This is a genomic window from Ensifer sp. Root127, assembly GCF_001425225.1.
Classification (GTDB): Bacteria; Pseudomonadota; Alphaproteobacteria; order Rhizobiales; family Rhizobiaceae; genus Ensifer; species Ensifer canadensis.
The window spans coordinates 116532-173249 of the sequence record NZ_LMDX01000004.1; the positions used below are offsets into that span (position 1 = coordinate 116532).

General features: G+C 62.0%; 53 protein-coding genes and 2 pseudogenes (2 of these 55 running past the window's edge). 32 read left to right on the forward strand and 23 right to left on the reverse strand.

The genetic code is table 11. From position 1 onward, the window contains the following. On the forward strand, positions 1–245 hold the end of the coding sequence (locus ASD03_RS08900; RefSeq protein WP_057212860.1) for a Gfo/Idh/MocA family oxidoreductase. The gene continues 760 nt to the left of window position 1, outside the view; 245 of the gene's 1005 nt are visible here — the last part of the coding sequence; its start codon lies beyond the left edge, outside the window; the stop codon is at positions 243–245. A gap of 161 nt (positions 246–406) precedes the next feature. After that, positions 407–769, forward strand: a complete 363-nt coding sequence (locus ASD03_RS08905) for a hypothetical protein (protein ID WP_025429404.1) — start codon at positions 407–409, stop codon at positions 767–769. Positions 770–856: 87 nt separating this feature from the next. Here ASD03_RS08905 and ASD03_RS08910 read toward each other — a convergent pair whose 3' ends face one another. The 3 genes from ASD03_RS08910 to ASD03_RS08920 all read right to left on the reverse strand — a co-directional run bounded on the left by ASD03_RS08910 (position 857) and on the right by ASD03_RS08920 (position 2426). After that, complete coding sequence (locus tag ASD03_RS08910) at positions 857–1342, reverse strand: pyridoxamine 5'-phosphate oxidase family protein (RefSeq protein WP_025429405.1); 486 nt, start codon at positions 1340–1342, stop codon at positions 857–859. Positions 1343–1464: 122 nt separating this feature from the next. Continuing rightward, positions 1465–2067: a general stress protein gene (locus tag ASD03_RS08915; RefSeq protein ID WP_057212862.1), complete on the reverse strand. Its 603-nt coding sequence runs from the start codon at positions 2065–2067 to the stop codon at positions 1465–1467. 44 nt (positions 2068–2111) lie between these two features. Continuing rightward, positions 2112–2426 carry a PepSY domain-containing protein gene (locus ASD03_RS08920; RefSeq protein ID WP_025429407.1) on the reverse strand — a complete coding sequence of 105 codons (315 nt, stop codon included), beginning with the start codon at positions 2424–2426 and terminating at the stop codon, positions 2112–2114. 389 nt (positions 2427–2815) lie between these two features. On the opposite strand from ASD03_RS08920, the gene ASD03_RS08925 reads away from it, so the two are divergent. The 4 genes and pseudogenes from ASD03_RS08925 (at position 2816) to ASD03_RS40330 (ending at position 7651) form a co-directional block, all read left to right on the forward strand. Further along, entirely contained in the window at positions 2816–3997 is a 1182-nt protein-coding gene (locus ASD03_RS08925) for a low temperature requirement protein A (RefSeq protein WP_057212864.1), read from the forward strand. Between the two features lie 104 nt (positions 3998–4101). Beyond that, positions 4102–5322, forward strand: coding sequence for an FAD-dependent oxidoreductase (locus ASD03_RS08930; RefSeq protein WP_057212866.1), 1221 nt, complete (start codon positions 4102–4104; stop codon positions 5320–5322). Between the two features lie 78 nt (positions 5323–5400). Beyond that, positions 5401–7335 (forward strand): AI-2E family transporter, encoded by a 1935-nt coding sequence (locus ASD03_RS08935; protein ID WP_082557283.1) that lies wholly within the window; start codon positions 5401–5403, stop codon positions 7333–7335. A gap of 108 nt (positions 7336–7443) precedes the next feature. Then, positions 7444–7651: pseudogene (locus ASD03_RS40330) on the forward strand (hypothetical protein). Positions 7652–7748: 97 nt separating this feature from the next. On the opposite strand, the gene ASD03_RS37420 reads toward ASD03_RS40330, so the two are convergent. The 3 genes and pseudogenes from ASD03_RS37420 to ASD03_RS08950 form a co-directional block, all read right to left on the reverse strand. Beyond that, the gene (locus tag ASD03_RS37420) at positions 7749–7895 is read right to left on the reverse strand and encodes a DUF1127 domain-containing protein (protein ID WP_067698903.1); all 147 of its coding nucleotides are present in this window, start codon (positions 7893–7895) and stop codon (positions 7749–7751) included. Positions 7896–7909: 14 nt separating this feature from the next. Next, positions 7910–7995, reverse strand: a pseudogene (locus ASD03_RS37425) (DUF1127 domain-containing protein); the annotation flags it as partial. A gap of 414 nt (positions 7996–8409) precedes the next feature. Continuing rightward, positions 8410–9345 carry a LysR family transcriptional regulator gene (locus ASD03_RS08950; RefSeq protein WP_057212869.1) on the reverse strand — a complete coding sequence of 312 codons (936 nt, stop codon included), beginning with the start codon at positions 9343–9345 and terminating at the stop codon, positions 8410–8412. A 199-nt stretch (positions 9346–9544) separates the two neighbouring features. Here ASD03_RS08950 and ASD03_RS08955 point away from each other — a divergent pair, with 199 nt between their 5' ends. Further along, a complete protein-coding gene (locus tag ASD03_RS08955; protein ID WP_057212871.1) occupies positions 9545–11239 on the forward strand; it encodes a GMC family oxidoreductase N-terminal domain-containing protein in 1695 nt (564 codons plus the stop codon). 94 nt (positions 11240–11333) lie between these two features. Here the strand turns inward: ASD03_RS08955 and ASD03_RS08960 are convergent, their stop codons facing one another. The 3 genes from ASD03_RS08960 to ASD03_RS08970 all read right to left on the reverse strand — a co-directional run bounded on the left by ASD03_RS08960 (position 11334) and on the right by ASD03_RS08970 (position 14016). After that, positions 11334–12197 (reverse strand): alpha/beta hydrolase, encoded by an 864-nt coding sequence (locus ASD03_RS08960; RefSeq protein WP_057212873.1) that lies wholly within the window; start codon positions 12195–12197, stop codon positions 11334–11336. A gap of 230 nt (positions 12198–12427) precedes the next feature. Next, positions 12428–13267 (reverse strand): type 1 glutamine amidotransferase domain-containing protein, encoded by an 840-nt coding sequence (locus ASD03_RS08965; protein ID WP_057212977.1) that lies wholly within the window; start codon positions 13265–13267, stop codon positions 12428–12430. A gap of 41 nt (positions 13268–13308) precedes the next feature. Then, positions 13309–14016 (reverse strand): type 1 glutamine amidotransferase domain-containing protein, encoded by a 708-nt coding sequence (locus tag ASD03_RS08970; RefSeq protein ID WP_057212875.1) that lies wholly within the window; start codon positions 14014–14016, stop codon positions 13309–13311. A gap of 101 nt (positions 14017–14117) precedes the next feature. Here ASD03_RS08970 and ASD03_RS08975 point away from each other — a divergent pair, with 101 nt between their 5' ends. Next, entirely contained in the window at positions 14118–15023 is a 906-nt protein-coding gene (locus ASD03_RS08975) for a LysR family transcriptional regulator (protein ID WP_057212877.1), read from the forward strand. A 201-nt stretch (positions 15024–15224) separates the two neighbouring features. After that, a complete protein-coding gene (locus ASD03_RS08980; protein ID WP_057212879.1) occupies positions 15225–15854 on the forward strand; it encodes a hypothetical protein in 630 nt (209 codons plus the stop codon). 24 nt (positions 15855–15878) lie between these two features. Here ASD03_RS08980 and ASD03_RS08985 read toward each other — a convergent pair whose 3' ends face one another. Both ASD03_RS08985 and ASD03_RS08990 read right to left on the reverse strand, forming a co-directional pair. Next, positions 15879–17948 (reverse strand): prolyl oligopeptidase family serine peptidase, encoded by a 2070-nt coding sequence (locus tag ASD03_RS08985; protein ID WP_057212881.1) that lies wholly within the window; start codon positions 17946–17948, stop codon positions 15879–15881. 195 nt (positions 17949–18143) lie between these two features. Beyond that, positions 18144–19049: a LysR family transcriptional regulator gene (locus tag ASD03_RS08990; protein ID WP_057212883.1), complete on the reverse strand. Its 906-nt coding sequence runs from the start codon at positions 19047–19049 to the stop codon at positions 18144–18146. A gap of 154 nt (positions 19050–19203) precedes the next feature. On the opposite strand from ASD03_RS08990, the gene ASD03_RS08995 reads away from it, so the two are divergent. Then, positions 19204–20655, forward strand: a complete 1452-nt coding sequence (locus tag ASD03_RS08995; RefSeq protein ID WP_244494614.1) for an MFS transporter — start codon at positions 19204–19206, stop codon at positions 20653–20655. A gap of 65 nt (positions 20656–20720) precedes the next feature. Here ASD03_RS08995 and ASD03_RS09000 read toward each other — a convergent pair whose 3' ends face one another. Beyond that, positions 20721–21512 carry a hypothetical protein gene (locus ASD03_RS09000; protein ID WP_156407913.1) on the reverse strand — a complete coding sequence of 264 codons (792 nt, stop codon included), beginning with the start codon at positions 21510–21512 and terminating at the stop codon, positions 20721–20723. 619 nt (positions 21513–22131) lie between these two features. On the opposite strand from ASD03_RS09000, the gene ASD03_RS09005 reads away from it, so the two are divergent. Further along, positions 22132–22575, forward strand: a complete 444-nt coding sequence (locus ASD03_RS09005) for a hypothetical protein (protein WP_057212890.1) — start codon at positions 22132–22134, stop codon at positions 22573–22575. Positions 22576–22603: 28 nt separating this feature from the next. Here the strand turns inward: ASD03_RS09005 and ASD03_RS09010 are convergent, their stop codons facing one another. Continuing rightward, entirely contained in the window at positions 22604–22849 is a 246-nt protein-coding gene (locus tag ASD03_RS09010) for a hypothetical protein (protein ID WP_057212891.1), read from the reverse strand. Positions 22850–23056: 207 nt separating this feature from the next. Between ASD03_RS09010 and ASD03_RS09015 the strand changes: the two genes are divergently transcribed. From ASD03_RS09015 to ASD03_RS09050, 8 genes are all read left to right on the forward strand, one after another. Continuing rightward, on the forward strand, positions 23057–23305 hold the full coding sequence (locus ASD03_RS09015) for a DUF1127 domain-containing protein (protein ID WP_057212893.1): 249 nt from the start codon (positions 23057–23059) through the stop codon (positions 23303–23305). A 7-nt stretch (positions 23306–23312) separates the two neighbouring features. After that, positions 23313–24143, forward strand: a complete 831-nt coding sequence (locus ASD03_RS09020) for a helix-turn-helix domain-containing protein (protein WP_025429425.1) — start codon at positions 23313–23315, stop codon at positions 24141–24143. A 607-nt stretch (positions 24144–24750) separates the two neighbouring features. Further along, positions 24751–26535, forward strand: a complete 1785-nt coding sequence (locus tag ASD03_RS09025) for an IucA/IucC family protein (RefSeq protein WP_057212895.1) — start codon at positions 24751–24753, stop codon at positions 26533–26535. Continuing rightward, positions 26519–28261, forward strand: a complete 1743-nt coding sequence (locus ASD03_RS09030) for an IucA/IucC family protein (protein ID WP_057212897.1) — start codon at positions 26519–26521, stop codon at positions 28259–28261. The genes ASD03_RS09025 and ASD03_RS09030 overlap by 17 nt, the downstream gene beginning before the upstream one ends. Then, positions 28258–29538, forward strand: coding sequence for an AMP-binding protein (locus ASD03_RS09035; protein ID WP_057212899.1), 1281 nt, complete (start codon positions 28258–28260; stop codon positions 29536–29538). The genes ASD03_RS09030 and ASD03_RS09035 overlap by 4 nt, the downstream gene beginning before the upstream one ends. Continuing rightward, complete coding sequence (locus ASD03_RS09040; protein ID WP_057212901.1) at positions 29535–30860, forward strand: DUF6005 family protein; 1326 nt, start codon at positions 29535–29537, stop codon at positions 30858–30860. Before ASD03_RS09035 ends, ASD03_RS09040 begins: the two co-directional genes overlap by 4 nt. Further along, positions 30857–31705 (forward strand): sugar phosphate isomerase/epimerase family protein, encoded by an 849-nt coding sequence (locus ASD03_RS09045; protein WP_057212903.1) that lies wholly within the window; start codon positions 30857–30859, stop codon positions 31703–31705. Before ASD03_RS09040 ends, ASD03_RS09045 begins: the two co-directional genes overlap by 4 nt. Positions 31706–32026: 321 nt before the next feature. Further along, on the forward strand, positions 32027–32389 hold the full coding sequence (locus tag ASD03_RS09050) for a hypothetical protein (RefSeq protein ID WP_156407914.1): 363 nt from the start codon (positions 32027–32029) through the stop codon (positions 32387–32389). Between the two features lie 72 nt (positions 32390–32461). Here the strand turns inward: ASD03_RS09050 and ASD03_RS09055 are convergent, their stop codons facing one another. After that, positions 32462–33112: a DUF480 domain-containing protein gene (locus tag ASD03_RS09055; protein ID WP_057212906.1), complete on the reverse strand. Its 651-nt coding sequence runs from the start codon at positions 33110–33112 to the stop codon at positions 32462–32464. Between the two features lie 446 nt (positions 33113–33558). On the opposite strand from ASD03_RS09055, the gene ASD03_RS09060 reads away from it, so the two are divergent. Then, positions 33559–34710 (forward strand): hypothetical protein, encoded by a 1152-nt coding sequence (locus tag ASD03_RS09060; protein ID WP_057212907.1) that lies wholly within the window; start codon positions 33559–33561, stop codon positions 34708–34710. Positions 34711–34912: 202 nt separating this feature from the next. Here ASD03_RS09060 and ASD03_RS09065 read toward each other — a convergent pair whose 3' ends face one another. Further along, positions 34913–36598, reverse strand: coding sequence for an arylsulfatase (locus ASD03_RS09065; protein ID WP_057210027.1), 1686 nt, complete (start codon positions 36596–36598; stop codon positions 34913–34915). Positions 36599–37187: 589 nt separating this feature from the next. Between ASD03_RS09065 and ASD03_RS09070 the strand changes: the two genes are divergently transcribed. After that, positions 37188–37892 carry a GntR family transcriptional regulator gene (locus tag ASD03_RS09070; RefSeq protein ID WP_057210029.1) on the forward strand — a complete coding sequence of 235 codons (705 nt, stop codon included), beginning with the start codon at positions 37188–37190 and terminating at the stop codon, positions 37890–37892. Between the two features lie 124 nt (positions 37893–38016). Continuing rightward, complete coding sequence (locus tag ASD03_RS09075) at positions 38017–38979, forward strand: dihydrodipicolinate synthase family protein (RefSeq protein ID WP_057210031.1); 963 nt, start codon at positions 38017–38019, stop codon at positions 38977–38979. Positions 38980–39146: 167 nt separating this feature from the next. Here the strand turns inward: ASD03_RS09075 and ASD03_RS09080 are convergent, their stop codons facing one another. Next, positions 39147–39785: a TetR/AcrR family transcriptional regulator gene (locus ASD03_RS09080; RefSeq protein WP_057212910.1), complete on the reverse strand. Its 639-nt coding sequence runs from the start codon at positions 39783–39785 to the stop codon at positions 39147–39149. Between the two features lie 100 nt (positions 39786–39885). Here ASD03_RS09080 and ASD03_RS09085 point away from each other — a divergent pair, with 100 nt between their 5' ends. Continuing rightward, positions 39886–40656 carry an NIPSNAP family protein gene (locus ASD03_RS09085; protein WP_234907822.1) on the forward strand — a complete coding sequence of 257 codons (771 nt, stop codon included), beginning with the start codon at positions 39886–39888 and terminating at the stop codon, positions 40654–40656. A gap of 235 nt (positions 40657–40891) precedes the next feature. Here the strand turns inward: ASD03_RS09085 and ASD03_RS09090 are convergent, their stop codons facing one another. Continuing rightward, entirely contained in the window at positions 40892–41929 is a 1038-nt protein-coding gene (locus ASD03_RS09090; protein WP_057212979.1) for an Ldh family oxidoreductase, read from the reverse strand. 144 nt (positions 41930–42073) lie between these two features. Between ASD03_RS09090 and ASD03_RS09095 the strand changes: the two genes are divergently transcribed. The 8 genes from ASD03_RS09095 (at position 42074) to ASD03_RS09130 (ending at position 50943) form a co-directional block, all read left to right on the forward strand. After that, positions 42074–43591, forward strand: a complete 1518-nt coding sequence (locus ASD03_RS09095; protein WP_057212914.1) for an aldehyde dehydrogenase (NADP(+)) — start codon at positions 42074–42076, stop codon at positions 43589–43591. A 182-nt stretch (positions 43592–43773) separates the two neighbouring features. Then, positions 43774–44580 (forward strand): transporter substrate-binding domain-containing protein, encoded by an 807-nt coding sequence (locus tag ASD03_RS09100; protein WP_057212915.1) that lies wholly within the window; start codon positions 43774–43776, stop codon positions 44578–44580. Positions 44581–44922: 342 nt separating this feature from the next. Continuing rightward, positions 44923–45588 carry an amino acid ABC transporter permease gene (locus ASD03_RS09105; protein WP_025429441.1) on the forward strand — a complete coding sequence of 222 codons (666 nt, stop codon included), beginning with the start codon at positions 44923–44925 and terminating at the stop codon, positions 45586–45588. Between the two features lie 12 nt (positions 45589–45600). After that, positions 45601–46254 carry an amino acid ABC transporter permease gene (locus ASD03_RS09110; protein WP_025429442.1) on the forward strand — a complete coding sequence of 218 codons (654 nt, stop codon included), beginning with the start codon at positions 45601–45603 and terminating at the stop codon, positions 46252–46254. Next, on the forward strand, positions 46247–46969 hold the full coding sequence (locus ASD03_RS09115) for an amino acid ABC transporter ATP-binding protein (protein WP_057212917.1): 723 nt from the start codon (positions 46247–46249) through the stop codon (positions 46967–46969). Before ASD03_RS09110 ends, ASD03_RS09115 begins: the two co-directional genes overlap by 8 nt. Positions 46970–46976: 7 nt before the next feature. Further along, positions 46977–48227, forward strand: a complete 1251-nt coding sequence (locus ASD03_RS09120) for an FAD-binding oxidoreductase (RefSeq protein WP_057210041.1) — start codon at positions 46977–46979, stop codon at positions 48225–48227. 14 nt (positions 48228–48241) lie between these two features. Next, positions 48242–49243 carry a 4-hydroxyproline epimerase gene (locus tag ASD03_RS09125; RefSeq protein ID WP_025429445.1) on the forward strand — a complete coding sequence of 334 codons (1002 nt, stop codon included), beginning with the start codon at positions 48242–48244 and terminating at the stop codon, positions 49241–49243. Beyond that, on the forward strand, positions 49240–50943 hold the full coding sequence (locus ASD03_RS09130; protein WP_057212919.1) for an aconitase X: 1704 nt from the start codon (positions 49240–49242) through the stop codon (positions 50941–50943). The genes ASD03_RS09125 and ASD03_RS09130 overlap by 4 nt, the downstream gene beginning before the upstream one ends. Before the next feature lie 18 nt (positions 50944–50961). Here the strand turns inward: ASD03_RS09130 and ASD03_RS09135 are convergent, their stop codons facing one another. Next, complete coding sequence (locus ASD03_RS09135; protein WP_057212921.1) at positions 50962–51327, reverse strand: hypothetical protein; 366 nt, start codon at positions 51325–51327, stop codon at positions 50962–50964. 1143 nt (positions 51328–52470) lie between these two features. Here ASD03_RS09135 and ASD03_RS09145 point away from each other — a divergent pair. After that, positions 52471–53283 (forward strand): C1 family peptidase, encoded by an 813-nt coding sequence (locus ASD03_RS09145; protein WP_057212925.1) that lies wholly within the window; start codon positions 52471–52473, stop codon positions 53281–53283. Positions 53284–53376: 93 nt separating this feature from the next. On the opposite strand, the gene ASD03_RS09150 is transcribed toward ASD03_RS09145, so the two are convergent. The 5 genes in view from ASD03_RS09150 to ASD03_RS09170 are tightly spaced (at most 37 nt apart) and all read right to left on the reverse strand, a layout consistent with a single transcriptional unit that may run on beyond the window. Continuing rightward, positions 53377–54234 (reverse strand): transporter substrate-binding domain-containing protein, encoded by an 858-nt coding sequence (locus tag ASD03_RS09150; protein WP_025429449.1) that lies wholly within the window; start codon positions 54232–54234, stop codon positions 53377–53379. 37 nt (positions 54235–54271) lie between these two features. Beyond that, entirely contained in the window at positions 54272–55054 is a 783-nt protein-coding gene (locus tag ASD03_RS09155) for an ATP-binding cassette domain-containing protein (protein ID WP_057212927.1), read from the reverse strand. Continuing rightward, entirely contained in the window at positions 55051–55776 is a 726-nt protein-coding gene (locus ASD03_RS09160) for an ABC transporter permease (RefSeq protein ID WP_057212928.1), read from the reverse strand. Before ASD03_RS09160 ends, ASD03_RS09155 begins: the two co-directional genes overlap by 4 nt. Further along, complete coding sequence (locus tag ASD03_RS09165; protein ID WP_057212930.1) at positions 55776–56495, reverse strand: ABC transporter permease subunit; 720 nt, start codon at positions 56493–56495, stop codon at positions 55776–55778. Before ASD03_RS09165 ends, ASD03_RS09160 begins: the two co-directional genes overlap by 1 nt. After that, positions 56492–56718: the 3' portion of a M20 family metallopeptidase gene (locus ASD03_RS09170; protein ID WP_057212932.1), read on the reverse strand. It continues 1225 nt past the right edge of the window; only the last 227 of its 1452 coding nucleotides appear in the window; its start codon lies off the right edge, out of view; its stop codon occupies positions 56492–56494. The genes ASD03_RS09165 and ASD03_RS09170 overlap by 4 nt, the downstream gene beginning before the upstream one ends.

The window sequence follows — 56718 nt, forward strand, 5'->3', positions numbered from 1 at the left end:
GGCTGCCTGTGGCTGGCGAAAATCGCCTCGAGCTTTGCGAATATGGCCGCGCTCCGGAAGAAATCGTCGTGCTTTCCGACCATGACGCCTTCGGCCATCAGGTGCGACTGGTGGAGAACTGCCTGAAGGCAGGACTGAAGGATGCCCCGCGTCCGGCACCACAACTCACCGATTCGCTCGAGATCATGTCTTTGCTCTCCGCCTGGGACGATCAGGCAAGACTGTCATCGGCAAGTGGCGCATAGCATCCCCGCCCGCCGCAGCCTGTTTTCAGGCACACGCCATAAGGACGCACGACCCCACCAAAAATGATTGCGAGCGGACCTGGCGCGCCGTTTCAAACGTCATGGTTTGTGCGTAACAATTGCGGACCGCGCGAGGGGCGCGTGGCTTCCTTGGGGGACTTATGAAGAGATTGTTGCTCACCGCAGCGCTGTTTCTCGCCGCGACCGCGGCCGGAAACGCCCAGACCGTCAACGCCGGAAAATACACCGTCGAAGGCACGAACCTGGATGGTTCCAGCTATTCCGGCACGGCCGAAATTACGCTTGCGAGCGAAACCACCTGCGTCATCGAATGGGACACGGCCGGCGTAAAATCGACCGGCGTCTGCATGCTGAACGGCAATGCCTTCGCCGCAGCCTATGTGCTCGGCGATGCCCTTGGCCTCATCGTCTACAAGGTCAACGGCGACGGTTCGCTTGATGGCACCTGGACAATCACCGGCAAGGATGGCAGCGGCACCGAAACGCTGACCGAAGCCAAGTAACCTTCGCGGCGGAATGCGCTCGGCTATCATGAAAACACCTGCAGTGGGCATCTGCCCGTTGCAGGTGTTTTGTTTTGGACAGGCAGTCTAGGAGAGCTCCACTTTCGCGGTTTTCTCCCTGTACTCTTCCTTCGGATCGCTGCCCAGGAGCAGCTTGATACCGGCAAACAGGCTGGTCTCGTTGAGCCAGATTTCCGCTTCGCTCGGCTCGAAACGCAGCAGGGCCAGTTCGGGGTCGTCCTTTCCACCCTCGTACCAGGCGGCGATGTACTGGTTCCACAGCCGATCGATAACAGTGCGGTCATTGTCGAGGCGAAGGCGCCCGTGAACGGTCGCGAACAGTTCATGATCCTTGGATGCAAAAGCAAACATGGCCGGTGTGTTCGCGGCGACATTCTGGGCCACGACGGCACTCCTGACGGTGAAGAACCAGATCGGACCCTGCTCGCCCTCGATCTGCGCCGTCATCGGACGCGTGTGCCCATGCTCTTTTTCGGACAAGCCAAGCATGACCGTCATGTCCGATTTCAATGTCTTCCAGAGTTTCTTCTTGAGTTCTTCGGGAGTTGCCACTGCCGTATCTCCTTGACGGTTCGACGCGCCGACGTTGCCCACCTTTTTGGGATGGCCTTCGCGAGCCGGCGCGAAACCAGACGCCGGCCGATCGGCCGGCGTCTGCTATGCTATCCGCGGGTTTAGCGGTTGGCGTATCGGGCGCGCTGCTCTTCGATCTGCGTCGGGCTATAGGGATCGAGGTTCTCATCGAACCTGCTCCAGCCCTCCGCGCGGTAGGCTGAGCGGCGTGCGTTGACATCGACCCAATTCGAGCGCGTGAGGATCGCCTCGGCCTCGGCGACATCGCTGTCGGCGACGCGTGCAGTAACCAGTGTGCCGCCGCGGCGAACGCCCTCGGCGTAGACATGGGCATCTTCTTCCGGCACGCCGGAATCCGTCAGCGCGCCGATTATGCCGCCCACGGCACCACCGGCAACGGCACCGGCGGCGGCGCCCGCCGCTGTTGCCGCCAGCCAACCGGCCGCCACCACCGGGCCGACGCCCGGGATCGCCATCAGCCCGAGGCCGGTCAGAAGGCCGCCTGCGCCGCCGACCGCAGCACCGAGGCCGGCGCCAGTGCCAGCCCCTTCGGCCGCACCTTCTGTGTCGTCAACCTTGTAACGGCCTTCGGCATTGCTGGCGACCATGCTGACGTCGTCATCGGGAATGCCGGCCGCTTTCAGCGCACGCACGGCCTCGGAAGCCTGCTCATAGGTATCGAAGAGTCCGGAAACTGTTTTCATGTCGATTTTCCTTGAATGGGTCTGCTGAAGTTTCTCGACCAACATCAGTTGGCGACGATGTTGCCCTGGTAATCGAGCGCGACGGTCACGGGCTTTCCGTCCTTGGTGGCAGAGGCCTGCCAGATGCCCTTGTCGTCCAGCTTCAATCCGGTCACGGATGTGTAGCCGTTCTCCTGAAGTCGTGCGCGCGCCTGCTCTTCGGTGAAGCTGTTGGCGCCCTCGACAGGTGCGGTCGGGTTGGTGGTGTCAGGCGTGGCCACTGCTGGCGTTTCAGCCTCCGGCGAAGGGGTCGGCGTCTGGGCGTAAGCACTAAGCGCGCTTGCGGCCAGAAAAGCTGTCGCGACGATCACTCGTTTCATTGTTGTCTCCTCGATGCGTCATTGAACGATGCTGGGACAACGCGAGTGCTTGGCGATGGTTCCTGCCTCACATCAGAACAAATTGAAAATTATTCAATCAACTTAACAGGTTACCGGCGCTGCGCACGCTCTCGATCGGGCACGACAAGGCCCGCCGGGTTTGATGACAGCGCCAAGCCAAACGCCTCTCGCACAGGAAGGTTCAGTCCGTTGTTTGCAATTGGTGCCGGCAATGCGCAATGGTAGCAAGCGCCTATCAGCAGGAGGCACTCGCTGACGCGAGCCGCGTGACGCCTCCTGCCCGTCCCAACAGGAAGCGGCCGTTGTTGAAATTCGCCAGCGCCCTAGTTCCCGTTCGAGTTTCGATCGGAACAGCATCGGCGACCTGAATGGCAAGCAATCATAAAGGGGATTGGATCAGGAAGGCGGATGCCGACCAGACACGGGCGAGTTTTCCCGAACTGTTCTTCGACCTCGTTTTCGTCTTCGCGCTCATTCAGCTCGCCCACAAGCTCGCAACCGATTTCAGTGCCACTGCCGTGATCGAGGCCGTCCTGCTGATCCTGGCGATCTGGTGGGTCTGGATCCACACGACATGGGTGACGAACCTGCTCGATACCGAAAAGGAGCCGGTCCGCCTGCTGCTGTTCAGCCTGATGTTTGCCGGCATCCTTCTGGCGATCGCCCTGCCCGAAGCCTTTGGCGACCAAGGACTGGTTTTTGCGGCGATCTACAGCGGTATGCAGATCTGTCGGTCGGCTTTCACGCTTTATGCCTTTCGCCACGCCGACAGGCGATCGTTCCTGACCTTCCTGCGCATCACGATCTGGATGCTGCTCTCCAGCGCCTTCTGGCTGTCCGGCGGGCTAATGGAGATCGAAGGGCGCCTTCTCCTATGGACGCTCGCCCTCCTTGTCGAATACGCCTCGCCGGCGCTCAGGTACTACGTGCCCTTTCTCGGCAAATCGCCCGACGAGACCTTGGATATATCCGGCGCGCACATGGCGGAACGTTGCGCGCTCTTCGTCATCATCTGCCTCGGTGAGACCATCTTGACCACCGGCCGCAATGCGACGGAGCACATGACGGATGATATGACCTTTGCCGTGTTCTGCAGTGCATTCCTCAGCACCGGCTTCATGTGGTGGATCTATTTCCACCACGGCCAGGAAAAGGCGGCATCCAAAGCCGAAGCGACATCACGGCCGGAGACCCTGGCGCTCAATCTATTCACCTACGGCCACCTGCCTGTCGTCGCCGGCATCATCCTGACGGCAGTCGGGGAGGAGTTCAGCTTGTCTCACGCCGAAGAATCGAGTTCGCTGAAGCATGCGCTCGCCATGCTCGGCGGCCCGGCGCTTTTCCTCGGCGGCAACATCTGGATCAAGGCCGTCGCGACCCGCCAGTTCCCGGTCTCGCACATCGCCGGGCTCGTGCTTCTCGCCGCCGCGATCCTCATCGTGCCAATTGCCCCCAACTACATCGTTCAGGCCGCATCGACCGCAGTGCTGTTGATCGTGGCGCTTTGGGAATATCTTGCCCTGCGTCGCCTCGCGGCATCGACCGCCTGAGCAGGCGACTGCCTGAGCCACCCGCCAACCGCAACGGTCGCAAGCAACCAGAGGAACTTAATCGGCTCCTGCGCATTCACGAATGCGCAGACCTGGAGGGGCACTTGCATTCACTGACCCGAAAACGGGCACTTCGGAAGTCCGAGCCGCTCTGGGCCGATACCCCACGCCATGCGGTGAGGACACAAAGGCGGCTCACCACCCATGATGTCGATGTGCTGATCGTCGGCGCCGGAATCAGCGGTGCGCTGATGGCGAATGCTCTGATTGGCCACAATCTGTCAGTGCTGATGGTCGATCGCCGAAAGCCGATAGGCGGCAGCAGCATGGCCAGCACCGCCATGATCCAGCACGAAATCGACGTGCCGCTGCATCGGTTGAACCGCTTGCGCGGAACCGCTGACGCCGCGCGCGTCTGGCAGCGCTCGGCGAAGGCGGTCGAGCATCTCGCATCGCTCGTCGACGCCCTGCAGATCGATTGCCATTTCGAGCGGAAGAACACGCTTTATCTCTCGGGCGCAAGCTATGGTTCGCGCGCACTTCAAGCGGAAGTGAGTGCCCGCGAGGCTGCAAGCCTCGCCGCAACGCTTCTGCCGCAAGACAAACTGCGCGCCAGGTTCGGTATCGACCGTACCGCGGCGATCGAGACGCATGTCTCCGCATCGGCCAATCCGGCCCAGTTGACCGCCGGCTTCCTCCGCCACGCACAGGCAAACGGCGTCCCCATCGTCGAGACGATCGAGATCACCGATATCAGGGAGGTTGAGGGCCGGAATGCCGTTGCGACGTCCGACGGCCGGATCATTCTAGCGACCCATGTGGTCTTCTGCACGGGCTATGAGTTTCTGAAAGCCGTCGCGAACAAGAAACATGCCATCGTCTCGACCTGGGCGATGGCGACCAGACCTCGTCATCCACGGCCGGAATGGCTCGACGACTATCTCGTCTGGGAGGGCGCCGACCCGTATCTCTATTTTCGCTCGACACGGGACGGCCGCATCCTCGTCGGCGGCGAGGACGAGAAAAGCGACGATGCCTTCGAGGATCCGGCAAAGTTGAAGGGAAAGTCCGACATCCTGCGCGAAAAGCTCTCCGATCTGATCGGGATCAGGATCGGCGAGCCCGACTACCGTTGGGCAGCGGCATTCGGCGTCACCGCTCAGGGCCTGCCGATGATCGGCCGCGTTCCCGGTATGCGCAACGCCTTCGCCACCATGGGCTATGGCGGCAACGGCATCACCTTCAGCCAGATCGCCGCCGAGATCATTTCGTCGAGCATCCTGGGGCATGCGGACCCGGACGCTTCGCTGTTTCCGTTCGTCTAGCGGTCGGCGTGGAAACAGCGCCGCATTTGCCGGCCGATCATTCGTGATAGCTTCTGATAAATCCTTGGGGAAATAGGCATGGGCAAGGCAATCGATCAAATCCGGGATCTCGGTGCGCCGCCCTCGATGCAGGGCGTGCGCCCGGCCATGCCCACGTCGCTGACGCTTGTAGGCGCCGCGGCCGTGCTTTACCTCGCGCGCGACGTCTTCCTCCCGATCGCCGTCGCGCTGCTCCTGACCTTCGCACTTGCGCCTGTCGTCGCGGCACTGCGCCGTATCGGCCTGCCACGGGCGTTTGCGGTGATCTCTACCGCGTTGATCACCTTTATCTTGATCGGCATTTTTAGTCTCATCGTCGCACTGCAAGTTGCCGAACTTGCGAAGAACCTGCCCGCCTATCAATCCAACATCGTCATGAAGGTGAAGGACCTGAAGGAAGCCGGCTCCGAAAGCGGCATCATCGATCGCATCGGAAACGTGGTCGAACGCATCAACCGCGAAATAGACCGCCCGACCACGGAGACACCGACTAGCGTCGAAAGCCCGAAAAGAGATCCGCTGCTGGTCGAGATCTATTCTCGCGACAATCCGATCCAGGTTCTCACCAACATCATCGCGCCGCTAGTCGGCCCGGTGGCGATGGCCGGCCTTGTGGTGGTGGTCGTCATCTTCATGCTGCTGGAACGGGAGGATCTGAGGGACCGATTCATCCGTCTCGCCGGTTTCGGCGATCTGCATCGAACCACCGAGGGCCTGCAGGATGCCGGTAAGCGAGTCGGCCATTACCTGCTGATGCAGTTGATCGTGAACACCGCCTATGGCCTGCCTGTCGCCATCGGCCTTTGGTTTATCGGCATACCCAACGCGGTGCTGTGGGGGTTGCTTGCGATCGTCCTGCGCTTCGTGCCCTATATCGGGCCGGTCATCGCCATGGTGCTGCCGCTGTTTCTGTCGGTGGCGGTCGACAGCGGCTGGTCCATGCTGTTGTGGACGGCCAGCCTGTTCGTGGCGATGGAACTGGTGATCAACAATGTGGTCGAGCCGATGCTCTACGGTTCCAAGACCGGTCTGTCGCCGCTGGCGATCATCGTTTCCGCGATTTTCTGGGCGTGGATCTGGGGGCCTGTCGGACTGATCCTGTCGACGCCGCTGACGGTCTGTCTCGTTGTTCTCGGCAAACATGTACCGCAATTCGAATTTCTGCAGGTACTTTTCGGCAGCGATCCGGTGCTCGCGCCGCATGCGCGTCTCTATCAGCGGCTTCTGGCAGGCGATCCGGACGAAGCGACCGATCAGGCCGAGGAGATCCTCGAAGAAGAATACCTCGTCGACTACTACGGCGCGGTCGCCATGCCCGCCCTGGCTTTGGCGGAACAGGATCGCGCCCGTGGTGTCATGAGCGACGAGCAGCGGCTGCGCGTGGCTGCAAGCGGCATGTCGCTGGTCTCCAACCTCGAAGACATTGCGATCGAGGAAAGTCAGGACGATGAGGATGAGAAGGCAGACACGGAAGGCGAACCGGCAAGCCAGCCCATTCCGGATGGCGAAGGCATGACCATCCTGTGCGTCGGCGGCCGGGGCGAGATCGACGATGTCTCCGCTGCGATGCTCGCCCAGGTGCTGCGTGCCGAAGGGGCCGCAGCAACGGCGCTGAGTTTTCACCAGATCGAACCGGCCAATATCCGCAAGCTCCAGACCGAAGCCGTCGACGCGATCGTCGTCTGCTTTCTCAACCGGGATTCGATCAAGCACGCCCGATTTGTCGTCCGCCGCCTCAAGCGGGTCAACATCAGGGCAAGGGTCGGCATCGTCATTTGGGACACTTCTGCCGACCGTGCAGCGGGCCAGCGCAAGGCAGATACAAGTGCGGAGCAAGTGGTGGGCGCCGACTTCGTTGCATCAGACATGACGACGGCGGCGATTGAGGCGCTGACGAAGCGGCCCTCGGTTCCGCTTGCAGCCCCCAGCAAGACCAAGGTTCGGCGACGACTGGTGCCACAACAGACACAATGACGTCTTCAGCGCTGCTGGAGCGGGCCGGGCCTATCTGCTCGGAGAGCGGGGCAACCCGGTTCCGAAGACACAGAAGTCCTACATCAGGACGTGGACATTCCCTGCCAAATGGTTTTCGGTCTGGTGACGCCTGCTTTTTCTCAGGCCGACGTCGTCTGCGACGAGGCGTCGTTGATGAAACACGATCTCGGATGGCGCCAAGAAGATCGAATCGGCGAAGGAACTCAGCATGGCCAAGGATGCCATGGCAGCCAATGACATGGAGAAATGCAAGTCGCATATGGACAATGCGGTCAAGGGCAAGGACGCGATGTAACGCGATCAACTCCGTCCAACGATCGGTCAAAACACAAAAAACGCCCGCTCGGATCCGAGCGGGCGCTTCATGAAATCTTTGATGGTCTCAGGCGCGATTAGCGGCCGAAGGCATTGCGGGCAATGCTCGGGATGTCGGCGCGGTCGATGCCGAGGTCACGCAGTTCGCGCGTGGACATGCGGCCCAGTTCGGAGACCGTCTGCCGGTACTTGAGCCAGTTGTTGAAAGAGCGTGCTACGTTCATGATGATCCCCTTTNCGCAGTTCGCGCGTGGACATGCGGCCCAGTTCGGAGACCGTCTGCCGGTACTTGAGCCAGTTGTTGAAAGAGCGTGCTACGTTCATGATGATCCCCTTTCCGTGGGCTTTCGAAGCCTAGCTGCCAGTCCTTGGCGCTTCGTTCACTTCGATGAGGGATATATAGTCGATCACCCCCGCAGATAGCAGCGCTAAGACTTCACTCCACCCCTGCAAGCCGCGCATGTTGCGGCGGCCGGCAGATGGATCTCCTTCTCCTTCATGTCGCCCNGTCCTTGGCGCTTCGTTCACTTCGATGAGGGATATATAGTCGATCACCCCCGCAGATAGCAGCGCTAAGACTTCACTCCACCCCTGCAAGCCGCGCATGGATCGTTGTGCCCCAGGGTACTGCAGAAGCCGAGCAGTTGAGCCCCCACGAATGGTCAAAGCGAGCGGAAGGCAGCGCTGAGCCAAAAGGGAACTCGGCCGGAACACAAACCAGGGCGCCATGCCCGCCCCTCAATGTTCCGTCCGCCATATCCTGTCGATGACCTCGAAAGCGAGCGCGACGTTGGGATCGGTGCGTCGGGGCCGAAGACAGACGAAGCCGAGTGTGGTTTCGAGTTTGACCCGGTCGGCGATGACGAGGCCGCTTGCCTGCTGTTCGCTGAGCGCGATCGATTCCCGGCAGAGGCTAAGGCCGAGCCCCGTGCGAACCATGGCCAGCATCGACGTTTCCTGATCGACGAGGGCGACGACGTTCTGCTTGAGGTTAAGTTCGCCGAGTTTCCTCGCAAGCAGCCGATGATGAACGGAGGCCGGCGGCGTTCCGATCCACGGCAGCGCCGCAAGCTCGCTCCAGTCCCGCCCTGCGACGATGCCGGCAAAGGCCGGCGGTGCGACAACACGATAGGTCAGCCTCGACAGCGGCTTGACGAAGAACTGCGCATCGGTCTCCGCGCTCCGGACATCCGTGCTCGTGCCGAAATCATCGAGGTCGCCGAGAAAGAACCCGACATCGAGCTCGTTGCGCTTCAAACCGATCGCGACTTCGCCGCTCATGCCTTGGCGAAGGGTGGTTTCAATACCCGGCCCGCTTTCGACTAAGGCTTGGAGAAAGGCACCCAGCCTCGTGAATTCAGGGTCGATGATCGTTCCGATCCGCAGCTTGCCGCGAAGCTGCGCCGTCAAGTGCATCGCCGTCTGCCTGAACTCGGTCACCGACGCCAGCACCTGCTCGCCCTTGGCCGCCAGTAGCGCGCCGTCGCGCGTCAATTCGAGCCCGTTGGCGGTGCGATGGAACAGGGTGAGGCCCAATTCCTGCGACAGGCGCTTCACCTGCAGGCTGACGGCAGGCTGGGTCAGATGCAACAGTTCGGACGCCCGCGTGACGTTGCCTTCCCGCGCCACCGTGACGAAGGCCCGCAGCAATCGCAGATCCAGATGATGAGACATATAAATGTTCCTTATAATTGTCGGGCGTATTTATCATTGGATTTCGCCATGCGGTAGCCTTTTACTGATTTCTGGCGGATCGCAATGCCGCGATCGCTGACGAAACTTATAAAGGGTGGGATGATCTTCGGCCGGTACGCGACCCTGGTCGCCGTGGCCAGCCCACCGCCCTTTCGGCTGTGTTTGGAAAGTGCCTGCAATGAAGACCGACACCTCAACTGCTGATACCACCGTTTTCGACTATGTGGTCGTCGGCGCCGGTTCCGCCGGCTGCCTGCTTGCCAACCGCCTCAGCCGCGATCCCGGCAAACGGGTCCTGCTGATAGAGGCGGGCCGGCGCGACAACTATCCCTGGATCCATATCCCCGTCGGCTATCTCTATTGCATCGGCAACCCGCGCACCGACTGGCTCTACAAGACCGAGCCGGAAGCAGGATTGAACGGACGGTCGCTGCGCTATCCGCGCGGCAAGACGCTTGGCGGCTGCTCGTCGATCAACGGCATGATCTACATGCGCGGACAATCGCGTGACTATGAGAGCTGGGCGGCCCAGACCAATGATCGCGAGTGGTCCTGGGAGAATTCGCTCCAGGATTTCAAGGCCCATGAGGATCACTACCGGCTCGACGACGGTGCCGATCCCGTCACCGGCGACAACAGCCGGTTTTCCGACATGCATGGCCGCGGCGGCGAATGGCGGATCGAAAAACAGCGGCTGAAATGGGATATCCTGGAATCCTTCGCCGAGGCCGCGGTCCAGGCGGGCATTCCGCGCTCGGCCGATTTCAACAGCGGCGACAACGAGGGCGTCGGCTATTTCGAGGTCAATCAGAAGTCGGGCTGGCGATTGAACACCTCCAAGGCCTTCCTGCGTCCGGTGCGCCATCGCCGCAACCTGGTCGTCTGGACGGAGGCCGAAGTCGAAAAGCTGCTGATCGAAACGACAGCGGATGGCACCAAGCGCTGTACCGGTGTCTCGCTTTATCGCGGCCGCGACAAGGTGACCGTGCGGGCGACGGGCGAAGTCATTCTGTCGGCGGGGGCGATAGGCTCGCCGCAAATCCTGCAATTCTCAGGCATCGGACCGGCCGCGCTGTCGCATGCCATGGGTCTCTCCGTCGAACATGACCTGCCCGGCGTCGGCGAGAACCTGCAGGACCATCTGCAGATCCGCGCCGTCTTCAAGGTCAGGAATGCCAAGACGCTGAACACGCTGGCGAGCAATCTCGCCGGCAAGGCCCGGATCGGGCTCGAATATGTGTTGAGGCGCAGTGGACCGATGAGCATGTCGCCATCGCAACTTGGCGCCTTTTCCCGCTCCGACCCCGACCGCGCCCATGCCAATCTGGAATATCACGTGCAGCCGCTCAGCCTCGACGCCTTCGGCGAGCCGCTGCACAGCTTCCCGGCCTTCACCGCCAGCGTCTGCAATCTCAACCCGACGAGCCGCGGCCATGTGCGGATCCGGTCGCGCGACCGGGGCCAAGCGCCGGCCATTGCTCCGAACTATCTGAGCACGGACGAAGACCGCAAGATCGCCGCCGACAGTATCCGGCAGATCCGATCGATCGTCAGCCAGCCGGCGCTGGCACGATACGAACCGATCGAGTGGAAGCCTGGTATCGAGTTCCAAAGCGATGGCGAACTGGCGAAACTCGCCGGCGATATCGCCAACACCATCTTTCACCCCGTCGGCACCGCCAGGATGGGCGCCAAGGACGACGGCCTAGCCGTCGTCGACAGCCGGCTTCGGGTTCGGGGGATTGGGGGACTGCGGGTGGTCGATGCCAGCGTGATGCCGACCATTACCAGCGGCAACACCAGCGCGCCGACAATGATGATCGCGGAGAAAGCCGCGCGCTGGATCATCGGCGACGCACAAAGGCGAGCCTAACCGGGAGCGTTCGGACGGCCCCCCCATGACGACAGCTGCACGCAACACATTACCAACCGGCCTCGCCTGAGAAGACGAGGCGGGTTGGTGATTTCTACTGGAACATGCCCTTCGGCGTCTCGCCCTTGAAGAACGGCACGATCAAGGCCTCCAGCAGCTCCGGCTGGCCGATGACGGCGGTGTGCGAGGTCGCCGGCAGGATGGCAAGGCGCGAAGCCGGCAGCGGTTTGCCCATGTCGCCCATGCCGCCGCCGCCGAGCAGCCGGAACATCGCCACCGTATGTTCCAGTGTCGCGACATCGGCATCGCCGGCGATGATCAGCACCGGGGCCTTCAATGCCTTCACGTCCTTTTCCCACGCCATTGGCTCTTTCTCGAGCGTGATCAGCTTGGCGACGAGCGCCGGGAAGCCGTCCGGATTGGCGGCGAGCTTGCGGTAGTCCTCGGCAAACGGCATGCCGACGAACATCTCCACCGTCATCTGCGGGATGAATGCCTTGAATTCCGGCTGCCAGCCCTCGGCATCGTAGCCGACGGAAGCCGCCGCCAGCTTGTTGACCTTGTCCGGATGGCGGATGGCGAGCTGCAGCCCGGCCGCTGCCCCCATGGAGTAGCCGAATACATCCGCCTTCTTGACGCCGACGGCATCCATGAACGCCGCCACGTCGTCGGCCAGGTTCGGATAGGTGATCGGTCGGTCGATGTCGGTGGTGCGCCCATGCCCCTGAAACTCGATCGCGTAGACCTTGTTGGTCTCGGCGAGCTTGGGGATGATCGCGCCCATGGACGGAATATTCATATAGGCGCCGTGCAGGACAATCAGCGGCTCGCCCTCGCCGGACACTTCGTAATACATCTTCATGCCATTGACTTCGACCCGCTCGCCAACCGGCTGGCTGTCGGCAAGGGCAGGCCCGGCAATGAGCAGGGTTGCGGCGATAAGGGCAGTACGGAGCATATCTCTTTCCTCGCGGTTTCATGCGTTTCCGTCAACGCTGACAATAAGACGAGCGAAATCCTCGCGAACCGACATCGCCCTGCAATTTTTTGTAGCAATCGCCCGGGGAGCGCCAAACGGCTTATGAACCGGAGCCGACTGGGTTGAGGACGCATGGTTCGACGGCACCGAAAAACCTCGCCATCCCAGGGGATGGCGAGGTTTTCTTTCCGTTCATGACGATGCCGGCGTTATCTCAGCCGTTCGACAAGCATTTCACCAACCTGCAAGGCAGAGCCCGGATTTTGCCCGGTGATCAATTCGCGGTCGACCACCACATTTGCCTGCCAGGGCGCCGCGTTGCTCTCATATTTTCCACCCGCCGCTTCGAGCGCCGCCTGCGGATAGAACTTCATCGTGCCGCCATCGAGCGGGCCCTTGGCAAGTTCCTCCTCCTGGTTGCTGATGACGGTCATGCGGTAGCCCGAATAGATCCATGTGGGCCGATCGGGCTGCTGCGAGGCTTCGAGCTGGTCCGTAAATGCCTTTGCCTCCGCCAGTGTCGAAAGCAGCGCGATCGGGCCGTGGCAAACCAAAGCCGTGATCTTGCCGTTCTCGTGGAAATAGGCGAGCAACTGCCCAAGCTGCCGGTCATGCAGCAGATCCTGCATCGGCGCGTGGCCGCCGGGGATATAAACGGCATCGAAGGATGCATAGCCGATCTGCGCGACGCGGGCGAGACCGATCACCGGCGATTTTTCCGGCGACGTGATGGCGAGTTCGTCGAGCAGATCCTGGTAGACTTTCATCTGATCGGCACTGCCGCCGAAATAGGCCGGGTCCACGGATGTCCTGTCGACCGCCGGCACTTGCCCCCCAGGCGTGGCGAAGGTGATCTCGTGGCCGGCCTCCAGCAGCAGCTTCACCGGCTGCATCAACTCATTGAGATAGAAGCCTGTCGGGAATACCCTGCCGTCCCTGAGATCGAGATGGTCGGAACCGGAAAGCACGACAAGCACCTTTGCGGCATTTGCGTCGGCAGCGGCAAAGGTGAGCGCGAGCGCGGCAGCAAGGCCACGCAGCCATGTCATCGGGTTGGTCATGATTGTCACTTTCTAAGTAGGAAGCTGCGTCAGTTTGCCTGGCCGGCGAGCAGCAGATCGCGGATGGCTTCGCCGACGCCATGGGCCGACTGCGGATTTTGGCCGGTCACCAGCCGTCCATCCACCACCACATTGGACGTCCAGTCGGGAGCGGGTTGGTGGCGGGCGCCGCGCGCCGAAAGCGTGCTTGCCAACAGGAACGGCACAACGTCTTCGAGACCGACGGCGCGCTCCTCATCATCGGTAAAGGCGCTGACATTCCGGCCCGCGACCAGGTAACGGCCGTCGCTGAGCTTTGCGTTCACGAGCGCCGAGGGGCCGTGGCAGACGGCTCCGACCACGCCTCCCGCCTCATAGATCTCGCGGATCGCGGCTTGCGCCTCGAGGCTTTCGGGAAAGTCCCACATGGTTCCGTGACCGCCGGCAAAGAAGATCGCCTGATAGCGGGAAGGGACGATATCGGCGATGCGCGTTGTCGCCGCGACAACAGCGCGAAAGCGCGGATCGGTCCAATAGCGTGCATTGATCTCGTCCTTGAGATCGAGACCGTCGACCGGTGGCTCACCGCCTGCAACCGAGGCGAACTCCACCCAGAAGCCCGCCGCCTCAAGCACGGCAAGCGGATGCGTGACCTCGCCGAGAAAATATCCGGTCGGCTCACCCGTCTTTCCCTTGGTGGCGTGGCTCGTCAATACGAACAGTACGGGCTTTGTCAGCCCTTGGTCAGAAGCCGGCATCAGATCACCTCTTGGTTTCGCTGGTCTGGCAGGACTTTATTATCCCCACCGGAGGCGATAAATGATCTCAACTTCAATTCATTTATTCTCCGGAGACAAAGATGCCCCGTCGTTTCGATTACCTCGCCGATGTCGAAGTGTTCGTGGCGGTGGCCGAGCACGGCTCGTTGACGGCCGGCGCCATCGCCCTTGGTACGACACCCTCCGTCGTCAGCCGCGCCATCTCGAGGCTTGAAGCGCGGCTCGGCAGCCAGCTCCTGCGCCGCACCACGAGGCGCATCGGTCTCACCCACGACGGACAGCATTTTCTCGACCAGGCGCGTTCCGCCTTCTCGACCATCGACGACGCCGAGCGCGCGATTCAGGGCGGCAGCCGCCAGATCGCCGGCCGCATCCGCCTCAGCGTGCCGACCACATACGGGCACTTCCGCCTGCCGCCGCAACTCTGCCGGTTCCGCGCGCTCCATCCCAAGGTCGAGGTCGAGCTCAACATTACCAACCGCAACGTCGACCTGGTTGCCGAAGGTTTCGATCTCGCCATCCGCATGGGTCAGTTGCCGGACAGTGGCCTTGTTGCCCGCAAGATCGAGGACGGGGCGATGTGCCTTGTCGCCGCGCCCGACTATGTCGCCCGTCGCGGTACCCCTCAGAGCATCTCCGATCTCGATCGTCACGACTGCGTGCCCTTCGTCATGCCGAGCACCGGTAGGTTCGCGCCCTGGATGTTCCATGACAACGGCCAGGATCTCGACTGGGCGCCCTCATCCGGCGGGCTTCAGGTGAGCGATGACGTGCTCGGCGTGGTGTCGATGGCCGAGCAAGGCGCCGGCATTTGCCAGACCTATGATTTTGTCGTCGAGCGCTCCATCCGGCAGGGGAGACTGATCGAGCTGCTGCCGCAGCTGAACGGGCGAACGCGATCGATCTCGATCGTCTACGCTCCCAATCGCCGGCTTTCCGCCGCGTCCCGCGCACTGATCGACGTCTTGGGCAAACGGCAAAGCTGATGGCGAAAGTGTTCGGGGCGTTGCGCGGTCCAATACAATTTATCCGGCCACATCTTCCTAAACACACCCAAAGTCACAAAACTGTCACAAACAAAGGGCCGGATCGCCCGCGTTTCAGTTCCGATTTGCCACAACAATGCGAGGACGAGACGCCATGAATGCCAAGGCACAGACGCATTCGCCGCCGGCCGAGGCCGGCAGATGGCATCGATCGGAAGCCGGCACGATCATGCCGTCATCCTCGTTTCGGTCGCCATTCTCGCGTCCCTTGTGGTCGCCGACCGGGTCTTCGGCATCGACTATTACGACCTCGTGCGCAACCCGAACGCCATCGCCCGCAACCCCGGCTATTTCGGCATCGTCTCGAATATCGGGGTTATCTTCTGGATCGTCGGCGCGGCCGCAGCTCTTCAGGCTTTTGCGGCGACAAGGGCCGAAGGGACCACGCCTCTCAGGCGAACGCTGCTTGCCGGTGGGCTCTTTGCAGCCCTGATGGGTATCGACGATTTCCTCGTGCTGCTGAAAGCGGTCGCGACCACGGGCATCCCGGAAGAAGTCGCCCTCGTGCCGCACATGCTCGTGCTTTGCGCCCTGTGCTACTGCGCCTACACGGTTCGGGCAGCAACGCCGCGACTGCTGCTCGTCGGCTCGGTCCTGTCGATGGGCCTGTCCTTCGCCGCCGATATGGCCCCGATCCATGTCGGCGGGGCCACCTTCGTCGAGGAGGCTTTCAAGCTGGTCGGCATCCTGTTCCTGAGCGCCTATCTCGTCACCATCAGCCACCAGGCGCTGCAGCATGGCGGGGCGTCGCGGCACCCAGCCATCGGATAGCAGCCTGTATGGGCTGAGCCACGGTCACGTCGTTCCACCGCTCAATGCCTGTTCAAGGAAGATGTACTTCATTGCCGTCTGGGCCGCCTGGATCCGGCGGTCGCCGCGCCCGCCGTGGCCGCCTTCCGTTTCCTCGAAGAACAGCGCGTTGGCATGGCCGGCGGCCTGCAGCCGTGCTGCCATCTTGCGTGCGTGGCCGGGATGCACCCGGTCGTCGGCGGTCGACGTCGCCAGCAGCACCGGTGGATAATCGGCGTCATCAGCGACGTGTTGGTAGGGAGAATAGGTCGCCAGCCAGGCCGCTTCCTCGGGCTTGGACGGATCGCCATATTCGGCCATCCAGGATGCTCCGGGCGGCAATTCGGTATAGCGCAGCATGTCGAGCAACGGCACTTCGATGAGCACCGCACCGAAAAGCTCGGGCCGCTGGGTCAGCGAAACACCGGTCAGCAAGCCGCCGTTCGACCCGCCTTGAATGCCGAGCATGGCAGGGGTCGAAATCCCGCGCCGCACCAGATCTTCGGCAACGGCGGCAAAATCGTCGAACGCGTTCTGCCGCTTGTCCTTAAGTGCTGCCTGATGCCATCGCGGACCGAACTCGCCGCCACCACGGATGTTGGCCTGGACATAGGCGTAGCCCTTTTCAAGCCAGAGCTTGCCGCGTACACCGGCGTAGCCGGGCAGAAGCGGGACTTCGAAGCCGCCATAGCCGTAGAGCAATGCCGGCACCGGCTTTTGCTGGTCGCGACGCCGAACGACAAAATAGGGAACGAGGGTGCCATCCCTCGAGCGTGCCTCGAACTGCTCCGATATCAGCTCTGACGCATCGAAACGCGCCGGCTGCGCCTTGACTGTCGCCAGCGTCTCGCCGTCATCGTCAGACCAGATGATCGAGCTCGGCGTCAGAAAATCGGTGAAGGAGAACGAGACGCTTGAGCCGAACTGATTGATATGGCTGATGCCGACATTGCCGTTTTCGGGCAGAGTGACCGGTGTGAGCGACCACCCCCCTTCGCCGCGTTCGGCAAACACCACGCGGCCGCGCACATTGTCCATCAGGCTGATGAACAGGCGGTCGCGCGTGCTGGCGACATGCGCAATCGAAACACGCTCTGCGGGCGGCAGCACCGTTTCGATGGCGCCGAGTTCACCCGTTTCCAGCCAGCGCTTGAAATCGAAGGCGTAGAGCCCGTCCGGCAGACATGCCACGCCACCGGGCGCGGACCAGACGCTGCGCACCGCGAAGACGATCTGGCCTTTCAGAATTGCGATGTCGGCGACGTCGTCCGGCAGCGGTAGCCGCCGGTTTTCGCCCGAAGCCAGCCTGACGAAATGATGGCCGGAATAGAAATCGATCGTCCTTGTCAGCAGCAGGTACTGCGCGTCGCCATCGAATTCGAGCGAACCGCCGACAGCAAGATCCTCGACCTGCCCTTCGAAGATCGGCACCGCCTCGCTGAGATCCGTGCCCCGTTTCCACAGCTTCACGACGCGCGGATAGCCGGAATGCGTGCGTTCTTCCTCCTCGAAGGCGGCCGCAACGATGACCGTGTTGATGTCGAGCCAGCTGAAATTTGATTTCGAAACGGGTGCACGGAATCCGCCCTCGACAAAGCTGTCGGTTTCGATGTCGAACTCGCGCATCTCGCTGGCGTCGCCGCCATCGGGCGACAGGCTCAGGAGGCAACGGTCGAAATCCGGATAGAGGCGGCGCGCGCCGCTGAACACCCATTTGACGCCTTCCTTTTGCGAAAGCGCGTCGAAGTCGATGATCGTTTGCCAATACGGCTTTTCGGTCTTGTAGGAAGCCACAGTGGTGCGGCGCCAGAGGCCAAGCACGTTGGTCTTGTCCTGCCAGAAATTGTAGACATGGCCGCGCAGTTCATAGCCGACGGCGATGTTGTCCTCTGCGGTCATCAGCTCCAGCGCCGTTTCGAACCGCGCCTGATAGGAAGGATCGCCTTGCAGCCTCTCTTTCGTCAGCCCGTTCTGGCGATGCACCCAGTCGAGCGCGGGCTTGGATGTCCTATCCTCCAGCCAAAGGAACGGGTCTTCGGCAGGTGTCGAAAGCTGAGGGGCAACGGACTTGGTCATGAAATCTCCAGCGACAATATCAGCGAGGCAATCGGGAAGTGTAGCAGCGGTATATGTTGTCTCATCACCTGGCTTTGCAATGCCAAAGGTCGATTAGCGGCGTGGCCATGTTGGGGAGGCGCGGCTTGCCGGCAGGTCACTTTGAAAATCCTGTCATCCCAAAGCAGTCACGTCGACTTCGGACAATTCATTCGTTTACCGATCGGCAAGCTGGGCCAGGCAGACCTCGCGAACGCAGGCACGGAGCCAACGGTGCGCCGGATCGGCATCAAGCCGCGGGTGCCAGAGCATTGAGACGGCAACCTCAGGCACCGGAACTGGCAGAGGGAAACTGTGCATGCCGGCGCGCAGGTTTCCCGTATGCCGTTCAGGGACGCTAGCGATCAGGTCCGATCCGCGCGCAAGTGCGAGCGCCGCCGAGAAGCCCCCGACCGTGGTGACGATCTGTCGCTTGAGCCCAAGCTTTTCCAGGGCGTCGTCGATCGGCCCCCTGTCGAGACCACGCCGGGAGACGAGCACATGCCGGCCGCCGGCATAGCCGGCTGCGGTCAGCGGGCCGAGGCTCAAGCGGTGCTCCCGGCGCACGACACCGATGAAGCGATCCCGGAACAGCGCCTGCGTTTGCACTTCGGGGCCGGTCGCAGGCCCGATCACACCGGTTTCCAGATCGACGCTGCCGTCGCGCAACGCGCCGCTTTCCTTGTTCGGCTTCGGCAGGAAGCGCAGGCGGACGCCGGGCGCTTCATCGCCGATGCGCCTGAGAAGGTCCGGACCGAAATTCTCCACGAACCCCTCACTCGTCCTAATCGTGAAGGTGCGCGTGAGCTGGCCGACCTCGAGCATTTCGGCCGGGCGCAGGACCGCTTCGGCTTCATCGACGAGTTGGCCGACACGCTCGCGCAGTTCCAGTGCCCGCGGTGTGGGGACAAGGCCGCGCCCGGCCCGCACCAGAAGCGGATCGCCCGTCACCGCCCTGAGCCGAGCAAGCGCCCGGCTCATCGCCGAAGGGCTGAGCCGCAGACGCTCGGCGGCGCGCGCGACGCTGCCTTCCGCAAGCAGAACATCGAGGGTGACCAGCAGATTGAGATCGGGTTTCGACATTCGCTTGGTATAGCGCAGTTTGATCGGGATGTGGCGCCTGATGCATGAATAAAGTGCAAATCATGCGCCTTCCGCCATGTAACGCAGACGCTTAGGCTTCTGGCAGCTCCATTTTGGAGATTGCCAGCATAGGGAGTTTGTCTTGAAGCGAGATATTGCAGTGCTCACCGAGGCAAATGTTGAAGCCATTGGACGGAAGCGTTCGGCCCGATGGGCGCTGGCCAGCCTGTCGCTCTCCATGTTGTTGTCGGCGCTTGGCACCAGCATCGCCAATGTCGGCCTGCCGACGCTGGCCAGCACCTTTGATGCACCGTTCCAGGACGTGCAATGGGTGGTGCTTGCCTATCTGCTCGCCATCACCGCGTTGATCGTCGGCGTCGGCCGGCTCGGCGACATCGTCGGCCGACGCCGACTGCTGCTCGGTGGCGTCGCATTCTTTACGCTTGCCTCGGGCCTAAGCGGCTCCGCCCCGACGCTCTGGCTGCTGATAACCGCCCGCGCGGCGCAGGGGCTCGGCGCGGCAATCATGATGGCACTGACCATGGCTTTCGTCGCCGAGACGGTGCCGAAGGCACGCACTGGCAGCGCCATGGGGCTGCTCGGAACGATGTCCGCGATCGGCACAGCCCTCGGGCCATCGCTCGGCGGCGCGCTGATCACCGGCTTCGGCTGGCGCGCACTTTTCCTCGTCAATGTGCCGCTCGGTTTCCTCACATACATTCTTGCGCATCGCCATCTGCCTGCCGACCGCCAAGGGACGACGCCCACCCCTGCCCGCTTCGATGTGCCTGGCACCGTCGTGCTGGCATTGACGCTGGCGGCCTACGCGCTTGCCATGACCATCGGCCGCGGCCAATTCGGCCCGCTCAATATCGTTCTGCTACTGGCCGTGGCCCTGGGCATCGGGGCTTTTGCAATGGTCGAAAAGAAGGTCGCATCCCCGTTGATACGCTTGGCGATGCTTCGCGATCCGGCCTTGAGCACGAGCCTGGTCACCAATGCGCTGGTCTCGACGGTGATGATGACGACTTTGGTTGTCGGTCCCTTCTATCTCACGCGCGCCCTTGGCCTCGATCCGGCCGCGATTGGGCTGGTGATGTCGGTCGGTCCGGTGGTGGCGGCATTGAGCGGCATACCGGCGGGCCGCTTCGTCGACCGGTTCGGCGCGCGACCGGTGATGATGGCCGGACTTGCGGCAATCGCGGCCGGCGCCGCAGCACTCTCCATCCTGCCGGCAACATTCGCCATCCCGGGCTACCTCGCGCCCATCGTCGTCGTCACCGCCGGCTATGCTCTCTTCCAGGCGGCCAACAACACCGCCGTCATGGCGGACGTGCCGCCGGATCGCCGCGGCGTCATCTCGGGCATGCTCAACCTGTCGCGCAACCTGGGGCTCGTCACCGGCGCATCCGTCATGGGCGCCGTCTTCGCCTTGGCATCGGCGGCATCCGACATCGCCACGGCACCAACCGAGGCCGTCGCGTCAGGCATGCGGGTCACCTTCGCTGTCGCGGCGGGCCTCATTCTCCTGGCGGTCGCCATTGTTCTTGCGGGTCGCGCGCTCGCGGCCTGCTCGTCGATGCCTGAGAATGAACTGCAACCTTGATCGCCGTGGAGATCGGCTCGCCGATTGCCCCGCTCATGGTTGCTTTGCCGGCGTCGCAACCGACTTTACTCCAGGTCCATCGTCGTAAAGACGCGGCAATTGGCGGCCGCCGGCACCGTCCTGCAAGCCTCGACCGACGTCAGCAGTTCGACCCCGCCCAACTTCGTCGTCAGTTTCATCTCCAGCATCGCAACGGGCTCGATCTTGCGAATGTCGGCAGCGGGCGTGATCTTCATCAGATCGATGACTTCACGACCGACGCCCATCTCCGCGAGATAAGCCACCAGCTTGCGCTCGGTCGCCTTGTTAATTTCATAGGTCTTGTAGCCACCGATATTCCTGCGGCTGACGACTTTCTTGCTGGTCATCTTCTTTTTGCCGTTCACGACACGATACTTCGCCAGATACTGCGTCTCGATCTGAATGTAGGTTGTGGTGATCTGGTGCACGCCGAGGAACGCCCATTCGCCGACGACGCGTTCGGTGCCGCCGGCAAGCATCAATGGGCAGGCCGAGTTGCAATAGGCTTCGCCGGAATAGGCAATGCCGATATGGCGCGCGCCCTTGCCGTCATTGTCACGGCAATCCTGCTGCTCCGGCTGACAACCGATGAAGCGGGTCTTGCCGACCGCCGCTTCAAGTTTTCGCGTTCTGATCATCCGCCCGATCGCAAGCGCAGCATCGACATCTCCGCCAGGCGACGTCACCACGATCGGCAGACGACGGGTGCCGATCGACTTGAGCAGTTTCTTGAAGCGCGCCGGACTTTCATCGACAATCGTACCCTCAGCCGATATCCACTCGGGGCAGGTCGGCTCGCACCCGGGCTGGCCGCTGCGAACCACGAAAAATTGCATCTCCGCGCCGTCCGGCTGCGACGCGCGAGCCACTGTGACCTGGGCAATGAGCCCAGCCAACAGACAAACAATGGCCGCTGAACGCGAGAACACTTCTCGTGGAAATGCCGTGTCGAGCATGGAAGTGTGCCTCCTCCCGACTGTTTTCTGCGTTGGGGTTTCAGACCGGAGCGATCGCGCCCGATCCCTGCCTTGCATCCCGGCACTACGCCGGACTGAACAAATTTCTATGCTGCCAATATGAACGTCGAAACACATGGCGCTTCTGGCGTGATCGTTGAGATCATGCGTCAGAAGGCGAAATACGGGTTGTGCCAGCCAAGAATGAAATCAAAGATAGCACGATCAATAAATATAAGGCAATACTCATATAAATGAAATCACTAAACATGCGCGATGCGATCAGCCGACACGGTTGCCGGCGCGGCGACCACCCAACCCCCCGGAAATTCTCGATTTCTTCAAAGGAGAGGCTGACAGGAGGCGCGGCATTATCCGTGCTCAAGTCACTGTGGCAAAATGATAATCGTTGGCGCGGCATCGATCAGACGCGCGGGGGGACTAGATACGCCGCCGACGCTTTGACAACATAGGCGCTCAAGGCAGGGTTGGCGATTCGATGACGATATACTTCAAGGCGGCGATTTCCGATGACGTGGCATTCGGGATGATCGAGCAATGTTTTTCCGATCCGGGCGACTATGACGGCTATCTCGACATCTTTGGCGATCACACCGAGCAGACCGTTTCATGGAGCAAGGGCAGGTCGGCAGATGAATTCAAGGATCAGATAACTGAGGCGCTACGCGCGGCCTGGGAGACGGCGCGTTTCTGGCAGGTTTACGAACGGCGTGAAGGCCGGGACGACGTCGGCACCAATGAAATTCGAAGAGCCGCCATCGACCTGACGCGGGCCTATGGTGGCGTGATTGTGATCACGCTCAGCCTGCTTGGGCGACGCAGCAGCGCGAACGATCTCGAACTCGTGTTCCTCTGCTTCCAGGAAGATGCCCAACGCCGCAATTTTCGCGTGCGCTACGACGGAAAATTCGTGTCTGCCTGAAGCCATGGATGCTTAAAGACGACGGGTGTTAGTGACGTTTTCTCGAGAGCAGCTGCGAGGATGCCATCTCTTCGAGAATGTGGAGGTCCTCGTTGAGCGTCGTGCGATGCTTGTGCGACAGGTTGACGAGACAGTCCGCAATTTCGTCGGAAGTCCAACCCGCGGCCTCCGCACGGTCGACCAGTTCCAGGAAGGCACCTTCAACCGCGCGCTCGCAATCCGGCTCCCGATCCGGGTGTCCATGACTGACGAGCGGCAGAGCGATTTTGGTCATGACCGATCCTCCGGGGCGAAGAATAGCGCCGCGGCAAGGGCCTGCAAAGCGACCAAGGTCCTATCCTTGCAGCGACCTTGGTATTTCGAGGCGCCGGTCGCCAAATGCCGAGGCGAGCCCCCATCGATTGCTAAATAATCTGACAGCGGCGGCGGCCACGACGCGTCATCCTGCCATCATCGGAAACGAATGACAGGAGATGATCCGATGGCGGACACAGCTTCATCCCATGACAACCTGATCTATGTCTCCACTCGCCTGATCGGCCCACGAGACCGATTTTCGACGGCATTCGAAACACATGGCTTTTCCCGGCGGCTGCTTGCGCGGGTATCCCGCTGGATGGAGACGCGGCGCGGGCGCCTGGATCTGCTTGCGCTTTCCGATCATCAGCTGAAGGATATTGGCCTGACGCGCGGGGCCGCCTATAACGATTTCTACAAACGCGACGAATAGGACCGCAATGTCCCAGTTTTCGTGCCAGACGCTTCTCGACACCTCGACCGCCTCGCTGCGGGACGTGGTCTGCGATGGCGCGTGTCGCGGGAAAAGCGGCGAGGAATGCTCCCACCGCACAAGCCTCGTCTATCCCTATCGCGGCGTGTTCATGCGGCATGTGGGCAAGGCCGATACGGTGGCTGAATCCAATCAGGTGATCTTCTTCAACCGCAGCGAAGACTATCGCGTCAGTCATCCGATCGAAGGCGGCGATGCATGCCTCGACGTGCAAGTGGACGAAGCCATCCTCTGCGAACTCGCGCCGAAAGAGCAATTGCGGTCGGGCGCGCTTGCCGCGTTCAAAAGACCGCGCCGGCGGATCGATCCACGAGCGCAGGCGCTTGTCGCGCTGTTGCGTTACAGCCTTCGCCGCGGGATTGCCGAAACGCTCGAAGCCGAGACCCTGACGCTGACATTGATCCGGCGTTCGCTCGGCGAGAGGACGTCGCATAGCGCTGCTACGACCTATGGGCGCGAAAAGCTGGTCGATCGGGCCAAGCTGGTTCTTTCGACCGATCTCGCCCGCCGCTGGACATTGGCCGAGGTGGCAACGGAGGTCGGCGTGTCACCTGTTTATCTCACCCAGGTTTTCCAGCAGGTCGAAGCCATGCCGCTCTATCGCTATCAGTTGCGGCTGCGGCTTGCGCGAGCGCTGGACCTGCTCGGCTCCTGCCATGACTTGACGGCACTCGGCCTCGACCTCGGCTTTTCCAGCCACAGCCATTTCAGTGCGTCCTTCAAACAGGCCTATGGGCGCACGCCCGCCGAATTCCAGCGCGCCCTGCATCTGCGCTAATACCCAAAATTGCCTGCCGGAGGGCCGTGTCGCCACGCCCCGTCGGGCGATTGCGACGTACGACCCGGCACCGATCCACCTTGGGGCCGGGCCCGGATTTAACTGGACAAAAATAATCATAAAAAAATTCCGGATCGGTGAAAAAAAATCGGGAGCCGGTCGTCTTTGTATGAAAGCGCCTGCTGAAGCACCGCGCCGAAAGCCGAGACGGGTGGAAGATGAGCTCACCGGAATGCCGCAACGGACGTCCGCCGTTCGAGGAGAAACGTGACCGCACAGGTTCGTTTCTTCCTGGAGCGATGGCGACCGATGCATTGACGTTCACGACCTGGCACGCGGCGTCGCCGACACATATCGCTTCCGTCCGCACCAACCGTTCAAACGGACGTCGTCAATCGCGCCCGCCTGGGCCAACCTCATGTGGCGCCCGGCTGTCAGCCCGCCATATCCTGCGCCAATCCCATCCGCCTCCTCGGGCGGCTGGCAGACCGTGCGTGATGCATATCACGCCGACCTGAGCCCGTTCACTACGAAAATTCAATGCGTTGCGCCTCCCACGCGACGCGATTGCGCGACTTTGCATGTCGCGTGCCGAGGATCGACAGACATGAAATCGTCTAGGCAAATCGCAGAAACTGCGACATTTCAAAGCTTCGCCAACTGCTACCTCAGGGAGATCAATCCCGGCGTGCCGGTCATGCACCGGACCGCCAGCGGATCCTGCGACAGCATCGAATGGTCGCTTCCCCGCCAGCAAATGATGCTGCGCGTCGAGGTTATCTCATCGTCGCTGTGCGGCCCGCTTCACTTCGGCAGGGCCTGGGGGCGCAACGTCTCCGATCCGTCGTGGCGTCCGATCGAGCTGATGTCTGCGCTCCATATGCTGGTCCAGGCCGCCTACCGTCAGGACGGCGCCGGTCAGACAGATGCGTTGCGCGGCTTCGAGCTCGAGCTTCTGATCCGGGTGCTCGAAAGCTATCAGCAGACCGCCCTCTACGTCGACAGGGCGCAACCGCGTCAGGAAGACGCCAACGATTTTCTCGAGGCCGAGCAGTCACTTGTCTTCGGGCACTGGCTGCACCCCACGCCGAAGAGCCGGCAGGGCATGACCTATTGGCAGCAGGAAAGCTATGCGCCGGAACTGCGCGGCCAGTTCAAGCTGCATTATTTCGCTGCGAAGGCGGACCACGTCAGTCACGCATCCTCCCGCTCGATACAGGCACCGGATATCATCCGCTCGCTGTCAGGACTTGACGCGGAAGGGCTGGGCCTTGCCGGTGACGAATGCCTGCTGCCGATGCACCCGTTGCAGGCGGAAGCCCTGCTTCTCGATCCCGGTATTCAGGCGATGCAGCGGGCCGGCATCCTGCGTCACCTCGGCCCAACCGGTTCTCTCTTCAGCGCAACGTCGTCCGTCCGCACGGTCTATGGTGCTGCTGAAGACTGGATGCTCAAGTTTTCGCTGCCGGTGCGCATCACCAATTCCGTGCGCCTGAACCGAAGACAGGAGCTGGAGGCCGGTGTCGCCATGGCCAAGCTCGTCGACCGGATCGGCCTGGCTAAACGCGCGGCGAACTTCAGGATCATCCAGGACCCGGCCTATATCACGCTCGATTTGCCGGGTCACAGCGAGAGCGGCTTCGAGGTCATCCTGCGCGAAAACCCCTTCGCGCGCGGCAACGGACAGGGCGTCATAACCGTGGCCGCGCTGACGGCCGACCCGCTTGCGCAAACACCGTCGAGGCTCGAAAAACTCCTGCGCACGCTCGCCGCAAGGGACGGAGAGCCTCTCGCCGACACCTGCATAATCTGGTTCCAACGCTATCTCGCATGCGCCGTAGAACCGCTGATCCGGCTTTACGAAGACTATGGCGTCGCGCTTGAAGCGCATCAGCAAAACAGCCTGCTCGACATCGGCGCCGGTTACCCGTCGGTCAGCTACTACCGCGACAACCAGGGTTTTTATCTCTCCGAACGTTATCGTGGCCTGCTGGCAAGTCTCGTCCCGGAAACCGAGACGATCCCGTCGCTCTATTTTCCCGAAAGCGAGATCCGCGACCGCTTCGCCTATTACCTCATCGTCAATCAGGTGTTCTCGGTCATCAGCCGCATGGGCCACGACGGATTGTGCGACGAAGGCACGCTTCTCAGGATGCTCCGGAACCACCTGGAGCAATGCGCGCTCGGCATGACCGGCGCCGGACGGGATTTCGCCCGGCATGTGCTGGACCTGCCGACGATCGCGTCGAAGGCCAACCTGACCACCCGGCTGTTCAATGTCGACGAACTGCAATCCGACCACGCGCCGGTCCTTTATCGCCCCGTTCCAAACCCTTTGCGGGCACCCGCGGCGCTGACGACCCTGAGGACCAGCCATGCCATTGCCTCTTGATCTCCGGGGACGCCCCGACGACCGGGTGCTTCGCCAGCTTGCCGCCGCCCTTGTGTTCGAAGGCGTCATCGAAGCGCGCCAGAGCGAGGGCGGCGGCGATGGTGCAACGCATTTTCGTTGGACGCTCGGCGGCCGCGACTTTCGGTGCGATGCCATCCTCGGCGCATTCGGGCGAATCCGGCCATTGCCGGGATCGGTGCAGATGCGGGAAAGCGACGGCAGCTGGGGCGAGGCGTCGCTCTCGGTTATGGTTTCGGCCCTGCCCGGCAGCGGCATCACCCGTGGCAAGCTGCTGAACGAGATGAAGCAGACGATCGCCTTTTCCGAGTGGAACGACCGCCATCTTATCGCCCGTCCCCGACGGGAGATGTCCTTCGCCGAGCTCGAAGGTGCAATCGACGAGGGGCATCCCTACCACCCCTGCTACAAGGCCCGCACCGGCTTCTCCCAGGCGGACCATGTCCTCTTCGGCCCGGAGGCCGGCCAGTCGTTTCAGCTCGTCTGGCTGCTCGTCGCGCGCAAGCATCTGCGCCAGGCGCTGCCCGACACAGAAGAGGCATTCTGGCGGACCGAACTTGGCGGGGAAACCTGGGCGCATCTTCAGGGCATGCAACAGCAGCTCGGTGTCTGCACTGAGGATTTCGGGCTCGTGCCGCTGCATCCGTGGCAATGGCGCAACCTGAGCGAAACGCTGCTTGCCGGCTGGATCGCAGACGGCGATGCCCATTGCCTCGGCCCGGCGGGCGACCGCTACACGGCGACCCAGTCGGTACGCTCGTTGCTCAACCAGGACCGACCGCACGCGGCAAGCGTCAAGCTACCGCTCAACATCGTCAACACGTCCTCGCGGCGCATCCTGGAGCCGCATTCGGTCTGCACCGCGCCGATTATCTCAAGCTGGATCGGCGAGATCGTCGCTTCGGATCCGCTGTTCAGCGAACAATACCCGCTCACCATCCTGCAGGAATATGCCGGGATCATCGCCGATGCGGACGAGCCGCTGGCCGGACAAGTGGGCGCGATCTGGCGCCAGAGCGCGCAGGCAATGCTTGAAACCGGAGAAGCCGTCATTCCCTTCACCGCGTTGATGATGATGGAGACAGACAGGCGGCCCTTTGCCGACGACTGGATCCGGCGCTTCGGCCTGATGCCATGGATCAACCGGTTGCTCGAAGTCGCCGTCCTGCCGGTCTGGCATCTGCTCGTCCATCACGGTATCGCCGTCGAGGCGCATGGCCAGAACATGCTGCTCGTGCACCGCGACGGATGGCCGGTACGGTTGATCCTGCGGGACTTCCACGAAAGCATCGAATTCTCGCAGGGCTTTCTGCGCGAACCGGAAAAGGCGCCCGATTTTCCATCCCTGCATCCGCTTTACCGGGACGCCGAGCCGGACCAGTTCTACTGGACGGACAATCTGGATTGCCTGCGCGAACTGGTGATGGACACCCTGTTCGTCTACAATCTGAGCGAGATCAGCCACCTTCTCGGCCATTGCTACGCCCTCAGCGAACAGCTGTTCTGGCAGCGGGTCGAAAGCCTGCTGTCATCCTATCCGCACAAGCATGGCACGGCGGGACGGCAGGCGCAGCTGGGCCACGACGGCCCCGAAATTCTCACCGAATCCCTGATTACGAGGAAGCTCTTCGCCCGCAAGCCCGAGTACCACCACGTAGTGCCCAATGCCTTGGCCGCGGACAGGCTTCAACAAAGGAGAAAGCCATGATCCGTATCGACGACAGGCTCTATGATCGCGCCTATTTCGACGAAACATCCGCACGCCTGGCCGGGCGGATCGGCCTGAAGGACCGCGACGACGGACGCTACGCGGTCTGCTTTGCCGAAACCATCGACTGGCTGGCGCTATTCTTCGCCATCCGCAAGGCCGGCGCCAGCGTGTTGCCGATCCATCCGGGCACGCCCTATGCCGCCGCGCGCAAGCTTGCGGCCGGCGCCGGCTGCGATCGGCTGTTCTACAACAGCCTGACGGCGGAAGTGCTGGAACGACCGTCGAACGCCTTGCCGGTCGGAACGCTTCTCCAGATGAGCTCGGGCACAACAGGTGCACCAAAATGCGTGGCGCGTAGCTGGGAGGATATCGACGCCGAGATCGAAAGCTATATTGGCAGCTTCCGCGCGCCGGAGGACATGACCCCGGTCATCGCCTGCCCGACCACCCATTCCTACGGCCTGATCTGCGGCATCCTCGTGGCGCTCAAGCGCGGTCAGACACCAGTTATCGTCAACACGGCCAACCCCAAATACCTCATGAAGGTTCTGCGCAAGATCGAGCGGCCGCTGCTCTATTCGTCGCCGGCCATCCTGCACACGCTCGCCCGGCTGCTGCCGGACGGCGAGCAGATCCATGCGACGATGACGTCGGGCACGCTGCTGCCGGATCCCTGGTTTGCGCAGATCAGGGCCAGGAGCCGGCATATGTTCCAGCAATATGGCTGCTCCGAAGCCGGATGCATCGCCATCAATCCGGATGTCGCCAACGCCGGCGACATGGGGTTCGTGCTGCCGCATCTTCTGCCGCAAACCGGCAGCAACGCCGAAAATGCGGATGAAATCGTCGTGACCAAGGACGACGGCATTGCCATCCACACCCGCGATCTCGGCTATCGCCGCGATGACGGCATGCTGGTCTTCGTGTCGCGCATGGACGACATGATCAATGTCTCCGGTCTCAACGTCTATCCCCGGGATGTCGAGGACGCGGCAATGGCGATGGCTGAAGTCAGCGACGCCGTAGCCTTCCGCATGGGCGACCGTTTCGCAGGCGAGCGCGTGGCCTTGCTGTTCAGCGCCAGTCAAACCATCGCGCCGCAGGCGATCCGCGAATGGTGCAGTCAACACCTCGCCAATCATCAGCTGCCGATGGACATCCGCCAGGTCGACACCATCCCGCGCCAGGCCAACGGCAAGATCAGCCGCCGCGAGGTTGCCGCCCGGCACGCGGCCGGTGAGTTCACCAAACCGATCGCCGGAGCCGCGTCATGACCAGCAACGAAATCCTCGAGGCAATCCACGAGGTCCTTAGCGACCTTATGATGCATCCGCATCTCGACGGCTTCGGCCCCGACGCTCGCCTCAACGAGGACCTCTATCTCGATTCCGTCCTGATCCTGCAGATCTTTCTCAATTTGGAGCTGGAATACGGGCTGAGTGTTCCTGAAGAGGCGATCGCCCGCCAGGATGTCCACACCGTCGCCGACCTCGCCGCGCTCTATGAGCCGAAGCCCTCCGCGACGGTGGTCCCATCGTTTCCGCTGACCGGCGGCACGACCGACGAAGGCGTGCATGGCGAGGCCTATTACGACATCAAGGTGCACTGCTTTGTCAGTTGCGTCTGCGACGGGCTGAAGCGCAAGGGCCTGGATCACAGGCCATTCTATTTCGGTGTCTGGGATGCAAAGTTTGCGCTTAGCGACCGTTTCCAGCTTCTCTATCACGCACCCGAGATCAGCCAGGAATTCTTCCGCAGCTGGTTTCAGCGGCTATACGGCGTCACCGTTTACGAGTGGTACGACCCTGACATCAGCAAGAGCGAAAATCTCGCCGTGATGCTCGACCTCGTCAACAGGCGCGCAGATACCGGCTCCGTCATGGTCATGCTCGACATGTTCCACCTGCCGGAGCGCGAGAACAAGTTCAACCAGAACCCCTTCCCGCACTACCTCATGCTGCAGGAAACCGCCGACCCCGATACGTGGTTCGTGCATGATCCCGACTACCGTTGGGAAGGCGAGATCGCGCGGGACAAGGTGATCCATGCGGTGATGCAGCCGACCGTCGGCGGCGGCTATGTCTTCGACAATGCAGAGGCTCGGCCACCGGCAGCCGAAGACCTCAAGGCCTATTTCGAGGCCTGCTTTATCAGAGACAGCAATCCGCTGGCCGACACCGTTCGCATGATCGTCACGGCTCATATCGACGGACGCGGCGGCATCGACCTCTCCGACCTCACGGAGGCCGTGCGCGAACTGCCCGTCATCACCATCCGCAAATACGCCTACGAGCATGGCTTTGCGTTCTTCTGGCGAGCCCTAAAGCTGCCGGCGGCCGAGTTCGAAGGCTGGTGCGAAGAGATCGAGGCGCTCGTCCAGGCGTTGAAATCGCTGCACTACGATTGCATGAAGCTGAGCCAGACCGGCGACCGCGCCTTGGCCACCCCGGTGTTCGAGCGGCTGGCAGAAGCCGACCGGATCGAGACGAAACTGAAAGGCAAGCTCGCCGAGATCTTCGATCTCTGGTGCGAACGGAACATTGCCGCCGACATTCCCATGCTGGAGAGGCCCACGCTGAAAAGGGTTGCGCGATGAACATATCGCTGTGCACGATCACGTTTCGCCATCATCTGATTTCCCTCGGCGAAATCGCCGCCTGGGCGCAATCCAACGATTTTCAGGGGATCGAGCTCTGGGGTGCGCATGCACGCAACCTGGCGCAGCAGCCCGACCGCAATGCCGATTGGCTCGATACTTTCGGGCTGAATGTGCCGATGATCAGCGACTATCTGCCGCTCGACGGCGATAAGGAGACGCTGCGGCACAAGACTGTCGAGCTCTGCAGGCTCGCCCGCCGCTGGAGAACCCGCAAAATCCGTACCTTCGCCGGCAATTGCGGCAGTCTCTCCGTCTCCCACGAAGAGCGGCAGCGCATCGTGGAGCGGCTGAGAGAGATATGCGCGATCACTGCCAGCTACGGCATTCAACTGCTGGCGGAGACACATCCGAAGACGCTGGCCGATACTGCGGCCTCGACATTGCGCCTCATCGAGGAGGTCGACCAACCCGCCTTCGCGATCAATTTCGATACGCTCCACGTCTGGGAGGGCGGCGACGATCCAATCGCCGTGCACCGCCAGATGATACCGCACATCCGCCATTACCATCTGAAGAACATCCGCGACCGGTCTGACCTCTCGGTCTTCGAACCAGCGAATGTCTATGCCGCGGCCGGCCGTCGCGACGGAATGACGCCGTTGTTCGAAGGCACCGTCGACTATGTCGGCTTTCTCCTGGAGATCGTGGACGACGGACAGCTCGACGCATCGCTGGAATGGTTCGGCAATGATTGCCTCGATATCCTACGTTGCGATCGCCGGCAGGTTCGCCGCGTGATCGAGGGGCGTGAACCCGTTCGGCGGACAGTCAACTTTTCGTGATTGCGTTTTAGCGGTGTCATCGGTCTTTGTCGGTGCATCGCATAAAAAAATGGCCCTGGCTGTACATGCCGGGGCCCATTTTTTATTTTTGTTTTCGTCTTGCAAATGTCAATCAATATAGTTTCGGAACACCGAAATACTGCCTCGTTCGCGGCTTTGCTCATTTTTGACTTGAAGCGGACGAGCTGTGCTCTACCTCGCTACTCTGGCGATCTTGCAGCCGAAAATCAATCAACTTTTATGGGTCTATTTTTCGCCGCGCGACACGGGCGCTTTGGGAACTGTCGCACGGTTTCAGCACTCCCAGGGCGGGCAGAAAACATGCTCTTCTCCAAACATAGCTGGCGCCGGCAAGGATACGGAGGACGCGCGCGGCCGCAGCGTGTGCGCCCAATCGAAACTAACGTGCCGCCTTGCCACCTGCCAACGGTCGCATCGATCGCTAAAGAATCTGACAGCGGCACCGCCGTGCAGATGATCTTCTCCAATGGTCGAAATCACGACCAAGAGGAGACGAAGACGATGAGCCAGAAAACCTGCGCGGCCTGCGACTGCGAACTCGATCAGAACAGCATCAAGGTCAAGCTCGGCGGCAAGACGGTAGAAGTCTGCTGCGAGGAATGCGCTGCCGCCATTGGCGAAGCGGAGACCGCAAGGACGGCTGCGGCGTCGGCGGGAAAGTAAACATGAGGCCGGTCGCCACAGCGGCCGGCCTCCAATTCGCAAGCGTCAAGGTTGTCTTTTCCCCGCGGCCGTTCAATGACCCTTGAGCGCGGCAATTTCAGCCTGGAGCACCGCCACAGTCTCTTCCAGCGTCTGTACGCGCTGTTCCAGCTCGGACAGGCCCGACGTGGCGAAGGACGGCATGCTCGGCGCCGCGGTGATCGTCTGATCGACCTCGCCACACAAAAGATGCGCAAACCGGTCTTCGCGCTGGCCGGCGCCGCGGTTGAGCTGCACGATCAGCGGAGGCCGACGTCCGATCATCAGGTCGAGGTTATCCTTGAGATCCTCCACCGACTGGAACCGCGCCATGCGCTCGCTGCGGGACCAGAGCTCGTAGGCTGTCTGCGGGCCGCGCAGCAAAAGCAGCCCGAGCACGACGATTTGCGGCGAGGTCAGTGAAAAGCGGTTGGCGGCCTGATGTTCATAACGCTCGACGCGCGATGCAAAGGCCTGCCGGACCAATCCCTTCTGGGCGAGCGAATTGAGCGCACGATGCACATCGGCCTGTTCCAACGCCATCACCGGATCGCGCGCCGTCTTCTGGTTGGCGGCGGAGTGGAGGGAATTGAGCGTCAACGGATAGACGTCAGGAGTGGTTTCCTTCTTCTCGATCAGGCAGCCAAGAACACGGGCTTCGATCGCATTGAGTTCGGGAAAATCGGTGTCTGGATTGGTGTTCATAGGTTCACTCTTCTCGGCAATGCGTTCAACGGCAACCCGGGGTTCTCCGACCACGGATGATCTTATCCAGGTTCGTCGCCGTTTAGGGGCCAACGCTCCTGAAACTCCTTGATCGAACCGCGCTCCTCGATAGCCCGTTGAGCGGCCAAGGCCAAGTTGCTTTGCGGTTTCGATGGCAGATATGTCGCCCCTAGAGACGAGTGGCGTGGCATTCCATCCCATCGCACTTGCCGGTACCATTTTATTTCACCGAGCCCGACGCAGGCCGCTCGACCGATCACGATTGCGCCGCAGTTCGCATCGATACGGAGCCGGTCAATTTCAAGCTGATTCCGCCTCCTGCCCTTCCTCGCCTTACGTCGCCAGATGCCCAGCGGTCACCCAATCGGGATCGCCGCCGCGTCGCTTGGCGGCAACTCTCGAAACCATCATCACAGAAGCCTCCCATGTCCCGTGTGAAAAAGAGGGTCGTACTGCATTTTACGGGCTTTGAGCCCTTCGACGCGGAGGCGCACCGCCGGCGTTACGCCCGTTCAGCGCGGCAGAGCGCCGAGGTATGGGACTTCAAGTCCGATGTCGGGCCCTTGGTGAGCACGGGCGCGGCGACGCATTTCGACGTCGACTGTGCCGGACCGGACTGGCGGACTTCAAGCCGTATCCATGTTTTCGATCACGATGTGCTCGTCGATACCTTGAGCCGCCAGTCATTCACACGCCGGCTGGGCGGCGGATTTGCCAGTGCGCTGAACGTAACGTTCAACGGTGGGCTTTGGGGTTATTTTCGCCATGCCTGGCGCTTTGGCCTATTTTTCCTGTTCCCCTTCCTGCTGGCCGGATTGATGACGGCAGCGGCCCTAGTCGTTGCATTCATTCCGCACTGGCTGAGCCTTTCGAGCTGGAACCTGCTGTGGAGCGTACCGCTGGCCGGTCTCCTGCTGCAACAGGTCATGATGCCGTTGGCCACGAAGTTCCATACGCTGCACCTGTTTGCCGACTGGGAAATGGCCGTGGCCATGGCACGACTGGATCGGCCCGATTTCAACCGTTGGCTCGAAAGCTGTGTGGATGCCGCTTGCGAGGCGTTCAGCGAGGACGCCGACGAGTATCTTATCAGCTCGCACAGCATGGGTTCGAGTGTCGCCGCGCATGTCATCGGCATGCTGATCGAGCGGCGGCCGGATGTTATCGAAGGCAAACGGGTGGTGTTCGCAACACTTGGCGGCGCGATCCTGCAATGCGCGCTGATGGCGCCGGCCCATGCCCTGCGGGCCCGCGTCGGGGCAATTGCCCGCGCCAAGGAAATCTTCTGGTTCGAGGTCCATTGCCTGACGGATGCCATCCACTTCTACAAGACGCGTGTCGTCGCCCTGTCGGGGCATCCTGAGGCAAGGCAGCCGTCCATCGCCTATATCAAGGTCAAGCACATGCTGTCGCCTGACCGCTATAGGCGGATCAGGCGCAACTTCCTGCGCGTTCATCGCCAGTATGTGCTCGGTCCGGACGTGCGCGCACCGTTCGATTTTACCTTGATGACCGCAGGTCCGCTGCCGGCAGCGGCGTTCGCGGGTTTTTCGCAGGCTAACATACCGGCACTTTGACCCGCGACATCCTCGATGTCCTCTAGCGCGGCCCAGGCAGCCGCGCTTCTTTCCGGTCTTATGGAGCAACGCCCCCAACCGCGACTTCCGGTGCAAAGCGGTCGTTTCCAGCGGATGTCCGCTGGAATATCACACCGCTGATTTCGGCCGACCGGGAGAATGAGGGCAGTCAATCGAACAACCCTCGTCTCGACATGTTCGACTAGTTCCCCGGCTTGTTCTTGATCGCCGCATCGATCTGTTTCTTCACTGCATCCAGGTTGAAGGAGGCCGGATCCTGCATTGGCGGATAGTCAATCGCGGTGAGCGCAAGTTTGCCGACTTCCTGCTGAACACTGACGAAACGCCAGAACTCGCGAGCATAGAAGTCGTTCATGTAGCCCCCACCGAGGTCATTGAGGCTTTGACTGCCAATCGACGGCGTCCGCTCGAATGGGTCCTGACGGATATTGACCATGGTGGGCATGTCCGTTGTTACCTTCGCACCGGGCCAACCCTGAGGCTGCTGGAAGAACTGATACTTGAAGTCATCGATGCGAACTGCCCCCAGAGAAGGGCCGCCGAAGTAGAAGAATTCATGCCGTGCGGATGGTCCTTTGCCCGTCAACAGGTCGAGTTGGTTGTAGCCATCAAGGTGGTTCTTGTAGGTCTTGTCGCCCAGCTTCGCGCCCTTGAGCAACTGGTCAGTAATCTCGCTGTTGCCCGCCGCCGCGACCAGCGTTGGGAACCAATCCAAGGCAGAAAATATGCCGTTCTCGACCGTTCCCGCCTTAACCTTGCCCGGCCAACGGATAATGGCCGGCGCGCGGAACCCGCCCTCCATTACCGTACCCTTGGTGCCCTTGAACGGGGTCATGCCACCGTCGGGCCAGGTAAACACCTCCGCGCCGTTGTCGGTCGTGAAAATGACGATGGTGTTGTCGGTCTCACCCGCATCTTGCACGCATTTCAGGAGAGCGCCGACGCTGTCATCGAGCTGCGCCATGCCAGCTTCTTCGAGGCCATAGTTGGTGTCGCTGTTCATCAGCGCTTGGTATTTTGGCGACAGGAAAGTCCAGACGTGCATTCGCGTCGTATTGTGCCAGACAAAGAACGGTTTGCCGTCTGTCTTTGCCTTGTCCATGAAATCGCACGACGACTTGACCAGGACTTCATCGAAGGAGCCCATGTCGTATTTGGCCTTGGGCATGATGTCATGCATGTTCGGAACGTTGGACATGTCAGGGTACGGCGCTAGGGGACCCTCGTCCACGATCCTCTGCTTGCCGATCTTGCCCCAACGCGGCTGTTCGGATGTGTCGTCCGTATCGGTAGCAAAGGTGTGGACCAGATTGCGCGGCCCGACCTTGTCTCGGTACGACTGTTCGTTCGGAAACGAATACCAATAGGGGTCTGACATCGCGTCGAGGTGATAGAGGTAACCGAAGAACTCGTCGAACCCATGCAGTGTCGGCAGAAACTTGTTCAGATCGCCGAGATGGTTCTTGCCGAACTGGCCGGTGGCGTATCCCTCCGTCTTCAGCGCGGCGGCTATGGTTGCCGCCTTGTCAGGCATTCCTACGTCTGCGCCCGCCTGGCCAACCGTCGTCAGGCCCGTTCGGAGCGGAATTTCACCGGTAATGAAACTCGCCCGTCCAGCAGTGCAACTTGCCTCGGCATAATAATCCGTGAACATCATGCCCTCCGCCGCCAGCTTGTCGAGGCTGGGCGTCTTCCCGGACATTATTCCCCGGTGATAGGCACCGATATTGAACCAGCCGACGTCATCTCCCATGATGACAAGAATGTTGGGTTTTGGCTGCGGCTGCTGCGCAACTGATGGCGCAGCCAGCGCGGTCGCGAATACGGAAGCCAGCAAACCAAAATAAAGGTTTCTCATGCCACTCATAATTCATTCCCTCCGTTTAACTTGGCCTACTGCGTGTTTCCTTAAATCCTATTCGATCTATGGATAAAAACATGCAGCAATTCAAAGCGTTACAGCGACCTTTGCGCGTCTAATACGACGCGCGGCGCTGTAGTGGGGGATGCCCTTCTCACAGCATAGGGGTGCTCCTCCTCATTTATTCGGGACGATGAGCTTGTGAAATTGCGCGGCATAGCGCCGTCTCAGCGGAAAATGTTGGGTAGGGTGAATGCTGCTCTGAAAATTCGCCGTAGGGCGGCGACAGACATACCGGCCATCGAAGCGTCAACAGCTAGTCACGCTTTACTAACTGCCGCAGGGTGGCAGTCGTCTTGGGCACGAATATCGCACATCTTCATTTCCTCCGCCAGTTTTGAAACCGCAACGCGAAGCGAGCGTTTACTGCCGGCGCAAAGTTGCCAATCTCACCCATCCGTCGCGCGAAAATAGAGGACCGGTACCGAACGACGCCAACGCTCGGGAAACCTCGCGATCTCGAACCAATGCCTATGCAGAGTTGATCCCACGGACATGGGGAAGTATTTATCGTGTCGACAAAAGGATTCTAAAGATGACCGATACCGATTCCAACCCCACACTCGAACGCAAGCGCGGCTCCGGCGTAAAGATGGTCTACGACCTTCTGCGTGACGAAATCCTCGATCTGGTCCTGCCGCCGGGCAGCCCGATCGACGAGGTCCAACTCGCCGAACGCTTCAAGATGTCGCGCACGCCGATCCGCGAAGCGCTGGTGCGGCTGGCCGGCGAGGGCCTGATCGATACGCTGCCGAACCGGTCGACGATGGTTTCAAGCATCGATTTCCTCAACATGCACACGTTCTTCGATGCGCTCGTGCTGATGTACCGCGTCACCACCCGGCTCGCGGCGCAGCATCATCGCCCGGAGGATCTGCAGATCATCCGCGCCCGGCAGGCTGAATTCGCAGCCGCGGTGCAGGCCCAGGATGCGCTGGCGATGATCGCCACCAACGCCGCCTTTCATTCGGCCATCGCCGAGGCCGGCCGCAACGCCTATTTCAGCGGCCTCTTCAACCGGCTCCTCGACGAAGGCCGGCGGATGCTGCGGCTCTATTACCAGTCCTATGGTGACCAGCTGCCGCAACGCTTCGTCGACGAGCACGAGGACATGATCACCGTGATCGCCGCCCGCAACGTCGAAGCGGCCGACCAGCTGGCCAAGGTGCATGCCGAGCAGATCGTCACTCAGATCAAGCGGCTTTTCACCCGCGACGAGCGGTTGGATATCGCGCTGTAATCTTCTGTCGATTTCTTGTCGACAAATAAAATACAACAGGATATTGTCACCGTCGAAGGCTGAGATCGGCGTCGGTGATGACGTTGGCCTCAGCCCATTCGACAGACCAATTGAGGAGTTTGAGATGAAGGCCAAGATTTTCTCCGGCGTCATTCCTGCGCTGATGACCCCGTGCAACGACGACCGCAGCCCCAACTTCGATGCGCTGGTGCGCAAAGGCAAGGAACTGATCGCCCAGGGCATGTCCGCAGTCGTCTACTGCGGTTCGATGGGTGACTGGCCGCTTTTGACCGACGCGCAGCGCATGGAAGGCGTGGAGCGCCTGGTCAAGGCCGGCATTCCGGTTATCGTCGGCACCGGCGCCGTCAATACCGCTTCTGCCGTCGCCCATGCGGCCCACGCCCAGAAGGTCGGCGCCCAGGGCCTGATGGTTATCCCCCGCGTGCTTTCGCGCGGCTCGGTCGTTGCCGCCCAGAAGAACCACTTCAAGGCCATCCTCTCGGCTGCCCCGGACCTGCCGGCGGTGATTTACAACAGCCCCTACTACGGCTTTGCCACCCGCGCCGACCTGTTCTTCGCGCTGCGCGCCGAACATCCGAACCTCGTCGGCTTCAAGGAATTCGGCGGCGCCGCCGACATGCGCTATGCGGCCGAGAACATCACCAGCCGTGACGATGGCGTCTCGCTGATGATCGGCGTCGACACGGCTGTGTTCCACGGCTTCGTCAACTGCGGCGCAACCGGCGCCATCACTGGCATCGGCTGCGTGCTGCCGAAGGAAGTCATCCACATGTGCAACCTGTCGCGGGCAGCCGCCGAAGGCGACGTCGATGCACGCCTGCGCGCGCTGGAACTGGAACAGGCACTCGCCGTGCTTTCCTCCTTCGACGAAGGCCCGGATCTGGTTCTCTACTTCAAGCACATGATGGTGCTGAAGGGTGACAAGGAATACACGCTGCACTTCAACGAGACCGACGCCCTGTCGGAAAGCCAGCGCGGCTATGTCGAAGCGCAGTTCAAGCTGTTCAACAGCTGGTATGCCGCGTGGAGCAAGCTCCCGGGCGCAGTGCAAACATACAAGGGCTGATCATCGGTTGACCGCGCGTTAGCAAGAAGGCCCTCCCGTCGGGAGGGTCCTTAGCTGACGTGTGGAATTTTAGGTGACGTTTCTGCTGAACCCCCTACACCGCAAGGACTTAGGGGGTTCTTTTTGTTTAAAAATCTGAAGGAAGCGAGAACCAGCGTTTGTTCACCTTAAGATTCGTGCCCCAGCAACGTCTGATTTCGAATGATCGACGTTAGCTGCGCGGCGCAGATCTTCAGGGGAGCCACGGACTGGGATGCTTTCGCCATCGCCATCGCACCGGAATAGGTTGCTACGACCAGGGTTGCCATGGCCTCAGAATCGAAATCGTGAACGGGGGCCGCCCGGAGGTCGCCCCTCAGCTTGTCGGCGATGGCTGACCTCCAGCGCATGAAGATCGCCTCGATCGCGGCCTGGAAATCTTCGTCCTCGCGCGACAGTTCAAGAGCGAGATTGTTCAACGGACAGCCCGACACTGCCCCTTTCCGCTCCAGTTCGGAAATGATGGCTGCGAACACCGCTTGGATACCGTCGGCCGTCGTCGTCGCAAGATTGACTGGCGTGATCCAGGTCAACTCGACGGCTTCCGCCACCCGATCCTGAATAACGGCGAGGCCAAGGGCCTTCTTGGTGGGGAAATGATGGGCGAGCGCTCCACCCGTGACGCCCGCCTCGCGCTTCAAGTCGTGGAGGGCACTGGAATGGTAGCCGCGGGTCGAGAATGCAGCGTAGGCAGCATCCACAAGCCGCTGCCTTAGTCCTTCGGGATCATTCATGCGTCTATGCGACGAGATAGGTCGTTCCGACATGGGTCCTTCCTTTCCTCCTGGTTATAACAGGTTGACAAAACAGGACAACTGTCCTGTATTACAAAACAGGACGACTGTCCTGTTCCGAGGAAAGGTGGCCATGACTGTATTCACAATGAGCGAACCACTGACGGCTACGGACGATCCGACCAACGCGATCGTTGAACTGCGGCGGTATCGGCTTCGGCCGAACACCAGGGAGACGCTGATCGACCTGTTCGATCGCGAGTTCATCGAACCCCAGGAAGCGCAGGGAATGAGCGTGATGGGACAATTCCGCGACCTTGATGATCCCGACAGCTTTGTATGGCTGCGAGGCTTTCGCGACATGCCGTCCCGCGCAGCGGCATTGAACTCGTTCTATACGGGCCCGGTGTGGGCAGCTCACCGCGACCAGGCGAACGGAACGATGATCAATTCGGACAACGTTCTGCTCCTGCGGCCCGCATCGCCCGATACCGGCTTTGCGCGGTCGGGCGCCACGCGCGCCGCCTCTGGCGCGGCGGATGTACGGCGCGGTCTTGTGGTTGCGACGATCTGTTATCTCGCACCACGTACGGACGACGCGTTTGCCGTGTTCTTTGAAGCCGTTGTCAGGCCATATCTGGAGCAAGCCTCGGCCACGGTGTTGGCAGCATTGGTCACCGAGCAGAGCCCGAACACTTTCCCGAAGCTGCCTGTCCGCGAAGGGGAGACCGTCTTCGTCTGGTTCTCCGCTTTCCCCAGTCTGGCTGCCTACGAGACGCATCTTGCCGAACTTGCGCGCTCCGAGACCTGGATCACGGAGGTCGTTTCGGAGATGGAGCGGCGAACGTGGCGGCAGAACGAGGTGTTGCGGCTGACGCCGACGACACGATCCCTGCTGCCGTGACGCATTGCATCGAAGGGAGTTTGGCCGTGCCTTCTCGATGAGGTCGCAATGATCTCGCTGTCTTTGCTACCGGATGCCCGTTCAAAGAACCCGTTACCGGCAGATTCTGAAAATGTGGAACCAGGGCAAACTGGTTCCACATTTTGGGAAGGGAAAGGCCCTTCCGGGAGCCTCCGGGAGAGCCTTTCGTTTTGCTAAGTGCCAGAAGGGGGCTGAGTGCCCCGGGGCTGGATCTTTACGCCACGGCATCGAGCCCAAGTGTGTGCAGGCGCTCGAGTTGCTCCATCTCGGCGGCCGTCAGGGTGATGCCATCGACCTCAGACTTTGCGCGGGCAGCGAAGCGGCGCTGCGACGGCAGGCGCGCGCCCTGGCCGAGAATGGCGTCAAACAGGACCTCGGCGCGGTCGAACGGATTGCCGGGACGCCCGGCGGCAAATGCCTCCGGCGAGAAGGCGATGATCAGTTCGCCATGGAACGGCGCCAATGAGGTGGTGCCGAGATAGTCGAGCACTTCCGGGCTAGTCAGGTCGCCGATCATGATGCCGGCCAGGAGTTCGATCATCGTGCCTATGGCCGAACCCTTATGGCCACCGAACGGCAGCATGGCGCCAGCAAGTGCGGCATCCGGATCGGTCGTCGGATTGCCCGACGCGTCGATCGCCCAGCCCTCCGGCAGCGGCTTACCGGCCCGGCGGTGCAGCTCGATCTCGCCGCGTGCGGCAACGGAGGTCGCAAAGTCGAAGACATAGGGCGGACGGCCTTCGCGCGGCCAGGCGAAGGCAAACGGGTTGGTGCCGAGCAACGGCTTGTTGCCGCCGGTCGGCGCGACGGTCGCATAGCTCGGGCACATGACGAGCCCGGCAAGGCCCATATCCGTCAGCCCTTCCGCCTCGGGCCAGAGCGCCGAGAAATGGGTGCAGTCATTGATGACGAGGGCGGCAAGCCCCAGGGTCCGGGCACGCTCGGCGAGAACAGGCAGGCCAAGCTCGAAGGCCGGATTGGCAAAACCACCCATGGCATTGACCTTGACGATCGCCGAGCCTTCCTGCGGTAGAAGCCCGGGAGTGGCGTCCGGCTTTACCTTACCGGCCTTGACGGTGCGCAGCGCGCCTTCGATACGGTAGATGCCATGCGACTTGCAGGCGTCGCGTTCGCCTGCCACGATCACCCGCGCAAGGGCGCCGGCCTGGACGGCATTGAGCCCGGCCTTGCGGAAGATCGCCTCGACCCGCTCCTGAACTGCGGCGATTGTCAGGGTGGTGGTCTCACTCATCTTGTACCTTTCTGGCTGCATATGACCCTGTTGCGGGCGGTTGAAGTTCTGCATACATAGAGTATACAAAGATCCGACAAGTGCAATTCGGCTGTCAGCTATTCATGCCGAAAGACACCGGTGTTCTCAAGAAAGGATCCGCAGATGGTCTTCACCCCCAAAGGAAAACATCTCGTCGCCGGCGAGTGGCTCGACGGTGCAGGCACCTTCGCCTCGACACCGGCACACGGCCCGGCGCATGACTTCGCCGTCGGCACGGTCGAACTGGTGAACCGCGCCTGCGAGGCGGCGGAAGAAGCGTTCTGGACCTACGGCTATTCGTCGCGGGCCGAACGTGCAGCGTTCCTGCGCGCCATCGCCGACGAGATCGAGGCACGAGCCGAAGCCATTACCGCGATTGGCAGCCAGGAAACCGGCCTGCCGGAAGCGCGGCTGCAGGGCGAACGCGGCCGCACCACCGGTCAGCTGAGACTGTTTGCCGACCATATCGAGGCGGGCGACTACCTCGACCGACGCGTCGATGCGCCCCTCCCCGAGCGCCAGCCGGCGCCCCGTCCGGAAATCCGGCTGATCCAGCGGCCGATCGGCCCGGTCGCCGTTTTTGGCGCCTCCAACTTTCCCCTCGCCTTCTCGACTGCCGGCGGCGATACCGCAGCGGCGCTCGCCGCCGGTTGCCCGGTGGTGGTCAAGGGTCATTCGGCCCATCCCGGCACCGGCGAGATCGTCGCTGAGGCCGTCGAAGCCGCCATCCGCAAGTGCGGCGTTCACCCGGGCGTGTTTTCGCTGATCCAAGGCGGCAGCCGCGACGTCGGCCACGCGCTCGTCAAGCATCCGCTGATCAAGGCCGTCGGCTTCACCGGTTCGCTCGCCGGCGGACGCGCGCTCTTCGATCTGTGCGCCGCCCGCCCCGAACCAATCCCGTTCTTCGGCGAGCTCGGCTCGGTCAACCCGATGTTCCTGCTGCCGGAAGCGTTGAAGGCACGTGCCGAGGCGCTTGGACAGGGCTGGGCCGGTTCGCTGACCATGGGTGCCGGCCAGTTCTGCACCAATCCCGGCATCGCGGTGGTGATCGAAGGATCCGATGCCGACCGCTTCACGGCCGCCGCCGTCGATGCGCTCGCAAAGGTGGCGCCGCAGACCATGCTGACCGATGGTATCGCCAAGGCCTACCGCGACGGCCAGGAGCGTTTCACCACCCGCAACAGCGTCAAGCCGCTGCTCGAGACCAGCTCGTCGGACCGCGCCGCGTCGCCCAACCTGTTCGAGACGACCGGCAGCCAGTTTCTGGCCGACCATGCACTCGGCGAGGAAGTCTTCGGCCCTCTCGGCCTCGTCGTCCGGGTAAATTCGGAAGCCGAGATGGAACAGCTCGCGCGCGGTCTCCAGGGACAGCTGACGGTCACCGTGCACATGGATGCCGGCGACATCGAGCCGGCCCGTCGCCTGCGCTCCATCCTTGAGCGCAAGGCGGGGCGCCTGCTCGTCAACGGTTTCCCGACCGGTGTCGAGGTCGTCGATTCCATGGTGCATGGCGGCCCGTATCCGGCCTCGACGAACTTCGGCGCGACCAGCGTTGGCACCATGTCGATCCGCCGCTTTCTGCGTCCGGTCTCCTACCAGAACCTGCCGGAAGCCCTGCTGCCGGAAGATTTCCTGAACTGATCCGCGACCGATCGCTGCGCAGGGACCCCATTTTGCGAAACAAATGGGATCCCTGCGGGCCAACTGCGTCACGATCATATACTTTTTGTATACTGTTTGTATTTTTAAGTTGATTTACGCTCTCCAACGCGGAATATTGCGCTCGCCGTCAAACGGCGCACCAAATTCAGGGAGAGAGAAAAATGAAGACCTCGGTCCTAGCCTTCGGCCTCGTTGCCGCCACCGCTCTGACCAGCCCGGCCCATGCCGACAAGCTGGATGATATCATCGGCTCGGGTACGCTGCGTTGCGCAGTGGTTCTCGACTTCCCGCCGATGGGTTCTCGCGACGAGAACAACAATCCGGTCGGCTTTGACGTCGACTACTGCAACGACCTTGCCAAGGCGCTGGGCGTCACGGCCGAGATCGTCGAAACTCCCTTCCCCGAGCGCATCCCTGCGCTGATGTCCGGCCGCGTTGACGTCGGCGTCGCTTCGACCTCCGATACGCTCGAGCGTGCCAAGACCGTCGGCATGACCGTTCCCTACTTCGCCTTCGAAATGGCCGTTACCGCCAACGACAAGACCGACATCAAGTCCTTCGAGGACATGAAGGGCAAGGTCGTCGGCGCCACCGCCGGCACCTTCGAAGCCATCGCGCTGGAAAAGCAGGTCAAGGAATGGGGTGCGGGCGAATTCCGTCCTTACCAGACGCAGGCCGACGTCTTCCTCGCGCTTAGCCAGGGGCAGATCGACGCAACGGTGTCGACCTCGACCGTGGCGCAGGCCAACGTGAAGACCGGCAAGTTCGCCGGTATCTCGGTTGTCGGCAAGGCGCCGTTCGACATCGACTACGTGGCTCTCTTCACCAACCGCGAAGAATACGGCCTCATCAACTACCTCAACCTCTTCATCAACCAGCAGGTCCGCACCGGCCGCTATGCCGAACTCTACGAGAAGTGGGTCGGCGGCGAACTGCCTTCGCTGGCGGTGAACGGCGTGTACCGCTAATCTGTCCGTTTCTCTGGCGGCGCGAGGCACACGTCTCGCGCCGTTGTACCAACCTGCGCTGATATCGACCGATTGCGCGGGACCGTGTGCGGTCATCCGGCAAGGAGCGGACCTTAGAGCGATGCCTTGGCATCGGTCGAGGATTGCGACGCTGCCGGTGGCCGACACACTGCCCACCCAAAGGGCCGGGCGCTTTTGGCCTCCGGACGGCGTCGACAATCCTCACCGGACCGTCTGGTCCGGTTGCGGTTGTCTGCTTGCCGGAAGCTAAAATCGCTCCGGCGAAATCGGCCAATATCAGGGCAGGTTGGTACCACTCATTTTCGAAAAGGTGAGACGGCGATGTTCAACTACTCCTTCCACTGGAACCAGGCGCTGAAAGCATTGCCGCAAATGCTTGACGGCGCGCTGGTCACGCTGCAGATCGCGCTGCTGTCGATGCTCATCGGCGTCATTTGCGCGCTCGCCCTGACCGGGTTCCGCCTGTCCGGCAATCGCATCCTCAGTGGCTTTGCCACCGCCTGGATCGAGATCGCGCGCAACACGCCCGCGCTGTTCCAGATCTACATGGCCCATTTCGGCCTCGGCAATTTCGGCATCCATCTGAGCCCCTACACGGCGCTGCTCGTCGGCATTGCCTTCAATAATGCGGGCTATCTGGCTGAAAACTTCCGCGGCGCCCTGAAAGCGATCCCGGATACGCAGACCCGTGCCGGCCGTTCGCTCGGCATGACGGCGCTGCAGGCCTTCCGCTACATCATCCTGCCGCAGATGCTGCGCGTCGCCTTCCTACCGACCACAAACCAGATGGTCTGGGCAATCCTGATGACCTCACTCGGCGTCACCGTCGGCATGAACACCGACCTCGCCGGCATCACCCAGGAACTGAACGCCCGGTCCTTCCGCACCTTCGAATTCTTCGCCCTGGCAGCCGTGATCTACTACGTCATCGCCAAGGCCGTGACCCTCGCTGCCCGAGCGATCGCCTCGCGCATGTTCCGTTACTGAGAGAGGTGAGAGATGTTCAATACCGCCCTCACCTGGAGTGATCTCGCCTTCCTTGCACAAGGTGCTGCGATGACGCTCGCCGTCACCGCCGTTTCGGTTACCGCCGGTACGCTGCTCGGCATCCTCTTCGGGGTGATCCGCGTTCAAGCCGGCCCCTACTGGTCGGCGCCGCTGACCTTCGTGCTCGACGTGTTTCGCTCCGTTCCGCTCCTGATCCAGCTCGTGCTGGCCAATGCCTTCCAGTCCATCGCCAAAATGGGCTGGGGGCCGTTCACGACCTCCTGCGTGGTGCTGTCGCTCTACACGGCCGCCTATTGCACCGAGATCGTGCGCGGCGGCATCTCGTCGGTGCCGCCGACCACACGCCGCGCGGCACGCTCGCTGGGCATGACCTGGTGGCAGGACATGCGCTACATCGTGGCGCCGCTTGCCACCCGCGTTTCGCTCCCGTCCTGGATCGGCCTCACGCTCGGCGTCATGAAGGACTCGGCACTCGTGCTCTGGCTCGGTCTGATCGAGCTTCTGCGCGCCTCGCAGATTCTCGTCACCCGTCTGCAGGAACCGCTGTTCATTCTCCTGATCTGTGGTGCAATCTATTTCCTCATCAGCTTCCCCATCGCCCGGCTTGGTGGGTATCTCGAAAAACGGTGGTCCCCCAATGATTGAGATTGAAAACGTTCGCAAATCCTTCGGCCCGCTGGAAGTTCTGAAGGGTATCGACCTCACCGTGAAGAAGGGCGAAGTCCTGACCATCATCGGCGGCTCCGGTTCCGGTAAGTCAACGCTGCTAACCTGCATCAACGGGCTCGAGACCATAGACGGCGGACGAATCGTGGTCGACGGCACCGATGTGCATGCAAAAGCGACGAACCTCAACAAGCTGCGCCGTAAGCTCGGCATCGTCTTCCAGCAGTTCAACGCCTTCCCGCATCTGACCGTGCTCGAAAACGTCATGCTCGCCCCGCGAAAGGTGCTGGGCCAGTCGAAAGCCGAGGCTGAGGCCATGGCCGTAAAACAGCTCACTCATGTCGGCCTTGGCGACAAGCTTTCGGTCTATCCCAACCGCATGTCGGGCGGCCAGCAGCAGCGCATGGCGATTGCCCGCGCCCTTGCCATGTCCCCGGCCTACATGCTGTTCGACGAAGTGACCTCGGCGCTCGACCCGCAGCTCGTCGGCGAAGTTCTCGACACGCTGCGCATGCTCGCCTCCGAAGGCATGACGATGATCTGCGTCACCCACGAGATGAAGTTCGCCCGCGAAGTGTCCGATCGGGTGGCCTTCTTCCACAAGGGCGTGATGGCCGAGATCGCCCCGCCGGAAGCGCTGTTCGGCGCGCCGAAGGATCCGGAACTGCAGAAGTTCCTGGCAGCGACGCATTGAGCCGATCATGAAGGATGCAGCTCAACCTGACGTCATTGTCATCGGCGCCGGCGTTGTCGGCCTTTCCGCCGCGATAGCGGCCCAGGCACGGGGGCTTTCGGTCACCGTGCTCGACCGGGAAGGCCCGGCAGCTGGAGCCTCGGCGGGAAACGCCGGGGCCTTCGCCTTCACCGACATCCTGCCGCTCGCCTCGCCCGGCATCCTCAAGAAGGCGCCGAAATGGCTGCTCGACCCGCTCGGGCCGCTGAGCATCCCGCCGGCCTACGCCGCGCAGATCGCGCCGTGGATGTTCCGTTTCTGGCGCGCCTGCTCGCCAAAGCGGGTGGCGCATTCGACGGCCGCCCAGACGGCGATGATGGACCTCTCCAAGGTCGAGCTGGAGCCGTTCCTTGCCGCAACCGGCACCCTGCCGATGCTGCGCAAGGATGGCAATCTTCAGGTCTATGAAAGCGAGGCCGAACTCAAGGCTTCGCTGCCCGGATGGCGGGCGCGTGCGGACCATGGCATCGAATTCCGCCATATGGGCGCAGCCGAGATGGCCGAGATACAGCCAGGTCTGGCGCCCCGCTTCACCCATGGCACGTTTACGCCGGGCTGGTTTTCCATTGCCGACCCGAAGCTCTATACGCTGGCGCTGGCAGAACACTTCCGCGCCAAGGGCGGGGCGATCGAGCGCGCCGACGTTACGGCCCTGGCGCCAATCGATGGCGGCGTCGAAATTCGGACCACAAGTGGCGCGACGCGGCGGGCGGCACAGGTCGTGCTCGCGGCCGGTGCGTTCTCCCACCGGATTGCCAAATCTCTCGGCGAGAGCATCCCGCTCGAAACCGAGCGCGGCTACAACACCACGCTGCCGGCAGACGCTTTCGACCTGCGCACGCAGGTCACCTTCGGCGGTCATGGCTTCGTCGTCACCCGGCTGTCGACCGGTGTCCGTGTCGGCGGTGCGGTCGAGCTCGGCGGGTTGCAACTGCCGCCGAACTACCGCCGGTCCGAAGCCATGCTGCAGAAGGCACGAACCTTCCTGCCGGGGCTCAAGCCCGAAGGTGGCGTGCAGTGGATGGGCTTCCGCCCGTCGCTGCCCGACAGCCTTCCGGCCATCGGCCGCGCCCGCGCGACATCGCGGGTTGTCTACGCTTTCGGTCACGGCCATCTCGGCCTGACCCAATCGGCGGGCACCGCCCGGCTTGTCGCGGATCTTTTGACCGGCCAGGCTCCGACGATTGACATCGCCCCCTTCTCGCCTCAACGGTTCTGACAGAGGTTTCGACCATGGCCACCTACACCTTCTCCTGTATCGACGGGCACACCTGCGGCAATCCCGTCCGCCTCGTTTCCGGCGGCGGTCCTCGTCTTGAGGGCGCCAACATGCTGGAAAAGCGCGCCCATTTCCTCAGAGAGTTCGACTGGATCCGCACCGGCCTGATGTTCGAGCCGCGCGGTCATGACATGATGTCCGGCTCGATCCTCTATCCGCCTACACGGCCCGATTGCGATGTCGCCGTGCTGTTCATCGAGACCTCCGGCTGCCTGCCGATGTGCGGCCACGGCACCATCGGCACAATCACCATGGCGATCGAAAACGGCCTGATCACACCGCGCGAGCCCGGCAAGCTGTCGATCGACGCGCCGGCCGGCAAGGTCGACATCAGCTATCGCCAGGAGGGCCGCTTCGTCGAGGAAGTGCGCCTGACCAACGTCCCCGGCTTCCTCTATGCCGAGGGACTGACGGCCGAAGTCGAGGGCCTCGGAGAGATCGTCGTCGACGTCGCCTATGGCGGCAACTTCTACGCCATCGTCGAGCCGCAGAAGAATTTTCGCGATATGGCCGACCACACGGCCGGCGAACTAATCGGCTGGAGCCCGAAACTGCGCGCCGCCTTGAACGCGAAGTACGAGTTCGTCCATCCCGAGCATCCGGAGATCAAGGGGCTCAGCCACATCCAGTGGACGGGCAAGCCGACGCAGGCCGAGGCTCATGCCCGCAACGCCGTGTTCTACGGCGAGAAGGCTATCGACCGCTCTCCCTGCGGCACCGGTACCTCGGCCCGTATGGCGCAGCTTGCCGCCAAGGGCAAGCTGAAGGTCGGCGACGAATTCGTACATGAATCGATCATCGGCTCGCTGTTCAAGGGTCGGGTCGAAGCAGCGACCAAGGTCGCCGACCGCGATGCCATCATCCCCTCCATCGCCGGATGGGCGCGTATGACCGGTATCAACACGATCTTCATCGACGATCGCGATCCCTTCGCCCACGGCTTCGTCGTAAAATGAAAAATCCGTTCTCCGCTCGCAGTATCCTTGGCGGCACGGCCGAGGGGCCGATCGTTGCCGCACCGGAAGCACTGAGCTTCTGGGGTGGTGTCGATCCGGCGACCGGAGCGGTGATCGATGTCCACCACCCGCTGCACGGGACCTGTCTCACTGGCAGTATCCTGATGATACCGTCGAGCCGGGGCTCCTGCACCGGCTCGGGCGTTCTGCTCGATCTCGCGTTGACCGGCCGTGCACCGGCAGCCCTGATCTTTTCCGAAGCCGAGGACGTTCTGACCCTCGGCGCGCTGATCGCAGCCGAGATGTTCGGCAAGCCGCTGCCCGTCCTGCGCCTTTCGTCCGATGCCTTCGCAGCGCTCGCTGAGGCGAAGACTGCACACATTACCGATACGGCGATCGAGGCCGACGGCCTGACGATCACCATCGCACCGCTTGCGACCGCGGCGCTCGATCTTGATGAAGCGGACCTCGCCATGCTGGATGGCCGAGACGGCGTAGCGGTTGAGGTCGCGATGCGCATCATCTGCGCCATGGCCGCTCAGCAAGGTGCCAGGCGACTCCTGGCCGTGACGCAGGGTCATATCGACGGCTGCATCTATGCCAGCCCCGCCAATCTGACCTTCGCGGAAAAAATGGCTGATATGGGCGCGCGGGTCCGGCTGCCGACGACAATGAACGCCATCTCTGTCGACCGGGCCAACTGGCAGGCGCAGGGTGTGCCGGCGTCGTTCGGCGATCCGGCCGCGCGGCTGGCCGACGCCTATGTTCGCATGGGCTGCCGTCCGACCTTCACCTGTTCCCCCTATCTGCTCGACAGCGCGCCTGAGGCCGGAGAGGCAATCGCCTGGGCGGAATCCAACGCCGTCATCTACGCCAATACGGTGCTCGGCGCCCGCACGGCGAAGCATCCGGATTTCCTCGACCTCTGCATCGCGCTGACCGGCCGCGCGCCGCTCTCCGGCGTCTATCTCGACGAACACCGCAAGGCCCGCCGCGTGATCGACGTGGAGCTGCCTGAAGGGGTGGACGACGCTTTCTGGCCGCTCATCGGCTATCTGGCCGGGCGCGCTGCGCCGGATTGCATCCCGCTTCTGCGTGGCCTTGCCGCAGCAAAACCTTCGGCCGACGACTTGAAGGCGCTGTGCGCCGCCTTCGGTACCACATCGGCAGCGCCGATGCTGCACATTGAAGGTGTCACGCCGGAGGCGGAAGGTGCGGCGACAAGCGACGCTGGCATTGTTGTAATCACCCGCGCCGAGATGGCAGCCGCCTGGACCCTGTTGAACGAGGGACCGGAGGACGTGGATCTGGTCGCCATCGGCAGCCCCCACGCCTCGCTCGGCGAATGTCGGACTCTGGCGGCAGTGCTTGCCGGTCGCAAACGGCACAGGAATGTAGCGGTGATCGTTACCGCCGGCCATCAGGTGATTGCCGCTGCGCGGGCGGAAGGAACACTTGCCGCCCTGGAAGCAAGCGGTGTGCAGGTCCTGCCCGACCTCTGTTGGTGCTCGATCTCGGAACCGGTATTCCCGACGCGAACCCGCGCGCTAATGACCAATTCCGGCAAATATGCCCATTACGGCCCCGGCCTCTCCGGCCGTGCGGTCCGCCTCGGAAACCTTGCCGATTGCGTGACGGCTGCGCTGACCGGACACGTTCAGGCGCGGCTGCCGATTTGGCTCTCTCCGGCAACTCGGTAACGGCGGCCGCGAACACGCCTACAGATCAGGGGCACGGTCAACAAGGGTTTGGAACAGCACGTTTGCAGCCTCCTGAGGCGTCGAAGCGGTAAACCAGACAGGATCGGTCGTCAGGACGGCGTGCTCCGTCCAAGAGGCAGTGTCGGATGCCTCGCATTCGTAGACGCCGCAGGCGCGGTGCTGCTTTCGATTGAGCGCGATTTCGAGAATGCCCGAAGGCCGCGCGCCCGGCGCATCGAAGATCTGCAGGACGTAACCGCGGAACCCGGTTCTTCCACCCTTGGAATCGATCTCATCGAGAACGGACGGGCAGAGTTCCGCCTGTCCGACTGGAATAGGCCGTGTCCAGAACGGCCCTTGATCGCCTTGATCTGCGCGCAGCATCGCACTCGCCTCGTTCCCTCGGGGCAACGACCTTAACACTTGATCAGCACGAGTTCAGCCGACCCAAAATAGAATGCGGCCGAACGCTGTGACATGCTGGGTTGCAAAGCGTACCACTTTCGAGTGAGAATCCGGATTGGCGGGTCGTGCTAATCCTGCAACGTGCTAGAGCGGGCAATAGAGTACGCGGCAAGCGTCACACGACAGACGCGGGCCCATGCGATCGTTTACCGTGGCGGAGAGCATTTCCAGGAAAAGTTCGAAGCGGTTTTCCGTCAGGAAATGCTTGGAAATAATGAGATCGAGCGTTTCTGCGGCTCTGTGTGGACCGGAGAGGCTTTGGCAACATGAGGTTGGAACAATGCGCAGATTGATCGGCGGACTGTCAGTCATTGCATCCGTGGGATTTACGATCGGCATTGGCGCCACTGACCCCGTCGCAGCCGCAAATACATCCAAATTACGCTCAACGCGCAATGCCGATGTACCGGCGAAAACCGCGACTACACCAGCAAGAGGCAAGCGTCCCACCGTGTCGTGAACCACCCTCCTCCGAGGAACGGAGCCTACTACAAGGGCATATTCCGCGAATGAGGTGGGGGTACCAAGCACTGCCTGGAAGCCAGCAACGATCGCGGCGAATATCTGCAGCTTTACAGCCCGGCTTACCGCGAAGGCTTCTCTTCGGGATCGTCCAGCGCGACGACTATCGCGGTTAAAGTATCTGCGACCAAGGAGGCTCCTCTCCCTTGGGATTCGGTCCAATATCGAACGGCCAACACGATGTTTACACCATACGACCAAATGCCCGCCGGCACCCCTTCAAACTGAGGGTACTGCGCTCGGTGGCCATGGCTATATTCTACCATTGCGTGCAGGCGACACGGTCGCGGGCGATCATGCCGAACCGGAAGCCGCAATTTGTCCGGAGCCGGCCTCAGCTTTCGTTTCGAAGTCCGATTTGACGGTCTACCGGAAGTTTCGGCCGAGAGGTCCTTGCTCTCGAGCCGCTTCACCACGCCGCAGTGCCGAGCATCGCAGTCAAGACATCATCGTGCAAAGCATGGCCAGACGGCCGACAGAAATCCCTTCGTCAACACACGTGCCTGGCCCGGCAGAAGGGTCCGGCCAAAAGGAGGTCTCATGTCTCTCCACCAGGCATTCCTGGATTTCGGTTATGATCCAACCATCGTCGAGGTCGGGCGCACCATTCGGCCCAAGACGACAGGTGCGCCACCGGCTTCAGCAACCGTTAACGCCCAATATCTGCCACCACCGCAGGCGCAGGGCACGGCTCAGCATGTCGGCAGTCCCGGCAGCTGCGCAGCCTGGGCGTCTACCTATGGTCTTGCGACCTACACGGCGGCCGCCGCATCCGGCCAGTCGCCGTCGGGCGCGTCGCAACAGGCAAGCCCCGCCAACATCTATATCGAGGTCATGATCAACGATGGACAGAAGACGTGCAGCGGCTCGAATCTGGCATCCTACCTCAACATCCTGCAGCAGGGCGGCACGCCCAACTGGGCGACGGCCCCCTACTACCCCAACTGCCCCGAGCTTTGGTCCAGCTATGACCCCGACGCCACCGTCGATATCAGCTTCCAGATCCCCGGTTGGGCCATCGTCGAAACATCGGACCTCGACGCGATCAAGGCCATCATCGCTGGTGGTGGTGCGCTGTGCTACGGCACGGCTCTCAATTCCGGCTTCATGAGCTATAGCGGCCCTGGGCCATTGACGGGGCCGCTCGACAAGGTGCGGGGCGCCAACGGCAAGCTTGTCGGCCACTGCATGCTGATCATCGGCTACGACGATGCGCAACAGGCGATCCTCATCCAGAACAGCTTCGGACCGGATTGGGGCTGCCAATGGAACGGCAGCGGCGGTTACATCTGGATGAGCTACGAGCTGTTTCAGTACCTGGCACAGGGCCAGGCCATGTATGTGACGAGCTAGCCAGAGGGGCGAAGCTTCCCTCACGCACGCTATCCGGACGCCGCCGCGATCATGTGCGGCGGCGTCCGGTGAAAGGCGAAATCGTCGTGTGTTTTATCGCGGCGTGACGTCGAAGCCGAACCACTTTTCCGAAAGCGTCTTGATCGTGCCGTCCGCCTTGGCGGCAGCGATCGCCTCGTTGAACAGTGTCTTCAGCTCCGGATCCGTCTTGCGCAGGCCGACGGAACTGCCGCGACCGAGAAAGCCGCCCTGGAACCGGGGGCCGGTGGTGGTCATGTCCTCATTGCCCGGCTTTTCGGAAGCCGTCGTCAGGTAAGCCATCGAGGCCATCACCAGGTCGACGCGGCCAGCCGCGAGATCGAGATCGTGCTCTTCGGTCGTCTTGTATTCGCGCACCTCGACGACGCCCTTCAGATATTTGTCGACGAAGGCGGCACCCGTTGAGGCGATCTGGACGCCAATCGTCTTGCCTTCGAGCAGCGGCTTCAACTTCTCGATCTCGGCGGTAGCACCTGCCTCGTTCGAAGCGAGCGAAAACACCACGCCCTTTTCAGGCAGTGATGCGAGCGGACCGGATTTCAGCGTGGCGAAGGCCTGGCCGGTCGAACCGTAGGAGTCGCTGAAATCGATAACCTGCTCGCGCTTGGCTGTTGCCGACATCCCGGAAATGATCGCATCGAACTTGCCGGCGTTCAGCGCCGGGATCATGCCGTCAAAGTTCTGGACGCTGATCTCGCACTCGACCTTCATATGGGTGCAGAGGTATTTGCTGAGCTCGATCTCGTAGCCGTCAAGCGTGCCGTCGGGCTTGGTGAAATTGTAAGGCTTGAAGCCGCCTTCGGTGGCGATCGTCACATGTGTCCAGGTCTTGTTTTCCGCATGCGCGCCATTGGCGGCGAACATCATCGTCGCGATGCACAGGGCCTTCATTGTCGATTTGGTGTGGTTCATTGTAGTTCCCCTTTTTTGAGTGGTTAGAGCCGCCGGTTCACGCCTTGATGAACCGACGGAAGCGTTCGGATTTGGCGTTGCCAAATACCTCGTCCGGTCGACCGTCTTCCTCGATCTGACCCTGGTGAAGAAAAATGACCCGGCTGGAGACATCGCGGGCGAACCCCATTTCATGAGTCACGACCAGCATCGTGCGTCCCTCTTCGGCGAGCGCACGCATGACGCGCAGCACCTCGCCGACGAGTTCCGGGTCGAGCGCCGATGTCGGCTCGTCGAACAGCATCACGGCCGGACGCATCGCCAGCGCGCGGGCGATTGCCGCGCGCTGCTGCTGGCCGCCGGACAGGTGCGCCGGATAATGATTGCGCTTGGCCGCGATCCCGACCTTGGCGAGAAGGGCTTCAGCCTCTTCGAGGCACTCGGCGCGAGGGCGCTTCTGCACATGGATCGCCGCCTCGATGACGTTCTCCAGCACCGTCTTGTGGGACCAGAGGTTGAAGCTCTGGAACACCATGCCGAGGCGCGAGCGGATGCGATCCACCTGGGCACGATCCCTCGGACGGCTCTTGCCGTTGCCGGCAGCAAGCATCTCGATCGTTTCGCCCGCGACCGTGACCTCGCCACGATCCGGCGTTTCGAGCATATTGATGCAGCGAAGCAGCGTCGACTTTCCCGAACCGGACGAGCCGAGGATGGAGACGACCTCGCCTTCGCGCGCGTCGAGCGAGATGCCTTTCAAGACCTCGATCGGACCGAAGCTCTTGTGGATGTCCCGAACGCTGATGGCGACGGGCGCAATGGACGACGCGGGCGAACTCAATGCGCTTCTCCTTCGATGATGGCGGGCAGCACCGCAACCGGCTGCCTGAGATGCGGGCTCAGCCGGAACTCGACGAGCTGCACCAGGCGGGTGAGCAGGAAGTTGATGGTGAGATAGATGGCGCCGGCGACGACGAACACTTCGATCGCGCGGTAGCTCTCCGAGATGATGCGCGCCGCAACGCCGGTCACTTCCATCAGGGTGATAATCGATGCGAGTGAGGTCGCCTTGACCATCGAAATCATCTCGTTGCCGTAGCCGGGCAGCGCCTGCCTGACGCCGAGCGGCAGCGTGATGCGCCGGAAGATCATGAAGCGCGACATGCCGCATGCCCTTGCCGCTTCCACCTGTCCAAAGGGCACGGAAAGCAGGCCGCCGCGGACAATCTCGCTGGCATAGGCAGCGGTGTTGAGCGCCAGCGCCAGGACCGCACACCAGTATGGCTCCCTAAGCACGGGCCAAAGCAGGCTGTGTCGGATGGCCGGAAACTGGCTGAGACCGTAGTAGATGATGAAGATCTGCACGAGCAGCGGCGTGCCGCGAAAGACGAAGACATAGGCCTGTGCCAGCCAGCGCAGGGGGGCGATAGCCGAAAATCGGGCGACGGCGATGCCGACTGCCAGGATCGCGCCGAAGGCAATCGAGTTTGCCGCCAGCAACAGCGTCAGGGGAACAGCCGAAACGAGGCTGACAAAGGTTTCCTGAAGGAAGGTCCAGTCCATCAGCTTCTCCTCACGCCGCGGCTGAAATGACGCTCGGCCCGATGCAGGACGGTGCTCGATACCGTCGAGATCGTGAGATAGATGCCGCCGGCAATCAGGTAGAAATCAAAGGGCAGCCCGGTGGAGCCGGCGGCGATCTGCGCCTGGCGCAAGAGTTCGGCGACGCCGGTGATCGAGACCAGCGCACTCTCCTTGAGCACCACCTGCCAGACGTTGCCGAGGCCCGGCAGCGCATGCCTGAGGGTCAGCGGCGCGACGATGCGGCGGAACCGGAGCCACCGCGGCATGCCGCAGGCGATCGCCGCCTCTATCTCTCCGGGGTGAACCGCCCTGAAGGCACCACGAAAGACCTCCGTATGCTGCGCGCCCGAGGTGATCCCGACTGCAAGCATGCCGGCAAGGAAGCCGGGAAAGCCGATGAAGCCTTCAGCGCCGAAGAGATGTCCGACGGCGGAGATTGCAGCGGAGCCGCCGAAATAAAGCAGATAGATCACCAAGAGATCGGGAATGCCGCGCAGCACCGTCGTGTAGACGTCGGCAGCGAGGCGCGTCCCTGGTCCGCCCCTCACCTTGGCCCAGGCTCCGAGTACGCCGATGACGGCACCGGTCGCATAGCCCGACAGCGCGATCAGGATCGTCATCATGGCACCGGCAAGGAGGATGTTCCCCCAGCCACCGGGGCCGAAACTGATGAGTTCGAGGATACCGGGCTGGGTCACAAGGTTTGAACTCCCAGTTCCGCGGACCCAGTCGCGCGCGAGGGAAGAGGCGGGTTGACGTCATCGGGGATCGGATTGACGAAAGGCGTGTCGTCGAGACGGCTGCGATGGTCCGCCTTGGCGGCCGCCACCAGTTCTGGGTCCGCCATCAGATCGATGGCAAGGCTCGCCATGGCTTTCGCCGCATGCGCCATGCCCTTGTGCGCGGCCGGCAATTTTCCTT

What these genes read in the sequence shown, in the direction of transcription:
- ASD03_RS08905 (WP_025429404.1), top strand. Translation starts at nt 407, where the DNA reads ATGAAGAGATTGTTGCTCACCGCAGCGCTGTTTCTCGCCGCGACCGCG.
- ASD03_RS08915 (WP_057212862.1), bottom strand. Translation starts at nt 2,067, where the DNA reads ATGAAAACAGTTTCCGGACTCTTCGATACCTATGAGCAGGCTTCCGAG.
- ASD03_RS08920 (WP_025429407.1), bottom strand. Translation starts at nt 2,426, where the DNA reads ATGAAACGAGTGATCGTCGCGACAGCTTTTCTGGCCGCAAGCGCGCTT.
- ASD03_RS08925 (WP_057212864.1), top strand. Translation starts at nt 2,816, where the DNA reads ATGGCAAGCAATCATAAAGGGGATTGGATCAGGAAGGCGGATGCCGAC.
- ASD03_RS08935 (WP_082557283.1), top strand. Translation starts at nt 5,401, where the DNA reads ATGGGCAAGGCAATCGATCAAATCCGGGATCTCGGTGCGCCGCCCTCG.
- ASD03_RS37420 (WP_067698903.1), bottom strand. Translation starts at nt 7,895, where the DNA reads ATGAACGTAGCACGCTCTTTCAACAACTGGCTCAAGTACCGGCAGACG.
- ASD03_RS08950 (WP_057212869.1), bottom strand. Translation starts at nt 9,345, where the DNA reads ATGTCTCATCATCTGGATCTGCGATTGCTGCGGGCCTTCGTCACGGTG.
- ASD03_RS08955 (WP_057212871.1), top strand. Translation starts at nt 9,545, where the DNA reads ATGAAGACCGACACCTCAACTGCTGATACCACCGTTTTCGACTATGTG.
- ASD03_RS08960 (WP_057212873.1), bottom strand. Translation starts at nt 12,197, where the DNA reads ATGCTCCGTACTGCCCTTATCGCCGCAACCCTGCTCATTGCCGGGCCT.
- ASD03_RS08965 (WP_057212977.1), bottom strand. Translation starts at nt 13,267, where the DNA reads ATGACATGGCTGCGTGGCCTTGCTGCCGCGCTCGCGCTCACCTTTGCC.
- ASD03_RS08970 (WP_057212875.1), bottom strand. Translation starts at nt 14,016, where the DNA reads ATGCCGGCTTCTGACCAAGGGCTGACAAAGCCCGTACTGTTCGTATTG.
- ASD03_RS08975 (WP_057212877.1), top strand. Translation starts at nt 14,118, where the DNA reads ATGCCCCGTCGTTTCGATTACCTCGCCGATGTCGAAGTGTTCGTGGCG.
- ASD03_RS08980 (WP_057212879.1), top strand. Translation starts at nt 15,225, where the DNA reads ATGGCATCGATCGGAAGCCGGCACGATCATGCCGTCATCCTCGTTTCG.
- ASD03_RS08985 (WP_057212881.1), bottom strand. Translation starts at nt 17,948, where the DNA reads ATGACCAAGTCCGTTGCCCCTCAGCTTTCGACACCTGCCGAAGACCCG.
- ASD03_RS08990 (WP_057212883.1), bottom strand. Translation starts at nt 19,049, where the DNA reads ATGTCGAAACCCGATCTCAATCTGCTGGTCACCCTCGATGTTCTGCTT.
- ASD03_RS09000 (WP_156407913.1), bottom strand. Translation starts at nt 21,512, where the DNA reads ATGCAATTTTTCGTGGTTCGCAGCGGCCAGCCCGGGTGCGAGCCGACC.
- ASD03_RS09005 (WP_057212890.1), top strand. Translation starts at nt 22,132, where the DNA reads ATGACGATATACTTCAAGGCGGCGATTTCCGATGACGTGGCATTCGGG.
- ASD03_RS09010 (WP_057212891.1), bottom strand. Translation starts at nt 22,849, where the DNA reads ATGACCAAAATCGCTCTGCCGCTCGTCAGTCATGGACACCCGGATCGG.
- ASD03_RS09015 (WP_057212893.1), top strand. Translation starts at nt 23,057, where the DNA reads ATGGCGGACACAGCTTCATCCCATGACAACCTGATCTATGTCTCCACT.
- ASD03_RS09020 (WP_025429425.1), top strand. Translation starts at nt 23,313, where the DNA reads ATGTCCCAGTTTTCGTGCCAGACGCTTCTCGACACCTCGACCGCCTCG.
- ASD03_RS09025 (WP_057212895.1), top strand. Translation starts at nt 24,751, where the DNA reads ATGAAATCGTCTAGGCAAATCGCAGAAACTGCGACATTTCAAAGCTTC.
- ASD03_RS09030 (WP_057212897.1), top strand. Translation starts at nt 26,519, where the DNA reads ATGCCATTGCCTCTTGATCTCCGGGGACGCCCCGACGACCGGGTGCTT.
- ASD03_RS09035 (WP_057212899.1), top strand. Translation starts at nt 28,258, where the DNA reads ATGATCCGTATCGACGACAGGCTCTATGATCGCGCCTATTTCGACGAA.
- ASD03_RS09040 (WP_057212901.1), top strand. Translation starts at nt 29,535, where the DNA reads ATGACCAGCAACGAAATCCTCGAGGCAATCCACGAGGTCCTTAGCGAC.
- ASD03_RS09045 (WP_057212903.1), top strand. Translation starts at nt 30,857, where the DNA reads ATGAACATATCGCTGTGCACGATCACGTTTCGCCATCATCTGATTTCC.
- ASD03_RS09050 (WP_156407914.1), top strand. Translation starts at nt 32,027, where the DNA reads ATGCTCTTCTCCAAACATAGCTGGCGCCGGCAAGGATACGGAGGACGC.
- ASD03_RS09055 (WP_057212906.1), bottom strand. Translation starts at nt 33,112, where the DNA reads ATGAACACCAATCCAGACACCGATTTTCCCGAACTCAATGCGATCGAA.
- ASD03_RS09060 (WP_057212907.1), top strand. Translation starts at nt 33,559, where the DNA reads ATGTCCCGTGTGAAAAAGAGGGTCGTACTGCATTTTACGGGCTTTGAG.
- ASD03_RS09065 (WP_057210027.1), bottom strand. Translation starts at nt 36,598, where the DNA reads ATGAGTGGCATGAGAAACCTTTATTTTGGTTTGCTGGCTTCCGTATTC.
- ASD03_RS09070 (WP_057210029.1), top strand. Translation starts at nt 37,188, where the DNA reads ATGACCGATACCGATTCCAACCCCACACTCGAACGCAAGCGCGGCTCC.
- ASD03_RS09075 (WP_057210031.1), top strand. Translation starts at nt 38,017, where the DNA reads ATGAAGGCCAAGATTTTCTCCGGCGTCATTCCTGCGCTGATGACCCCG.
- ASD03_RS09080 (WP_057212910.1), bottom strand. Translation starts at nt 39,785, where the DNA reads ATGTCGGAACGACCTATCTCGTCGCATAGACGCATGAATGATCCCGAA.
- ASD03_RS09085 (WP_234907822.1), top strand. Translation starts at nt 39,886, where the DNA reads ATGACTGTATTCACAATGAGCGAACCACTGACGGCTACGGACGATCCG.
- ASD03_RS09090 (WP_057212979.1), bottom strand. Translation starts at nt 41,929, where the DNA reads ATGAGTGAGACCACCACCCTGACAATCGCCGCAGTTCAGGAGCGGGTC.
- ASD03_RS09095 (WP_057212914.1), top strand. Translation starts at nt 42,074, where the DNA reads ATGGTCTTCACCCCCAAAGGAAAACATCTCGTCGCCGGCGAGTGGCTC.
- ASD03_RS09100 (WP_057212915.1), top strand. Translation starts at nt 43,774, where the DNA reads ATGAAGACCTCGGTCCTAGCCTTCGGCCTCGTTGCCGCCACCGCTCTG.
- ASD03_RS09105 (WP_025429441.1), top strand. Translation starts at nt 44,923, where the DNA reads ATGTTCAACTACTCCTTCCACTGGAACCAGGCGCTGAAAGCATTGCCG.
- ASD03_RS09110 (WP_025429442.1), top strand. Translation starts at nt 45,601, where the DNA reads ATGTTCAATACCGCCCTCACCTGGAGTGATCTCGCCTTCCTTGCACAA.
- ASD03_RS09115 (WP_057212917.1), top strand. Translation starts at nt 46,247, where the DNA reads ATGATTGAGATTGAAAACGTTCGCAAATCCTTCGGCCCGCTGGAAGTT.
- ASD03_RS09120 (WP_057210041.1), top strand. Translation starts at nt 46,977, where the DNA reads ATGAAGGATGCAGCTCAACCTGACGTCATTGTCATCGGCGCCGGCGTT.
- ASD03_RS09125 (WP_025429445.1), top strand. Translation starts at nt 48,242, where the DNA reads ATGGCCACCTACACCTTCTCCTGTATCGACGGGCACACCTGCGGCAAT.
- ASD03_RS09130 (WP_057212919.1), top strand. Translation starts at nt 49,240, where the DNA reads ATGAAAAATCCGTTCTCCGCTCGCAGTATCCTTGGCGGCACGGCCGAG.
- ASD03_RS09135 (WP_057212921.1), bottom strand. Translation starts at nt 51,327, where the DNA reads ATGCTGCGCGCAGATCAAGGCGATCAAGGGCCGTTCTGGACACGGCCT.
- ASD03_RS09145 (WP_057212925.1), top strand. Translation starts at nt 52,471, where the DNA reads ATGTCTCTCCACCAGGCATTCCTGGATTTCGGTTATGATCCAACCATC.
- ASD03_RS09150 (WP_025429449.1), bottom strand. Translation starts at nt 54,234, where the DNA reads ATGAACCACACCAAATCGACAATGAAGGCCCTGTGCATCGCGACGATG.
- ASD03_RS09160 (WP_057212928.1), bottom strand. Translation starts at nt 55,776, where the DNA reads ATGGACTGGACCTTCCTTCAGGAAACCTTTGTCAGCCTCGTTTCGGCT.